Annotated in this window: 57 protein-coding genes and 1 tRNA gene (2 of these 58 cut by a window edge); 44 read left to right on the top strand and 14 right to left on the bottom strand. The window is 68.0% G+C overall.

Annotation, left to right across the window (positions count from 1 at the left end; translation table 11 throughout):
- The 3 genes from CA237_RS00875 to recJ form a co-directional block, all read right to left on the bottom strand.
- Positions 1–689, bottom strand: partial view of a cation transporter gene (locus tag CA237_RS00875; RefSeq protein ID WP_066686946.1) — the 5' portion only. The gene continues 238 nt to the left of window position 1, outside the view; 689 of the gene's 927 nt are visible here — the first part of the coding sequence; the start codon lies at positions 687–689; its stop codon lies off the left edge, out of view.
- Between the two features lie 308 nt (positions 690–997).
- Positions 998–1,072 (bottom strand) — tRNA-Glu (locus tag CA237_RS00870).
- A 64-nt stretch (positions 1,073–1,136) separates the two neighbouring features.
- Positions 1,137–2,900: a single-stranded-DNA-specific exonuclease RecJ gene (recJ, locus tag CA237_RS00865; RefSeq protein ID WP_066686948.1), complete on the bottom strand. Its 1,764-nt coding sequence runs from the start codon at positions 2,898–2,900 to the stop codon at positions 1,137–1,139.
- Positions 2,901–2,989: 89 nt separating this feature from the next.
- Here recJ and CA237_RS00860 point away from each other — a divergent pair, with 89 nt between their 5' ends.
- From CA237_RS00860 to tatC, 36 genes are all read left to right on the top strand, one after another.
- Complete coding sequence (locus tag CA237_RS00860; RefSeq protein WP_066686951.1) at positions 2,990–4,198, top strand: aminotransferase class I/II-fold pyridoxal phosphate-dependent enzyme; 1,209 nt, start codon at positions 2,990–2,992, stop codon at positions 4,196–4,198.
- Positions 4,195–4,593, top strand: a complete 399-nt coding sequence (apaG, locus tag CA237_RS00855) for a Co2+/Mg2+ efflux protein ApaG (protein WP_066686954.1) — start codon at positions 4,195–4,197, stop codon at positions 4,591–4,593. The genes CA237_RS00860 and apaG overlap by 4 nt, the downstream gene beginning before the upstream one ends.
- Complete coding sequence (locus tag CA237_RS00850; protein WP_066686957.1) at positions 4,590–5,381, top strand: LysR family transcriptional regulator; 792 nt, start codon at positions 4,590–4,592, stop codon at positions 5,379–5,381. The genes apaG and CA237_RS00850 overlap by 4 nt, the downstream gene beginning before the upstream one ends.
- A gap of 84 nt (positions 5,382–5,465) precedes the next feature.
- On the top strand, positions 5,466–6,458 hold the full coding sequence (locus tag CA237_RS00845; protein WP_066686960.1) for a cysteine synthase A: 993 nt from the start codon (positions 5,466–5,468) through the stop codon (positions 6,456–6,458).
- A 42-nt stretch (positions 6,459–6,500) separates the two neighbouring features.
- Positions 6,501–6,752, top strand: coding sequence for a hypothetical protein (locus CA237_RS00840; RefSeq protein WP_066686963.1), 252 nt, complete (start codon positions 6,501–6,503; stop codon positions 6,750–6,752).
- 397 nt (positions 6,753–7,149) lie between these two features.
- Positions 7,150–7,617: a division/cell wall cluster transcriptional repressor MraZ gene (locus tag CA237_RS19515; protein ID WP_066686966.1), complete on the top strand. Its 468-nt coding sequence runs from the start codon at positions 7,150–7,152 to the stop codon at positions 7,615–7,617.
- Positions 7,614–8,567, top strand: a complete 954-nt coding sequence (gene rsmH, locus CA237_RS00830) for a 16S rRNA (cytosine(1402)-N(4))-methyltransferase RsmH (protein ID WP_066686969.1) — start codon at positions 7,614–7,616, stop codon at positions 8,565–8,567. The genes CA237_RS19515 and rsmH overlap by 4 nt, the downstream gene beginning before the upstream one ends.
- On the top strand, positions 8,564–9,136 hold the full coding sequence (locus CA237_RS00825) for a hypothetical protein (protein WP_084401180.1): 573 nt from the start codon (positions 8,564–8,566) through the stop codon (positions 9,134–9,136). The genes rsmH and CA237_RS00825 overlap by 4 nt, the downstream gene beginning before the upstream one ends.
- Positions 9,133–10,848: a penicillin-binding protein 2 gene (locus CA237_RS00820; RefSeq protein ID WP_066686975.1), complete on the top strand. Its 1,716-nt coding sequence runs from the start codon at positions 9,133–9,135 to the stop codon at positions 10,846–10,848. The genes CA237_RS00825 and CA237_RS00820 overlap by 4 nt, the downstream gene beginning before the upstream one ends.
- Entirely contained in the window at positions 10,845–12,260 is a 1,416-nt protein-coding gene (locus CA237_RS00815; protein WP_066686979.1) for a UDP-N-acetylmuramoyl-L-alanyl-D-glutamate--2,6-diaminopimelate ligase, read from the top strand. Before CA237_RS00820 ends, CA237_RS00815 begins: the two co-directional genes overlap by 4 nt.
- Positions 12,250–13,632, top strand: a complete 1,383-nt coding sequence (gene murF / locus CA237_RS00810; protein WP_232307844.1) for a UDP-N-acetylmuramoyl-tripeptide--D-alanyl-D-alanine ligase — start codon at positions 12,250–12,252, stop codon at positions 13,630–13,632. Before CA237_RS00815 ends, murF begins: the two co-directional genes overlap by 11 nt.
- Positions 13,632–14,702, top strand: coding sequence for a phospho-N-acetylmuramoyl-pentapeptide-transferase (gene mraY / locus CA237_RS00805; RefSeq protein ID WP_066688029.1), 1,071 nt, complete (start codon positions 13,632–13,634; stop codon positions 14,700–14,702). The genes murF and mraY overlap by 1 nt, the downstream gene beginning before the upstream one ends.
- Entirely contained in the window at positions 14,699–16,060 is a 1,362-nt protein-coding gene (gene murD, locus CA237_RS00800) for a UDP-N-acetylmuramoyl-L-alanine--D-glutamate ligase (RefSeq protein WP_241215398.1), read from the top strand. Before mraY ends, murD begins: the two co-directional genes overlap by 4 nt.
- Before the next feature lie 5 nt (positions 16,061–16,065).
- Positions 16,066–17,289: a putative peptidoglycan glycosyltransferase FtsW gene (locus CA237_RS00795; RefSeq protein WP_198158476.1), complete on the top strand. Its 1,224-nt coding sequence runs from the start codon at positions 16,066–16,068 to the stop codon at positions 17,287–17,289.
- Positions 17,286–18,431, top strand: a complete 1,146-nt coding sequence (gene murG / locus CA237_RS00790; RefSeq protein ID WP_066686988.1) for an undecaprenyldiphospho-muramoylpentapeptide beta-N-acetylglucosaminyltransferase — start codon at positions 17,286–17,288, stop codon at positions 18,429–18,431. Before CA237_RS00795 ends, murG begins: the two co-directional genes overlap by 4 nt.
- Positions 18,428–19,834, top strand: coding sequence for a UDP-N-acetylmuramate--L-alanine ligase (murC, locus tag CA237_RS00785; RefSeq protein WP_126012326.1), 1,407 nt, complete (start codon positions 18,428–18,430; stop codon positions 19,832–19,834). The genes murG and murC overlap by 4 nt, the downstream gene beginning before the upstream one ends.
- Positions 19,831–20,025 carry a hypothetical protein gene (locus CA237_RS00780; RefSeq protein ID WP_066686993.1) on the top strand — a complete coding sequence of 65 codons (195 nt, stop codon included), beginning with the start codon at positions 19,831–19,833 and terminating at the stop codon, positions 20,023–20,025. Before murC ends, CA237_RS00780 begins: the two co-directional genes overlap by 4 nt.
- Entirely contained in the window at positions 20,022–20,903 is an 882-nt protein-coding gene (gene murB, locus CA237_RS00775; protein ID WP_126012323.1) for a UDP-N-acetylmuramate dehydrogenase, read from the top strand. The genes CA237_RS00780 and murB overlap by 4 nt, the downstream gene beginning before the upstream one ends.
- Positions 20,904–21,075: 172 nt before the next feature.
- A complete protein-coding gene (locus tag CA237_RS00770) occupies positions 21,076–21,999 on the top strand; it encodes a D-alanine--D-alanine ligase (RefSeq protein WP_084401242.1) in 924 nt (307 codons plus the stop codon).
- Positions 21,996–22,928, top strand: coding sequence for a cell division protein FtsQ/DivIB (locus CA237_RS00765; protein WP_126012320.1), 933 nt, complete (start codon positions 21,996–21,998; stop codon positions 22,926–22,928). Before CA237_RS00770 ends, CA237_RS00765 begins: the two co-directional genes overlap by 4 nt.
- 14 nt (positions 22,929–22,942) lie before the next feature.
- Complete coding sequence (gene ftsA / locus CA237_RS00760; RefSeq protein WP_066686999.1) at positions 22,943–24,202, top strand: cell division protein FtsA; 1,260 nt, start codon at positions 22,943–22,945, stop codon at positions 24,200–24,202.
- A gap of 110 nt (positions 24,203–24,312) precedes the next feature.
- A complete protein-coding gene (gene ftsZ / locus CA237_RS00755) occupies positions 24,313–25,821 on the top strand; it encodes a cell division protein FtsZ (RefSeq protein ID WP_066687005.1) in 1,509 nt (502 codons plus the stop codon).
- Between the two features lie 35 nt (positions 25,822–25,856).
- Positions 25,857–26,234 (top strand): hypothetical protein, encoded by a 378-nt coding sequence (locus CA237_RS00750; RefSeq protein ID WP_066687007.1) that lies wholly within the window; start codon positions 25,857–25,859, stop codon positions 26,232–26,234.
- A gap of 313 nt (positions 26,235–26,547) precedes the next feature.
- Positions 26,548–28,482: an SPOR domain-containing protein gene (locus tag CA237_RS19950; RefSeq protein WP_066687010.1), complete on the top strand. Its 1,935-nt coding sequence runs from the start codon at positions 26,548–26,550 to the stop codon at positions 28,480–28,482.
- Complete coding sequence (locus CA237_RS00745) at positions 28,479–29,639, top strand: deoxyguanosinetriphosphate triphosphohydrolase (protein ID WP_066687013.1); 1,161 nt, start codon at positions 28,479–28,481, stop codon at positions 29,637–29,639. Before CA237_RS19950 ends, CA237_RS00745 begins: the two co-directional genes overlap by 4 nt.
- A gap of 72 nt (positions 29,640–29,711) precedes the next feature.
- Positions 29,712–31,130, top strand: coding sequence for a DUF1800 domain-containing protein (locus CA237_RS00740; protein WP_126012316.1), 1,419 nt, complete (start codon positions 29,712–29,714; stop codon positions 31,128–31,130).
- 3 nt (positions 31,131–31,133) lie between these two features.
- Positions 31,134–32,279 carry a DUF1501 domain-containing protein gene (locus tag CA237_RS00735; protein ID WP_066687018.1) on the top strand — a complete coding sequence of 382 codons (1,146 nt, stop codon included), beginning with the start codon at positions 31,134–31,136 and terminating at the stop codon, positions 32,277–32,279.
- Between the two features lie 62 nt (positions 32,280–32,341).
- Positions 32,342–34,069 carry an arginine--tRNA ligase gene (gene argS / locus CA237_RS00730; RefSeq protein WP_066687020.1) on the top strand — a complete coding sequence of 576 codons (1,728 nt, stop codon included), beginning with the start codon at positions 32,342–32,344 and terminating at the stop codon, positions 34,067–34,069.
- Positions 34,069–34,800 carry an SPOR domain-containing protein gene (locus tag CA237_RS00725; protein ID WP_232307819.1) on the top strand — a complete coding sequence of 244 codons (732 nt, stop codon included), beginning with the start codon at positions 34,069–34,071 and terminating at the stop codon, positions 34,798–34,800. The genes argS and CA237_RS00725 overlap by 1 nt, the downstream gene beginning before the upstream one ends.
- Before the next feature lie 46 nt (positions 34,801–34,846).
- Entirely contained in the window at positions 34,847–35,851 is a 1,005-nt protein-coding gene (nagZ, locus tag CA237_RS00720; RefSeq protein ID WP_066687023.1) for a beta-N-acetylhexosaminidase, read from the top strand.
- 65 nt (positions 35,852–35,916) lie between these two features.
- The gene (locus CA237_RS00715) at positions 35,917–36,348 is read left to right on the top strand and encodes a hypothetical protein (RefSeq protein WP_066687026.1); all 432 of its coding nucleotides are present in this window, start codon (positions 35,917–35,919) and stop codon (positions 36,346–36,348) included.
- Between the two features lie 32 nt (positions 36,349–36,380).
- Positions 36,381–37,112: a ScpA family protein gene (locus CA237_RS00710; RefSeq protein WP_066687029.1), complete on the top strand. Its 732-nt coding sequence runs from the start codon at positions 36,381–36,383 to the stop codon at positions 37,110–37,112.
- On the top strand, positions 37,109–37,675 hold the full coding sequence (scpB, locus tag CA237_RS00705; protein ID WP_066687032.1) for an SMC-Scp complex subunit ScpB: 567 nt from the start codon (positions 37,109–37,111) through the stop codon (positions 37,673–37,675). Before CA237_RS00710 ends, scpB begins: the two co-directional genes overlap by 4 nt.
- Before the next feature lie 38 nt (positions 37,676–37,713).
- Positions 37,714–37,992, top strand: a complete 279-nt coding sequence (locus CA237_RS00700) for a twin-arginine translocase TatA/TatE family subunit (RefSeq protein WP_066687035.1) — start codon at positions 37,714–37,716, stop codon at positions 37,990–37,992.
- Positions 37,993–38,039: 47 nt separating this feature from the next.
- The gene (gene tatB, locus CA237_RS00695) at positions 38,040–38,450 is read left to right on the top strand and encodes a Sec-independent protein translocase protein TatB (protein WP_066687039.1); all 411 of its coding nucleotides are present in this window, start codon (positions 38,040–38,042) and stop codon (positions 38,448–38,450) included.
- Positions 38,447–39,235: a twin-arginine translocase subunit TatC gene (tatC, locus tag CA237_RS00690; protein WP_066687042.1), complete on the top strand. Its 789-nt coding sequence runs from the start codon at positions 38,447–38,449 to the stop codon at positions 39,233–39,235. The genes tatB and tatC overlap by 4 nt, the downstream gene beginning before the upstream one ends.
- Positions 39,236–39,333: 98 nt before the next feature.
- On the opposite strand, the gene CA237_RS00685 is transcribed toward tatC, so the two are convergent.
- The 4 genes from CA237_RS00685 to lipB all read right to left on the bottom strand — a co-directional run bounded on the left by CA237_RS00685 (position 39,334) and on the right by lipB (position 41,699).
- Positions 39,334–39,468 carry an entericidin A/B family lipoprotein gene (locus tag CA237_RS00685; RefSeq protein ID WP_066687046.1) on the bottom strand — a complete coding sequence of 45 codons (135 nt, stop codon included), beginning with the start codon at positions 39,466–39,468 and terminating at the stop codon, positions 39,334–39,336.
- A gap of 305 nt (positions 39,469–39,773) precedes the next feature.
- Positions 39,774–40,445, bottom strand: coding sequence for a hypothetical protein (locus CA237_RS00680; RefSeq protein WP_126012314.1), 672 nt, complete (start codon positions 40,443–40,445; stop codon positions 39,774–39,776).
- Between the two features lie 205 nt (positions 40,446–40,650).
- Complete coding sequence (locus CA237_RS00675) at positions 40,651–40,923, bottom strand: hypothetical protein (protein WP_066687061.1); 273 nt, start codon at positions 40,921–40,923, stop codon at positions 40,651–40,653.
- Positions 40,924–41,012: 89 nt separating this feature from the next.
- Positions 41,013–41,699 (bottom strand): lipoyl(octanoyl) transferase LipB, encoded by a 687-nt coding sequence (lipB, locus tag CA237_RS00670; RefSeq protein WP_066687065.1) that lies wholly within the window; start codon positions 41,697–41,699, stop codon positions 41,013–41,015.
- 60 nt (positions 41,700–41,759) lie between these two features.
- Here lipB and CA237_RS00665 point away from each other — a divergent pair, with 60 nt between their 5' ends.
- Both CA237_RS00665 and CA237_RS00660 read left to right on the top strand, forming a co-directional pair.
- Positions 41,760–42,596 (top strand): hypothetical protein, encoded by an 837-nt coding sequence (locus CA237_RS00665; RefSeq protein ID WP_066687068.1) that lies wholly within the window; start codon positions 41,760–41,762, stop codon positions 42,594–42,596.
- Entirely contained in the window at positions 42,593–43,327 is a 735-nt protein-coding gene (locus tag CA237_RS00660; RefSeq protein ID WP_126012312.1) for a hypothetical protein, read from the top strand. The genes CA237_RS00665 and CA237_RS00660 overlap by 4 nt, the downstream gene beginning before the upstream one ends.
- On the opposite strand, the gene CA237_RS00655 is transcribed toward CA237_RS00660, so the two are convergent.
- Together CA237_RS00655 and hemF are read right to left on the bottom strand one after the other, a co-directional pair.
- Positions 43,300–43,893: a GNAT family N-acetyltransferase gene (locus CA237_RS00655; protein ID WP_066687074.1), complete on the bottom strand. Its 594-nt coding sequence runs from the start codon at positions 43,891–43,893 to the stop codon at positions 43,300–43,302. The genes CA237_RS00660 and CA237_RS00655 overlap by 28 nt on opposite strands.
- A 4-nt stretch (positions 43,894–43,897) precedes the next feature.
- A complete protein-coding gene (gene hemF, locus CA237_RS00650; protein ID WP_066687077.1) occupies positions 43,898–44,740 on the bottom strand; it encodes an oxygen-dependent coproporphyrinogen oxidase in 843 nt (280 codons plus the stop codon).
- Positions 44,741–44,923: 183 nt separating this feature from the next.
- Between hemF and kduI the strand changes: the two genes are divergently transcribed.
- The 6 genes from kduI to CA237_RS00620 all read left to right on the top strand — a co-directional run bounded on the left by kduI (position 44,924) and on the right by CA237_RS00620 (position 52,261).
- Positions 44,924–45,763, top strand: coding sequence for a 5-dehydro-4-deoxy-D-glucuronate isomerase (gene kduI / locus CA237_RS00645; RefSeq protein ID WP_066687080.1), 840 nt, complete (start codon positions 44,924–44,926; stop codon positions 45,761–45,763).
- Between the two features lie 104 nt (positions 45,764–45,867).
- On the top strand, positions 45,868–46,620 hold the full coding sequence (gene kduD / locus CA237_RS00640; RefSeq protein ID WP_066687083.1) for a 2-dehydro-3-deoxy-D-gluconate 5-dehydrogenase KduD: 753 nt from the start codon (positions 45,868–45,870) through the stop codon (positions 46,618–46,620).
- Positions 46,617–47,618, top strand: coding sequence for a sugar kinase (locus CA237_RS00635; RefSeq protein WP_126012310.1), 1,002 nt, complete (start codon positions 46,617–46,619; stop codon positions 47,616–47,618). The genes kduD and CA237_RS00635 overlap by 4 nt, the downstream gene beginning before the upstream one ends.
- Before the next feature lie 66 nt (positions 47,619–47,684).
- Positions 47,685–50,261, top strand: a complete 2,577-nt coding sequence (locus CA237_RS00630; RefSeq protein ID WP_241215397.1) for a PAS domain-containing protein — start codon at positions 47,685–47,687, stop codon at positions 50,259–50,261.
- Positions 50,258–51,454, top strand: coding sequence for an MFS transporter (locus tag CA237_RS00625; protein ID WP_126012308.1), 1,197 nt, complete (start codon positions 50,258–50,260; stop codon positions 51,452–51,454). Before CA237_RS00630 ends, CA237_RS00625 begins: the two co-directional genes overlap by 4 nt.
- A 45-nt stretch (positions 51,455–51,499) precedes the next feature.
- Positions 51,500–52,261, top strand: coding sequence for a metallophosphoesterase (locus CA237_RS00620; RefSeq protein WP_066687093.1), 762 nt, complete (start codon positions 51,500–51,502; stop codon positions 52,259–52,261).
- A 51-nt stretch (positions 52,262–52,312) separates the two neighbouring features.
- On the opposite strand, the gene CA237_RS00615 is transcribed toward CA237_RS00620, so the two are convergent.
- The 5 genes from CA237_RS00615 to CA237_RS00595 all read right to left on the bottom strand — a co-directional run.
- Positions 52,313–53,062 (bottom strand): class I SAM-dependent methyltransferase, encoded by a 750-nt coding sequence (locus tag CA237_RS00615; RefSeq protein WP_126012306.1) that lies wholly within the window; start codon positions 53,060–53,062, stop codon positions 52,313–52,315.
- 155 nt (positions 53,063–53,217) lie between these two features.
- Positions 53,218–53,772 (bottom strand): 30S ribosomal protein S9, encoded by a 555-nt coding sequence (gene rpsI / locus CA237_RS00610; protein WP_126012304.1) that lies wholly within the window; start codon positions 53,770–53,772, stop codon positions 53,218–53,220.
- Positions 53,772–54,251 carry a 50S ribosomal protein L13 gene (rplM, locus tag CA237_RS00605; RefSeq protein ID WP_084401188.1) on the bottom strand — a complete coding sequence of 160 codons (480 nt, stop codon included), beginning with the start codon at positions 54,249–54,251 and terminating at the stop codon, positions 53,772–53,774. The genes rpsI and rplM overlap by 1 nt, the downstream gene beginning before the upstream one ends.
- Before the next feature lie 128 nt (positions 54,252–54,379).
- Positions 54,380–55,174: a hypothetical protein gene (locus tag CA237_RS00600; protein ID WP_066687097.1), complete on the bottom strand. Its 795-nt coding sequence runs from the start codon at positions 55,172–55,174 to the stop codon at positions 54,380–54,382.
- A protein-coding gene (locus tag CA237_RS00595; RefSeq protein ID WP_066687098.1) for a COX15/CtaA family protein crosses the window boundary here: on the bottom strand, positions 55,174–56,037 show its 3' portion. Its footprint extends 165 nt past the window's final position; the window shows 864 of its 1,029 coding nt (coding positions 166–1,029); its start codon lies off the right edge, out of view — the gene reads right to left on this strand; its stop codon occupies positions 55,174–55,176. Before CA237_RS00595 ends, CA237_RS00600 begins: the two co-directional genes overlap by 1 nt.

The following is a 56,037-nucleotide window of genomic DNA, read 5'->3' as shown; positions in this document are numbered from 1 at the left end:
TCAACCTGAGTCCACAGGTCGCGGGGCGTCACCAGCAGGATTTCGGACAGCGCCTTGCGCACGGTCGCGAACGGCCCGGGGATGATGACGACGCAGACGAGGATCAACGCGATCGGATCGACATAGGGCGCGATCCAGCCATATGGCCCGCCCTGTACGGCAAAGCCGATGATGAATGACAGGAACAGCGCACCGCTCAGCGCCGATGTCATCGCCCATGCCCGCGCATCGAGCGCGACGAAGGCCGATCCGATCGAACGGTTGGCGCGCCGGACGAGTACGGCCATGCCCATATCGACCAGCAGGCTGGCGCCGGTAAAGGCCATTACCGGCCCGAAGGCGAGCGCATGGCCGCCGGAAAGGATCGCGCCGACGGCGTTGATGATCGCATAGACGCTCGCACCGATCAGCAGGGTGCCGTTGACCCCCAGCACGAGCGGTTCGAGGTGCCAGAACCCCATGGTGAAGCGCCGGCTGTAGATGCCGCCCGCCGCGTCGGCGGTATTGGAGGCGGCGATCAACCGGGCGACGAGCAATGCCATCCCGGTCATCGCCGCGTCGATCAAGCCATAGACCCCGTCGAACACGATAGCCGACGACCCGACCACGATGCCAATACCGGCGCCGGCCATCGCCAACACGATGGTAACGACGACGGACAGGCGCAGTATACCTTGTTCGGTCTTCATGCCGCACCTGTGCCTCATTTCGAGGGCCGCTGTCATCGCCATTCCCGCAAAACCCGGGACTAGCGGTTTCGCTAGTGGAACGCCCGGCGACGAGGCGGAGCAGCAATGGCGTCCGAAGCAGGATCGGCGCCTTTGCGGATCGTTGGAGGCGGTGTCGTCACGCGATGGCCGGAGGTAGCCGGTCGGACGCATTCAAATCCGGGCAAATGTCCTAAAGCAACCCGCTCATGCACCGGGGGTAGCGTTCGCAGCGACGCGCAAATCATAAGGGAAAAGGTTGCCGCACCTTCCGCGAAATATCGCTGGAATGGTGACCCCTACGGGAATCGAACCCGTGTTTCAGCCGTGAAAGGGCCGCGTCCTAACCGCTAGACGAAGGGGCCGTGAAGGCGTGAGCGGGCTGTTAGGGGAGGGATTTGGATTGGTCAACAGACTTTTGCATTTTTCTCAATCCGCCCAGGCCATGTCGTCGATGTGCAGTTCGGCGGCGGGGCGGCTGCCCCAGTCGTCGAGCTTTGCCCGGCCCGCCAGCCACAGCTTGCGGTGCGGTGGGGCGCCCAATAGTGCCATGCCGAGCTCGGTTTCGGCCTGGCGGAACGCCACGCCCTTGAACCGGCGGCCGTCGTCGCCGGTCAGGATCGCGCGGACATGGCCGTTGCCGACGACATCGGCCTTCACGATCCGCACGGGTCCTGCCGCCACGCGCGGCGCGGGCCAGCCCATGCCGTAGGGGCCACCGGCCTCCAACGCTTCGATCAGCAGCGGGCTGACCCCGCCGGGGGCAAGCACCGCGTCGACCAGCAGCGCGCGGTCCTCGCGGGCGCGCTCGACCGGTTCGGCCATGCGGGTGTGGAGGAAGTCGGCGAGCGCGGGGATCGCATACTCGGCAACGGTCACGCCCGCCGCCGCGGCATGGCCGCCGCCCGCGCTGACCAGCCCCAGCTCCTTGGCGGCCAGGATCGTCGCCCCCATGTCGACGCCGGGGATCGACCGGCCCGATCCCTTGCCGACGCCATGGTCGTCGATCGCGATCACCAGGACGGGACGGCCGAGTTTTTCCTTCAGCCGCCCGGCCACGATGCCGATGACGCCGGGATGCCAGCCGCGCCCGCTGACCACCACGCAGCCGCGCGAGTCCTGCGCGCGCGCCGACAGGTCGGCCTGCGCCTGCACATCGCCTTCGATCACGCGGCGTTCCTCGTTCAGCCGATCCAGTTCGACCGCCAGCGCACGCGCTTCCTCCGGGTCCTGCGTCGTCAGCAGCCGGACGCCCAGGTCCGATTTGCCGACGCGCCCGCCGGCATTGATCCGCGGCCCGAGCGCGAAGCCGAGATCGGTGCAGGTCGGCGCGCGGGTCAGGCGCGATGCCTCGATCAGTGCGGCGAGGCCGATATTCTGCCGCCGGGCCATGACCTTCAGCCCCTGCGCCACGAACGCCCGGTTCAGTCCGCGCAGTTGCGCCACATCGGCCACGGTGCCAAGCGCGACCAGATCGAGCAAGTCGAGCAGCTTCGGTTCGGCGCGCCCTGCGAAGAAGCCGCGCGCGCGCAACGTCCGCACGAGTGCCGCCGCCAGCAGGAACGCGACACCGACCGCCGCCAGATGGCCATGCGCCGCACCTTCGCCCTCGTCCAGACGGTTGGGGTTCACCACCGCCAGCGCAGGCGGAAGCTGCGTCGTGCACTGGTGATGGTCGACCACCAGCACATCGACCCCGGCATCGCGGGTAGCGGCGAGCGCATCGAACGCCTGTGCGCCGCAATCGACGGTGACGATCAGCGTCGCTCCTTCCCCGGCCAGCCGCAGCATCGCCGGGGCGTTGGGGCCATATCCCTCCAGCTGCCGGTCGGGAATATAGGGGCGGGCGGCAAGGCCCAGGTCGCGTAGCAGCCGGACCAGCAATGCTGAAGACGTCGCGCCGTCGACATCGTAATCGCCGAAGATCGCGACCGATTCCTTCGCCATCACCGCATCGGCCAGTCGTTCGGCGGCACGATCCATGTCGCGGAAGATCGACGGGTCGGGCATGAATTCGCGGATGCTGGGCGCCTTGTGCGCCGCCAGCCCTTCGCGCGGACAGCCGCGAGCCAGCAGGATACGGGTGACGAGATCGTCGGCGACGAACCCGTCGTCGCACACATCGCCCTCCAACCCGCGCCAGCGCCACGGCTGTCCCAGGATCGAGCGATGCACATTGAGTACGGAACGCATCGCCGCGCTGTACCCGTTGGGCAGGGAGCGGTCCAGCGGGGCGCATCTCCTCTGGAAATTCTTGCCCCAAGCGCGCAAAGACCCTGCCCATGAAGCGCAAGACCGGACAAGACCGCAGCATCACCGCCAACTGGCGCCCCGCAACGCAGGCCGTGCGCGGCGGCACCGCGCGCAGCGAATATGGCGAGACGTCGGAGGCGTTGTTCCTCACTTCGGGCTATGCCTATGACTGCGCGGGCGATGCCGCCGCGCGGTTCGCGGGCGAGCAGGTCGGCATGACCTATTCACGGTTGCAGAACCCGACGGTCGAGATGCTCGAAGAACGCATCGCGCTGCTCGAAGGGGCGGAGGCATGCCGGACGATGGCGACCGGCATGGCGGCAATGACGGCGGCATTGCTCAGCCAGTTGTCGGCGGGCGACCATCTGGTCGGCGGGCGCGCCGCGTTCGGCTCGTGCCGCTGGCTGACCGATACGCTGCTGCCCAAATTCGGGATCGAAACCGACGTGGTCGACGCGCGCGATACGCAGGCGTTCATCGATGCCAGCCGGCCGAATACGAAGGTCTGGTTCTTCGAGACGCCGGCCAATCCGACGATGGACGTCGCCGACCTGACCGCGATCTGCGCGGCGGCGCGCGAGCGGGGCATCGTCACCGTCGTCGACAACGCCTTTGCCAGCCCCGCGCTGCAACGGCCGATGGATTTCGGCGCCGACGTCGTCGCCTATAGCGCCACCAAGCTGATGGAAGGGCAGGGCCGCGTCCTCGCCGGCGCGGTGTGCGGGACGAAGGCGTTCATCGACGACGTGCTGCTGCCCTTCACGCGCAATACCGGGCCGACGCTCAGCGCGTTCAATGCGTGGGTGGTGCTGAAGGGTCTGGAAACGCTCGACCTGCGTGTGATGCGCCAGTCGGAAAACGCGCTGAAGGTCGCGAGCTTCCTCGAACAGCGCGTGCCCAAGATCAACGCGCCGGGCCTGCCCAGCCATCCGCAGCATGAACTGTGCATGCGGCAGATGAAGATGGCCGGGCCGATCTTCTCGTTCGAACTCGATGGCGGGCGTGCCCAGGCGCACGGGCTGCTCGACGCGCTGCAACTGATCGACATCTCGAACAATATCGGCGATTCGCGCTCGCTGATGACGCATCCGGCCTCCACCACCCATTCGGGCGTGGCCGAGGAAAAGCGGATCGAGATGGGCATTTCCGAAGGCATGATCCGCATCAATGTCGGCCTCGAAGACGCCGAGGACCTGATCGCCGATCTGGACCAGGCATTGCGGGCGGTCGCCCTATGAAAGCGCTGTTCCCGCACGAGGCGACGACCGGCGGTATCGTGGTGCGGGTATCGGCGACCTATCTGCCCGAACAGTCGCAGCCTGCGCAGGGCCGCTGGTTCTGGGCCTATCATATCCGCATCGAAAACGGGTCGGAGCGTACCGTCCAGCTGCTGACCCGCCACTGGATCATCACCGACGGACGCGGTGAACGGCATAGCGTGGAGGGCGAAGGCGTGATCGGCGAACTGCCCGTGATCGAACCCGGCGGCAGCTTCGACTATGTATCGGGCTGTCCCTTGTCGACCTCCAGCGGGGCGATGCAGGGCAGCTATCACATGCTGGCCGATGATGGAGAGACGTTCGACGTGACGATCCCGCGCTTTGCCCTGCTGGCCCCGGCGGTCGGCGCATGAAGCGGACGCATCTTCCGCTCAACGGCCTGCGCGTGCTCGATGCCGCCGCGCGCCATCTGTCGTTCACCCGTGCCGCCGACGAACTGGCGGTGACCCCGGCGGCGGTCGGGCAGCAGGTCCGCGCGCTGGAGGATACGCTGGGCGTCGTGCTGTTCCGGCGCACCACGCGCGGTCTGGAACTGACGCCGGAGGGCGAGGCCGGGCTGGCGGCGCTGCGCGGCGGGTTCCTGCAGTTCGAGGAAGCGGTCCGCGCGATGCAGGCCGGGCAGTCGTCCAAGTCGCTGACCATCGCCGCGCCGCGCGACCTGACGCAGAAATGGCTGTTGCCGCGCCTGTCGCGCATCGCCGCCGCCGACCCCGAACTGCGCTTTGCGCTGGTCGCGGCCGACGACGCGCTCGACTTCACCGAAGCCAATCTCGACCTCGCCATCCGCTGGGGCGAAGGACCCGGCGCGCATGAGGGCGAGGCGCTGGAATCGGACGGAATGGTAACCGTCGAGCGCGCAGGCGGCGGTGCCGATACGCGGATCGGCTGGCCCGGCTGCAACCCCGAGGATGCTTCGGCGCTGGTACGGGTCGCCGATGCCGGGCTGGCGATCGACGCGGCGGCAGCGGGGCTGGGCCGGGCGACCGTTCCCGAACTGCTCGCACGCGATGATGTGGCGGCCGGACGGGTCGTGGTGGTCGGGGAGCCGAAGTCGGGGCGGCTCGGCTATTGGCTGGTGGCGCCGTTGCCGCAGTGGCGACAGGCGAAGGTAAAGGCGCTGGTCGACGCGCTGGCGGGGTAGGGCATAGCCCGCATTGCCTGCCCTCAACCCATTCTACCACGCCGCGCGCTTGCCCCGGCGGGCGTCCCGCGCCATCTGGAAGCCATGCACACCGCCACTGATACGCTCGCCCTGATCGGCCATACCCCGCTCGTCCGGTTGAAGGGGCCGAGCGAGGCGGCGGGGGCGGAGATTTTCGCCAAATGCGAATTCGCCAATCCCGGCGCCAGCGTGAAGGACCGTGCCGCGCTGTCGATCGTCGAGGATGCGGAGGCGCGCGGCCTGATCCAGCCCGGCGGCACCATCGTCGAAGGGACGGCGGGCAATACCGGTATCGGGCTGGCGCTGGTCGCCAATGCCAAGGGCTATCGCTCGATCATCGTCATGCCCGAGACGCAGAGCCGCGAGAAGATGGACACGCTCCGCGCGCTGGGCGCCGAGCTGGTGCTGGTGCCCGCCGCACCCTATTCCAACCCCGGCCATTTCGTGCACACCAGCCGCCGGATCGCCGAGGAGACGCCGAACGCGATCTGGGCGAACCAGTTCGACAACATCGCCAACCGCCGCGCGCACATCACCGGCACGGCGGCCGAAATCTGGGAGCAGATGGGCGGGCGGATCGACGGCTTTACCTGTGCGGCGGGAACCGGCGGCACGCTGGCCGGCGTCGGGCTGGGGCTGAAGGAGAAGGACGAATCGGTCACCATCGCGCTGACCGATCCGCATGGCGCGGCGCTGTACGACTATTATGCCCATGGCGAGTTGCGGTCCGAAGGAACGTCGGTCGCCGAAGGGATCGGCCAGGGGCGGATCACCGCCAACCTCGACGGCGCGCCGATCGATACCCAGTTTCGCGTGTCGGACGAGGAGGGCATGGTCTGGGTTCGCCGGCTGCTGGCGGAGGAGGGGCTGTGCCTTGGCCTGTCGTCGGGCATCAACGTCGCGGGCGCGGTGCTGCTGGCGCGGCAACTGGGGCCGGGCAGCCGGGTGGCGACGATCCTGTGCGACACCGGGTTCCGCTATCTCTCCACGCTGTACAATCCCGAATGGCTGGCGGCGAAGGGGTTGGCGGTCGACAGCGGGGCGACTTCGGCGTAACACCGCGCCCAGATGACGCCGCGATCGGATCAATCCCAGTTATTGCAACGCCTGCGCGTCGGCGCGACCGGATTGGTGCTGGTCGTGCTGCTGATCGTGCTCGCCAGCGCCTTGTTCCGCTCGGCGATCGACGAACCGCCGATCGGCGAGGATGTGACGGCGGTCGATGAACAGGCCAATGTCGCTGTCGCGAACCTGACGCCCACCGGCAATCCGGACGAGCCGCTGGCCGAACTCGGCATCTCGCCCGGCGCCGCGCCAAGCAACAGCACGGGCTTGCCCGAGGTTCGCTGAACCCCCTTCGTACCTGATCGTACAGGTCACCCCGGCGAAAGCTGGGATCTTCCGGTGATTGCGCACAGCACGAGCCGCACGAGACCCCAGCCGTCGCTGGGGTGACGTAGCGCTCTGCCGTTTTCCCATCCTCGCCCAGTGTCGCCCAACCACCGGTGGGGCGTCATCCAATCGGCACGTCCGCAAAAGATGGGCGAACAAACAACGTACATCCCAAAACTGCCCGTCCAGTGGTGCTTTTTCCCATTCTCACCCAACTTCGCCCATTGTTACCCAGGTTGCATTTTGGTACGTCTCGGACGTCACAGGGGGCAGGTCCTGGGATCGTCGATTCAAACCGCGCGGCGCGTATTTGCCGGGCGCGACGCACGTCCTGCGTGACCGAAATGGGGCTGTGTTGGAGAGGGAACTCTACCTGAGCTACGGGCTACAGGCGGTCGACGCGAAGGGTCGCGTCGCAGTGCCTGCCAAGCTGCGCTCGGTGCTGGAGAAGAACGCCGACGCCCGCGAACTCCTGCTCAAGCGGCACGGCAAGCATGTCTGCCTCAGCGCGTTCGATGCCGCCTGGCCGAAGATCCTCTACTCCCGCAAACCCCAGGGCAGCGACGAGGATGTCGACACCGATTACAACGTCGCGGGCAAGGCGTTCGGCAATCTTGAGACCGCGCCGTTCGACAGCGCCGGGCGCTTCGTCCTGCCGACCTTTTACCGCCGCCGCGCGAAGATCGACAAATGGGCGTTCTTCCACGGGCGCGGCGACACGTTCAACATCTGGGACCCGCACACGTTGATCGCCGACACGGAGATCGACGCCGACACGCGCGAGCTGTGCGAGTTCCTGATGGAAGAAAAGGGGCTGGTGTGAGCGACGCGCCGCATATCCCCGTCCTGATGACCGAAGCGGTCGCGGCGCTCGCGATCCAGCCGGGCGAGACGCATGTCGACGCGACCTTCGGTGCGGGCGGCTATACCCGCGCGATGCTGGCCGCCGGTGCGCGGGTCATCGCGTTCGACCGCGATCCGACCGCGCATGACGCCGCCGCGCCGCTGCTCGCCGAAGCAGGCGACCGGCTGACGCTGATCCGTGCGCCGTTTTCGGCGATGGCCAGCGAACTGGCGGCGCGCGGCATTGACGCGGTCGACGGCGTCGTCATGGATATCGGCGTGTCGTCGATGCAGCTCGACCAGGCCGATCGCGGCTTCTCGTTTCAACAGGACGGTCCGCTCGACATGCGGATGAGCCGGGAAGGCATCACTGCGGCCGAATGGCTGAACACCGCCGCCGAGGCAGAGATTTCGGACGTGCTCGACCGCTATGGCGAGGAACCGCGCCATCGCCGCGTCGCGAACTTCATCGTCGGGGCGCGGCCGCTGGCGCGGACCGGTGAGCTCGCCGCGGTCGTCCGCCGGGCGCTGGGCCATCGTCCGCATGAGAAGAAGGACCCGGCGACCCGCGCGTTCCAGGCGATCCGCATCCACCTGAACGACGAACTGGGCGAGCTGACCGCCGGGCTCGACGCGGCGGAGCGGGTGTTGCGGCCGGGCGGGCGGCTGTCGGTGGTCAGCTTCCACAGCCTCGAGGATCGCATCGTAAAGCGGTTCCTGCGGGAGCGCGGCGGCGCGATGCCGGCCGGGTCGCGCCACCGTCCGGTGGTGGCGCAGGGTCCGGCTCCGAGTTTCACCGACATCGCGAAGGCGGTGCGGCCGAGTGACGAAGAAGTATCGGTCAACCCCCGCGCGCGGTCGGCGACTCTGCGGGTCGGGGTTCGCACGGCGTCCGCGCCGTGGAGTTCGAACGGGAGTGCGATGGGATGAGTGCGTTCGGGTTCGGGACTTTGGGTAAATTGGTCGCGGTCGGCGTGATGGCGCCGGCCTTCTACCTCGTCATTTCGCAAGGGGCGGCGGAACGCAGCCGGGTCGAGGCGGTCGAACGCTCGATCGTGCAGGCGCGCAAGGACATCCGCGCGCTGGAAACCGAATTCGACACCCGCGCGAACATGGCGCAGCTCGAACGCTGGAACGGCGACGTCCTGGCGCTCGCCGCGCCGCGCGCCGAACAGTTCGTCGGCGGCGAGCATCAGCTGGCGTCGCTGCCGGGCCGGACCGAGGGCGGCAATGTCGCGCTGGCCTATGTCGTGCCGAGCGCACCGATGGAAATCGCCGCCGTGCCCGAACCGACCCTTGCCGAAGCGACCGCGCCTGCCGCGACCCCGGTCAAGGCGGACAAGGCCAAGGCGGCGGCCAAGCCGGTCGGCGCGGTCCGCACGGCGGCGGTGATCCCCGCCAAGGCGCGGGCGGTGGCGATGCTCGACCGCACGCTGCTCAGCGACGCGACGATGGCCGACCTCGCCCGTTCCGCCCGCAAGGAGGCGGCCCGTCCGTGATCGTCGTCGTGGCGCCCCCTCTTCATCAGCAACGGGCCGACGGTGCGCGGCACACCCTGGTCAACATCGCCCATTACCGGCTGATGGTGCTGATGCTGCTGTTCGCGGCGGGCGTCACGGTCATCCTCGCGCGGCTGATGCTGCTGGCGGTCGCCGCCGAACCGCGTTCGGCCATCGCGGCGGAGGCGGCCTTGGTGCCGTTGCGCGGCGATCTGGTCGACCGCAACGGCGCGCCGCTCGCCCGCACCATCGACGCCTGGTCGATCGCGGTGCGCCCGGACAAGGTGATCGGCGACAAGAAGCAGCTGGCGGGGCAACTCGCCGCGCTGATGCCGGAACAGGATGCCGGCTATTATTATGCGCAGCTGAACCTCGATCGCAATTTCGTCTATCTGCGCCGTCGCGCTTTGCCCGAACTGGTGCAGGCGGTGAACGCGCTGGGCGAGCCGGGCATCGCGCTCGGCCGCGAACCCGAACGCCTCTATCCACAAAGCGCCATGGCGGCGCATGCGCTCGGCTATCTCGACATGGACGGTCGCGGCGTGCGCGGCATGGAGAAGTTCCTGAACGCGCGGCTGGTCGACCCGGCCGAGCGCGGGCGGCCGGTCGCGCTCAGCCTCGACCTGCGGGTGCAGGCTGCGCTGGAAAGCGAACTCGCCAATGCGATGGCGGTGTTCCAGGCGCGCGGCGCCGGCGGCATCGTGCTCGACAGCGACACGGGGGAGGTGATCGCGATGACCTCGCTCCCGACCTTCAATCCCAATGCCGTGACCGCCAATACCGGGCAGATGAACACGGTGACGCAGGGCGTGTACGAACTGGGATCGGCGTTCAAGCCGCTGACCATGGCTGCCGCGCTCGACAGCGGCGTCGCGCCGTCGCTGTCGAAGCGCTATGACGCGACGCAGCCGCTTGCGGTCGGGGGTTTTCGCATCCGCGACGACCATGCGCAGAAGCGCTGGCTCAACATCCCGGAGACGCTGGTCCATTCGTCGAACATCGCGACGGCACGCATCGCCGACGAAATGGGGCAGGCGCGCATGGAAAAGCTGTTCCGTGCGCTCCATTTCGATACCGCACCTGACATCGAACTCGAAAAGTCGCGCACCATCTGGCCGCATTACTGGGGCCGGACCACGACGATGACGACCGCCTATGGCCATGGCATCGCCGTCACGCCGCTGCACCTCGCCAGCGCCTATGCCGCGCTGGTCAATGGCGGCATCTGGCGTCCGGCGACCATGCTGAAGCTGAAGCCGGGCGAGGCGCCGGCCGGCAGCCGGGTGTTTACCGAGGCGACCAGCGCGAAGATGCGCGCGCTGCTGCGGCTGATCGTCACCGACGGCACCGGGCGCAAGGCGGAGGCACCGGGTTTCCGTGTCGGTGGCAAGACCGGCACCGCCGAAACGGTGGGCGCGGGCGGCGGCTATTCTAAGAAGGTCAACGTTTCGACCTTCGCCGCCGTCTTCCCGATGGATCGCCCGCGCTATGTCGTGATCGCGATGCTCGACAGCCCGAAGGGAACGAAGGAAACCTTCGGCTTCACCACCGCCGCCTGGACCGCTGCGCCGGTCGTCAGCCGAGTGATTTCGCGCACCGGCCCGTTGCTGGGGGTGATTCCCGACGCCAATGCCGATATTGACCTCGCCGGATTGCGCTCGCTGCTGTGGCGGGCGCCGGGTGATGCGAAGAAGCTGGCGAACGTCGAATGAAATTAGGAACCATCACGGGCGGCGATGAACCGCAGACGGTGACCGGCTTCGCGATCGATCATCGCAAGGTCGCACCGGGCACGATCTTCGGCGCGTTCGACGGGGCGCGGGTCAATGGCGAGGACTTCATCCCCGCCGCCATCGCCGCTGGCGCGATCGCTGTCGTCGCCCGGCCAGAAGCGGTGGTCGAGGGCGCGGTCCACATCGCGGCACGCGACCCGCGCGAGGCGTTTGCCCGCGCCGCCGCGCAGTTCTTCGCGCCGTTCCCGCCGACCTGCGTCGCGGTGACCGGCACCAACGGCAAGACCAGCACCGTCGAAATGGTGCGCCAGCTGTGGCGGATGCAGGGGCACCACGCCGCGTCGATCGGGACGCTGGGGGTGACCACCGCCGACGAACGCGTCGTCACCGGCCTGACCACCCCCGACATCGTCACCTTCCTGTCGAACGTCGCAGGGCTGGCGCGCGAAGGCGTGACCCATGTCGCGTTCGAGGCGTCGAGCCACGGCCTGTCGCAATACCGCACCGAAGGGCTGCCGGTCCGTGCGGCGGCGTTCACCAATCTCAGCCGCGATCACCTCGACTATCATGGCGACATGGCGAGCTATCTGACCGCCAAGCTGCGTTTGTTTTCCGAAGTGCTGGCCGATGACGGCGTAGCGGTCGTGTGGATCGACGATCCCCATGCCGACCGCGTGATGGACCTTGCCCGCGTCCGCGGCAACCGCCTGATCACCGTCGGCGAACATGGCGAGACGCTGCGGCTGGTCGGCCGCGAACCGAGCCTGCTCGGACAAGCGCTGACGATCGAGGCGGAGGGCGCGACCCACAAGGTGCAGTTGCCGCTGATCGGCGCCTATCAGGCGGCAAACGCGCTGACCGCCGCCGGCCTCGTACTGGCGACCGGCGGCACGCTGGCGGCGACGCTGGCGGGCCTCGCCCGGTTGCAGCCGGTGCGCGGGCGGCTGGAGCGTGCGGTGATCCTGCCCAATGGCGCGCCGGTCTATGTCGATTACGCACATACCCCCGACGCGCTCGAAGCGGCCATCGCCGCGTTGCGTCCCCATGCCGAGGGGCGGCTGATCGTCGTGTTCGGCGCGGGCGGCGACCGCGACAACGGCAAGCGGGCGCCGATGGGCGAGGTCGTGGCGGCGCAGGCCGACGTCGCGATCGTCACCGACGACAATCCCCGGACCGAGGATGCGGCGCAGATTCGTGCGCAGGTGCTGGCAGGCGCTCCCAGCGCGACCGAGATCGGCGACCGTCGTGCCGCCATTCGTGCGGCATGCGACATGGCGCAGCCGGGTGATATCGTGCTGATCGCGGGCAAGGGCCATGAACAGGGCCAGATCGTCGGCGACATGATCCTGCCGTTCGACGACGTACAGGTGGCGCGTGACTGTGCGGGCTGACGTGCCGCTCTGGACCGCCGCCGCCATCGCCGCCGCGACCGGGGGCACCGCTTCCGCCGATTTCACCGTGAACGGTGTTGCTTTCGACAGCCGAGAGGTCGGGCCGGGCGACCTGTTCGTCGCGCTTTCCGGCGAGGCGACCGACGGCCACCGCTTCGTGGGGCAGGCGTTCGCGCAAGGGGCTGCAGGCGCGATCGTGTCGCGGCCGGTCGACGGGCCGCACGTGCTGGTCAACGACACCACCGTCGCGCTGAACCAGCTCGCTACCGCGTCGCGCGCCCGTACGTCGTCGCGGATCATCGGCGTGACGGGATCGGTCGGCAAGACCGGGACCAAGGAAGCGCTGTTCGCCGCGCTCGACCGCATTACCCACGGCAACGCCCATCGTTCGGTCAAGAGCTACAACAACCATACCGGCGTGCCGCTGAGCCTCGCGCGGATGCCGGCCGCTACCCAAGCGGCGGTGTTCGAAATGGGCATGAACCATGCCGGCGAGCTGTCGCAGCTGACCCGCCTCGTTCGCCCCGAAGTCGCCATCGTCACCACCATCGCCCCCGCGCACACCGAATTCTTCACCGGTGAAGACGCCATCGCTCGCGCCAAGGGTGAAATCTTCGAAGGGCTGGTCGAGGGCGGCATTGCCATCGTGCCGTTCGACAGCCCGCATCGCGACACGCTGATCGCCGCAGCCCGGCCCCATGCCGGCAGGATCGTCACCTTCGGCCTGCGCGAAGGGGCCGATGTCCGCGCGATCGAGCATGTCCGCATGTCGGGCGGCGATAGCTTCGTCACCGCGCGGCTGGGATCGCGTGAGGTCAGCTACACCCTCGCCCCGCCCGGCGAACATTGGGTCGCCAATTCGCTGGCGGTGATGGCGGCGGTCGATGCGATCGGCGGTGACCTTGGCGTCGCTGGCCTTGCACTGGCCGACCTAGAGGGGCTTGCCGGACGCGGTGCCCGCCGCAAGCTGAAGCTGGCGGGCGGCGACGCGTTGCTGATCGACGAAAGCTACAACGCCAACCCGGCATCGATGCGTGCGACGCTGAAGGTACTCGCCGCCGAGCGCGCCGACCGGCGCATCGCGGTGTTGGGCGAAATGCGCGAGCTGGGCGAGTCGTCCGACGCCTATCACGCCGCGCTGGCGGTCCCCATCGACGAAGCGGGCGTTTCGCGCGCCGTGTTGGTGGGGGAGGGCATGCTTCCCCTCGCCAAGGCGCTTGAGGGCCGCATCGAAACCGTCCATGTGCCCGACGCCGCCGCCGCCGCACGGGTCCTGTCCGACCTGATCGCGCCGGGCGATGCGGTGCTCGTAAAGGGATCGAACGGGGTGGGGCTGGCGCGGGTCGTCGCCGACCTGTGGGGCCAGGACTGATGTTGTACGAAATCGCCGAATATCTCGGCTTTCCCGGGGTGCTGAACCTGTTCCGCTATCTGTCGTTCCGCACCGGCGCGGCGACGGCGACGGCGCTGCTGATCGGCCTCGTCATCGGGCCGCGCTTCATCGGCTGGCTGCGCGTGCGACAGGGCAAGGGGCAGCCGATCCGTCTCGACGGGCCGCAAAGCCACCTCGCCAAGCGCGGCACGCCGACCATGGGCGGGCTGATGATCCTGACCGCGCTCGCGACGTCGGTGCTGTTGTGGATGGACCTCGCCAACCCCTTCGTCTGGGCGTGCCTGTTCGTGACGTTGGGCTTTGCGGCGATCGGGTTCCTCGACGATTATGACAAGGTGCGAAAGGCCAGCACGGCGGGCGTTTCGGGCCGCACGCGCCTGCTGCTCGAATTTCTGATCGCCGGCATCGCCAGCTGGATCATCATCCGCCAGACCGGCACGATGCTCTACGTGCCGTTCTTTTCGAACGTCGCGATCGATCTCGGGCCGTTCTACATCGTCTTCGCCGCCTTCACGATCGTCGCGTTCGGCAACGCCGTGAACCTGACCGACGGGCTGGACGGCCTCGCGACGATGCCGGTCATCATCGCCTCGGTCGCGCTGATGCTGATCGTGTACATGGTCGGCAACGCCAAGTTCGCCGCCTATCTCGGCATCCCGCACGTGTTGGGAGCGGGCGACCTGTCGCTGTTCTGCGGCGCGATCGTGGGCGCGGGGCTGGCGTTCCTGTGGTACAATGCCCCTCCGGCGGCGGTATTCATGGGCGATACCGGCAGCTTGGCGCTGGGCGGTGCGCTGGGGGCGATCGCGGTGTCGTCGCACCATGAAATCGTGCTGGCGATCATCGGCGGCCTGTTCGTGGTCGAGGCGCTGAGCGTCATCATCCAGGTGTTCTGGTACAAGCGCACCGGCAAGCGCATCTTCCGCATGGCGCCGATCCACCATCATTTCGAACAGCTCGGCTGGGCTGAGGCCACGGTCGTGATCCGCTTCTGGATCATCGCCTTCGTGCTGGCGCTCGCCGGCCTCTCGACGCTGAAGCTGCGGTGATCACCGCTGCCGCCTGGGCGGGGAAGAAGTTCGCGGTGCTGGGGCTGGCTCGCTCTGGCGCCGCGACGGTGCGCGCGTTGCTGGCGGGTGGCGCGGAAGTCATTGCGTGGGATGGAGATGGGGCGAAGCGCGACGCCCTTTCTCCCTCTCCCCGCTCGCGGGGAGAGGGGACTTCTCCTTCTTCTCCGACGACAGCACTCGCGACACCCCCTCTCCCAACCCTCTCCCCCATGGGGGAGAGGGCTTTGGTCATCGCCGATCCGTTGTCGATCGACCTCACCGGCTTCGATGGCGTCGTCGTGTCTCCCGGCGTACCGCTCAACCGCCACCCGATCGCCGCCCACGCCGGCGACACCCCCATCATCGGCGACATCGAACTCTTCGCCCAGGCCCGCGCCGACCTGCCGCCGCACAAGGTCGTCGGCATCACCGGCACCAACGGCAAGTCGACCACCACCGCGCTGATCCACCACATCCTCGAACAGGCCGGCATCCCCACACGCATGGGCGGCAATATCGGCCTGCCGATCCTCGCGCAGGACCCGCTGCCCGCCGGCGGCGTCTATGTCCTCGAACTGTCGAGCTACCAGATCGACCTGACCCGCAGCCTCGACTGCGACGTCGCGGTGCTGCTCAACATCACCCCCGACCATCTCGACCGCTATGCCGGTTTCGGAGCCTATGCCGCGTCCAAGGCCCGTCTGTTCGCGATGCAGTCGTCCGGTCGTGTTGCGGTGATCGGCACAGGCGATGCGGCGTCTGCCGCGATTGCGGACACCGTTCCGCACGCCGTCCGCATCGCCGTCCCGGCCGAAGCGCCGGCTTTCGGTCCCGCGCTCGCCGGCCCGCACAACGCCCAGAACGCGCTGACCGCCATCGCCGTCTGCGAGGCATTGGGCCTCGACACCGACACCATCCGCGCCGGCCTCCAAAGCTACCGGGCCTTGCCACACCGCATGGCGCACGTCGCCGACGTGAACGGCGTCGCTTATGTCGACGACAGCAAGGCGACGAACCCCGATTCCACCGCGCCCGCGCTCAACGCGTTCGCACGCATCCACTGGATCGTCGGCGGGCTTGCCAAGTCGGACGACCTCGATGCCTGCCGCCCCGGTTTCGGCAATGTCGTCCACGCCTATACCATCGGCACCGCCGCGCAGCGCTTTGCCGAACTTCTGCAACCCGACATGGCCGTAACCATCGCCAACACATTGGACGAGGCGGTGAAATTGGCCGCGACAGCCGCGCGACCCGGCGATACCGTATTGCTGTCGCCGGCGTGCGCGTCGTTCGACCAGTTCAGCGATTTCGAAGCGCGGGGCCGCGCCTTCGCGGCGGCAGTGGGGGCATTGCAATGACGGATATGGGTCGCGGGCGCGATGTCCGGGCGCTGCGCCAGCGGGTGGAGACGCTGCAGGGCCGTAGCGCGCGCTCGCCGATCGGCGCGTGGTTCCGCGAAGTCGACCGGGTGCTGCTGCTGATCGCGATGGTACTGATCGCCATCGGCCTCGTCGCGGTCGCCGCCGCGTCGCCCGCATCCGCCGTGCGCTATTCGGGTGGTGACGTCACCGTCCCGCCGATGATGTATTTCTGGCGACAGGCCGGGTGGATCGCACTCTCCTTCCCGGTGATGATCGTCGTGTCGATGCTGCCGGTCACGCTGGCGCGGCGGCTGTGCCTGCTCGGCGCGGGCGTCCTGGTTCTTGCGCTGATGGTCACCCCGTTCGTCGGCGTGGAGGCAAACGGCGCGCGGCGCTGGATCAACCTCGGGGTCGGGCAGTTCCAGCCGTCCGAGTTCCTGAAACCCATGTTCATCGTGACGACCGCATGGCTGTTGTCGCTACGCGCGAAGGACCCGCAGCTGCCGATGCTGTGGGTCACCGGCGCGCTGACCGCGGTCATTGCCGGCTGCCTGATGCTCCAGCCCGATTTCGGGCAGACGGTGATCTTCTGCGGCGTGTGGGCGGCGTTGCTCATCATCTCCGGCATTCCGGTCCGCACCATGGCGATGCTCGGCGCCGCCGGCATTGGCATGGTCGCGGCCGCCTACACCTTCTACGGCACCGCCCGCGTCCGCATCGACGGCTTCCTGTTCCCCGATCCCGAAAGCGCGGCGACCGACAGCTATCAGGTCGACATGGCGCATGCCGTGCTGACCGCGGGTGGGGTAATCGGCACCGGCCCGGGCGGCGGGCGCGTGAAGTTCAAGCTACCCGAGGCACATACCGACTATATCTTTGCGGTGGTCGGCGAAGAGTTCGGCCTGATCGCCTGCGCGATCATCGCGATCATCTTCCTCGCGATTGTCGTGCGCGTCTTCGTCCGCCTGCTCGACGAAGAGGATGCGTTCAAGCTGCTCGCCGCCGCCGGCCTTGCGGTCCAGTTCGGGGCGCAGGCGCTCATCAACATGGCGGTCAATGTCGGCATCGCCCCGTCCAAGGGGATGACGCTGCCGTTCATCTCGTACGGCGGGTCGTCGATGATCGCCTTGTCGATCGGCATGGGACTGCTGCTCGCTTTCACACGCCGGAACCCGTATCTGAGCCGCTCACCTTACGGCCCACAGCGCTGGAGCGGAGCGAAATGAGCAAGCATTATGTCCTGGCCGCCGGGGGCACCGGGGGACATATGGTCCCGGCCGCGGCGCTGGCGACCGAACTGACCCGGCGCGGCCACCGCGTCGCGCTGGTCAGCGACGAACGCGGCGTGCGCTTTCCCGACCTGTTCGATGGCATCCAGACCCATGTCCTGCCGGCCGGACGCCTGTCGGGCGGTCCGATCGGCTGGGCGAAGGCCGCGCGGCAGATGCTGGCCGGCCGGTCGATGGCGATCGAGCTGTACAAGACTTTCCGCCCCTCCGCCGTGATCGGCTTCGGCGGCTATCCAGCGCTCCCTGCACTGCTGGCGGCCTTCGCGCAGAAGGTGCCGACGATCATCCATGAACAAAATGCCGTGCTGGGCCGGGTCAACCGGCTGGTCGCGGGCAGCGTGCATGGCATCGCCACCAGCTACGAACGGGTCGACCGTCTTAAGGACAGCCACGTCCCCAAGACCCATCTGGTCGGCAATCCGGTGCGAGAGAGCGTCCTCGCCCTGCGCGAACGTCCCTATCCGGCGCTGGATGAGGACGGCATCTTCCGCGTGCTGGTCACCGGCGGCAGCCAGGGGGCGAGCATTTTGAGCCAGGTCGTCCCCGACGGCCTCGCGCTGCTGCCCGTTGCGTTCCGCCGCCGGATGCAGGTGACGCATCAGGCGCGGATCGAGGATATCGACGCCGTGCGCGCCAAATACGCCGAACACGGCATCCCCGCCGAAATCGCGACCTATCTCCCCGATCTGCCCGACCGGCTGGCATGGAGCCATGTCGTGATCGCCCGGGCGGGGGCGTCGACCATCGCAGAACTGACAGCCGCCGGCCGTCCCGCGATCCTCGTGCCGCTGCCCGGTGCGACCGACGATCACCAGACCGCCAATTGCCGCGAAATCGTGGGCGCCGGCGGCGCGCGGTCGATCCAGCAGACGCAATTCACTGCGACCGAACTCGCCAAGCAGATTCAGAAGCTCGGCCTCGACCCCGCAGCGCTCGCCAATGCGGCGGCGCGCGCGCGCAGCTGCGGCCGGCCGTTCGCCGTCCGCGACCTCGCCGACCTGGTCGAGAGCGTCGACGCACCCAAGGCGAAAGTGGGCAAGATCACCCCCGCCAAACGACAGAAGGAAGCATTTGCGTGAAGGGCGTCGCGACCGACATCGGCACGATCCATTTCGTCGGCATCGGCGGCATCGGCATGTCGGGCATTGCCGAGGTGATGCATAATCTCGGCTATAAGGTGCAGGGATCGGACGTGGCCGAGGGCTATGTCGTCGACGGCCTGCGCGCGCGCGGCATCGACGTGCATATCGGCCACAAGGCGGAGAATGTGGAGGGCGTGGCGGTCGTTGTCACCTCGACCGCGATCAAGCCCGGCAATCCCGAACGTGACCATGCGCTGGCCAAGCGCATCCCGGTGGTCCGCCGCGCCGAAATGCTGGCCGAACTGATGCGGCTGAAATCGACCGTCGCGGTCGCGGGGACGCATGGTAAGACCACCACGACCTCGCTGATCGCCGCGCTGCTCGATGCCGGCGGCGTCGACCCCACCGTCATCAACGGCGGCATCATCAACAGCTACGGCTCGAACGCCCGGCTGGGCGCGTCCGACTGGATGGTGGTCGAGGCGGACGAGAGCGACGGCAGCTTCCTGCGCCTCGACGGCACGATCGCGGTCGTCACCAACATCGACCCCGAACATCTCGACCATTATGGCAGCTTCGACCGGGCGAAGGACGCCTATGTCGAATTCATCGAGAACGTACCCTTCTACGGCGCGGCGGTGCTGTGCCTCGACCATCCCGAAGTGCAGGCGCTGATCCCACGCATCCGCGACCGCCGCATCGTCACCTATGGCTTTGCTGCGCAGGCCGACGTGCGCGGGGTCGAGGTGACGGCGGGCCGCGACGGCAACCGCTTCGACTGCGTGGTCCGCGACCGTGACGGCCAGACCCGGACGATCGAGGGCATCCAGCTGCCGATGGCCGGTCGCCACAATGTCCAGAACGCGCTGGCAGCGATCACGGTCGCGGTCGAGCTGGGCCTCGACGACGCGACCATCGCGCAGGGCTTTGCCAAGTTCGGGGGCGTGAAGCGCCGCTTCACCCGCGTCGGCGAAGTCGCCGGCATGACCGTCATCGACGATTACGGCCACCATCCGGTCGAAATCCGCGCCGTCCTGTCCGCCGCACGCGAAGCGACCGGCGGCCGGGTGATCGCCGTGGTCCAGCCGCATCGCTACTCGCGGCTCGGCGCGCTGATGGACGAGTTCGCACAGGCGTTCAACGATGCCGACGCGGTCCATGTCCTTCCCGTCTATGCCGCCGGCGAAGCGCCGGTCGAGGGCGTCAGTGCCGAGGCGCTGGTCGACGGCATCCGCCTGCGCGGCCACCGCTCGGCACAGGTCGCTGCGGACAAGGATGCTCTTGCCGCCGCGCTGGCCGCTGAGGGCCAAAACGGCGACCTGATCGTCTGCCTCGGCGCCGGTGACATTACCAAGATCGCTGCCGGCCTGCCCGCTGCGATTCAGGAGCGGCTCGCATGAGCGACTGGTTCTCGACCGCGATCGAGATGCAGCGCGAAATCCTGCGCGCGCAACAGGCGCAGCTCGACGCCGCCAAGAAGCTGCTCGACACTGCCGAGACGCGCGACATGGCGGAGGTCGGCAAGCAGATCGCCGATGCACAGGCCGAAGCCTGGACCGCATGGGCGCGCTTCTGGGGCAGCGGAAAATGACCCTTCCGCCGGTCCGTGGCAAGCTGACCGCGAACGCCCCGCTCGCGCCCCTCGTCTGGTTCAAGGCGGGCGGCGCGGCTGAGTGGCTGTTCGAACCGGCCGACACGGACGATCTCTGCAATTTCCTCCGGGCGCTCGACCCGTCGGTGCCGGTGATGGGGCTGGGCCTCGGTTCCAACCTGATCGTCCGCGATGGCGGCGTGCCCGGTGTCGTCGTCCGCCTCGGCAAACCGTTCGCCAAGGTTGCGGCGGACGGGCTGACGCTGACCTGCGGTGGCGGGGCGAGCGGCATTCTCGTCTCCTCGACCGCGCGCGATGCCGGGATCGCCGGGGTCGAGTTCCTGCGTTCGATCCCCGGAACGGTCGGTGGTTTCGTGCGGATGAACGGCGGCGCCTATGGCCGCGAGGTAGCCGACGTGCTGGTCGAGGCGCAGGTCGTTACCCGCGACGGCACGCTGACGACGTTTTCGAACGCCGACGTCAACTACCGCTACCGCCATAGCGACCTGCCCGAAGGCGCGATCGTCGTGTCCGCGACCTTTCGCGGCGAGACGGGCGATCCGGCCTCGATCCAGGCCGAAATGGACCGCATCGCGGCGGCCCGCGAAGCCTCGCAACCGCTCCGCAGCAAGACCGGCGGTTCCACCTTCAAGAACCCGGACGGGCGCAAGGCGTGGGCGCTCGTCGACGCCGCTGGCTGTCGGGGCTTGCGCAAGGGCGACGCGCAGGTATCGGAAAAACACTGCAATTTCCTGCTCAACACCGGCAACGCCACCAGCGCCGATATCGAGGCATTGGGCGAGGAAGTCCGCGGGAAGGTGCTGGCGCAATCGGGCGTAACGCTGGAATGGGAAATCCAGCGGGTAGGGCGGGCGTGATGGCCCCGCACTCAACCTCCCCGTTCGGTTCGAGCAGCTTCGAGCGCAGTCGAGAAGCGTCCGTCGAGAACGCCCGTGCCACAACCACCGCCTTCTCGACTTCGGGTCTCGACAGGCTCGACCCTGCGCTCGAAGCAAACGGAACTTGCAACATAACGAAGGAACCGACCGCGTGACCGACCCCCTCAACATCGTCGTCCTCATGGGCGGCTGGTCGTCGGAACGCGAAGTCTCGCTCATGTCCGGCGCCGGCGTCGCGACTGCGCTGGAGTCGCTCGGCCATAAGGTCACCCGCATCGACATGGACCGGAACATCGCTGCCCGCCTGACCGAAGCGAAGCCCGACCTCGTCTTCAACGCGCTCCATGGCTCACCCGGCGAGGACGGCACGGTGCAGGGCATGATGGACCTGATGGGGCTGCGCTACACTCATAGCGGCCTAGCGACCTCGGTCATCGCAATCGACAAGGTGCTGACCAAGCACGCGCTCGTGCCCGCGGGCGTCCCGATGCCCGGCGGGCGCATCGTCAGGACCGAGGAACTGTTCGAACGCGACCCGCTCCCACGCCCCTATGTCCTGAAGCCGGTGAGCGAAGGCTCCTCGGTCGGCGTCGCCATCGTCACCGACGACAGCAATTACGGCAATCCGATCGCGCAAGCCTCGAAGGGTCCGTGGCAGGAATTCGACGAACTCCTTGCCGAACCCTTCATCCGTGGCCGCGAACTGACCACCGCCGTGCTCGGCGACCGCGCGCTGGGCGTGACCGAACTGAAGCCCAAGAGCGGTTTCTACGATTACGACAGCAAGTACACCGACGGCCTGACCGAACATGTCTGCCCCGCCGACATTCCCGACGACATCGCGCAGGCGTGCATGGCCTATGCCGTCACTGCCCACCGCGTGCTGGGCTGCAAGGGCGCCTCGCGCACCGATTTCCGCTGGGACGACGAACGCGGCATCGACGGCCTCTTCGTGCTCGAAACCAATACCCAGCCGGGCATGACCCCGCTAAGCCTCGTCCCCGAACAGGCGCGCCATGTCGGCATGAGCTACGAAGCCCTTGTAGGCTGGATCGTGGAAGAGGCGATGCGATGACCCAGACCGGCAAGCGCGTCGTCCAGACCCGCACCGTCAAGCCCAAGCGCCGCGTGCAGGCCAAGCGCCCGGTGCGCGCCTCGGTCCTCGATCAGGCGGTCGCCGCGCTTCCCGGCGGGGCGGCGACGGCGCGTCGCATCGTCGGCTGGAGCCTCACCGCCGGCGCCGGCGCGATTGCCCTCGCGCTTGCCAACTGGTTCGGCCTGTTCGGCGCGATCGGCGTTGCCGCGGCAGAAGCGGTCGGTGCGGCGGGCTTTCGCGTCGAACAGATCGAGGTGACCGGCCTCAAGCGGATGGACGCGACCTCGGTTTATGCTGTCGCGCTCGACCAGCGCTCGCGGGCAATGCCGCTGGTCGATCTCGACGCCACGCGGCAGAAATTGCTCGATAATGGCTGGATCGCCGATGCCCGCGTCTCGCGCCGGCTGCCCGATACGCTGGTCGTCGATGTGGTCGAACGCGACCCCGCCGCCGTGTGGCAGAACAAGGGCCAACTGATGCTGATCGATGAGGGCGGCGTGCTCCTCGACGGCGTACAGCCCAACAAGATGCCGCGCCTGCCGCTGGTCATCGGCGACGGCGCCAATGCGCAGGAACCGGCCTATCGCAAGCTGATGGCCGCAGCACCCGCCCTCAAGCCCGTCGTGAAGGCGGCGGTGTGGGTCGGCAATCGCCGCTGGGACATTCTTTTCCAGACCGGCGAGCGGCTGGTCCTGCCCGAAGGCGACAAGGAATCGGCCCGCGCGCTGGTGAAGTTCGCGCAACTCGACGGGACGCTCGGCCTGCTGGGCAAGGGCTATGACCGGTTCGACCTGCGCGACCCGACCAAGCTGGTCGTGCGGATGAAGCATGCGACACCGGATAACGGTGACGACGGCACTGAACAGGGCAATGCCGCGTCGATCGCGAAACCGGTCGAAGGCGACTGACAGGGGGCAGGACCATGGCGAAGGTAGCACCGGAAGGGATCATCACCGCGCTCGACATCGGCACGTCGAAGGTGTCCGCGCTGATCGCGAAGCCGGGTGAGGGCGGCGAACTGACCGTGCTCGGCACCGGCCAGCGCGAAAGCCGTGGCGTCAAGCGCGGCTATATCGCCGATATGAAGGCGACCGAGACGGCGGTCCGCGAAGCGGTCGAACAGGCCGAACGTATCGCCGGCTTCAATATCGAGGATGTGTGGGTCAGCTTCTCGGCCGGCGGCCTCGTGTCCGATATCGTCAAATTGGAAGTGGACCTCGGTGGCCACCGCGTCGAACAGTCGGATATCGACGCGCTGTTGAAGGCCGGTCGCAACGCGATCGATCCGGGCCAGCGCATGGTGCTGCATGCCCAGCCGATGCGCTATACGCTCGATGGCCTTGGCGGGGTGAAGGAGCCGAAGGGGCTGCACGCCGACCGGCTGGGCGTCGAGATCCATGTCGTCGCCACCGAAGGATCGCCGGTCCGCAACCTCGACCTGTGCGTCCGCTCGGCGCATCTCGAAACCAAGTCGATCGTCGCGGCGCCGGTCGCAACCGGGCTGGCCTGCCTGTCCGAAGAGGAGCGTGAACTGGGCGTCGCGCTGGTCGAAATCGGCGCGGGCATCACCAACGTCTCGGTGTTCGCCAACGGCGTCCTGACCGGCCTCGCCTCGATCGCGATGGGCGCCAGCGACATCACCGACGACGTCGCCTCCGCCTTCGGCACCAACCGGGCGCAGGCCGAACGGCTGAAATGCTTCTACGGTTCGGCCAACATGTCCCCGCGCGACAATCACGACATGATCGACGTCGCACCCGTGCGCGCCGACGAGGATGCGGAGGGCACGCGCATCACCCGCGCACAGCTCATCACCACGATCCGCCAGCGGCTGGAACGGCTGGTCGCCGAAATCTCGAAGGAACTGCGCCGCCTGAACTTCGACGATCCGGTCGGGCGACAGGTCGTACTGACCGGCGGCGGGGCGGAGCTGAAGGGCATCGCCGATTATGCGCAACAGGCGCTGGGTCGCCCGGTCCGGGTCGGCCGTGCGCGGGGCCTCGCCGCGCTGCCCGATGCGCATTCGGGCCCCGGATTCGCGACGCTCGCCGGCCTCGCCATGTTCGCCGCGTCGAACCCGGTCGACCTGCGCGCGTTGCAGCCGACCCAGCAAATGGTGTCGCGCCCCAGTACGGGGGCGCTGTTCCAGCGTCTGTTGACCGCATTCCGCGCCAACTATTGACGATTTATTACCATCAGGCCGGGTGGAGGGGCTAGGATCGTCCTTCGGCTTGATGCACAACCGCCTATCGAATTACGCGCCCGGTGCCGGCCGGGACAGGGAGACCGAGTATGAGCATCGAATTTCTGGCACCCGACGTCGACGAACTGACCCCGCGCATCACCGTGATCGGCGTCGGCGGGGCCGGCGGCAACGCGATCGCGAACATGATCCGTGCCGAGGTGCAGGGGGTCGAGTTCCTCGTCGCCAACACCGACGCGCAGGCGCTGAAGCAGTCGGAAGCGCCGCAGCGTATTCAGCTGGGTGCGAAGATCACGCAAGGGCTGGGCGCCGGCAGCCGTCCCGAAATCGGACGTGCGGCGGCCGAGGAAACGATCGAGCAGGTGCAGAAGTCGCTTGAGGGCGCGCACATGTGCTTCATCGCCGCCGGCATGGGCGGCGGCACCGGCACCGGCGCCGCTCCCGTGATCGCCAAGGCCGCGCGCGAGATGGGCATCCTGACCGTCGGCGTCGTGACCCGTCCCTTCGCATTCGAGGGCAAGCGCCGCGCGAAGTCGGCCGAGGCCGGCATCGAGGAACTTCAGAAGTACGTCGACACGCTGATCGTCATCCCGAACCAGAACCTGTTCTTGATCGCGAACGCCAACACGACCTTCAAGCAAGCCTTTGAAATGGCGGACGAAGTGTTGCAGCAGGGCGTGCGCGGCATCACCGACCTGATGGTCATGCCCGGCCTGATCAACCTCGACTTCGCCGACGTGCGGTCGGTGATGCAGGAAATGGGCAAGGCGATGATGGGCACCGGCGAGGCCGAAGGTGACAACCGCGCGATCGAGGCGGCGCAGCAGGCGATCGCCAACCCGCTGCTCGACGGCGTGTCGCTGAACGGTGCCAAGGGCGTGATCGTGTCGATCACCGGCGGCGACGACATGCGCCTGCTCGAAGTCGACGAAGCCGCGAACCACATCCGCGAACTGGTCGACGACGACGCCAACATCATCTGGGGTTCGGCGTTCAACACCGAACTGGAAGGCAAGATCCGCGTCTCGGTCGTCGCGACCGGCATCGAGGACGAAGCCCCGTCACAGGCCCAGCCGGCTCCGGCCCAGGCCGAACCGACCCGCGCCTTCTCGTTCAACGCGCCGCGCCGGCCGGCCGCGCCGACCGCTCACGCCGCCGCCCCGGTCGCGCCGAGCGGTGCCGCCGCCGAACATCTGGAAGAAGCGCCGGCGCCTGCGCCGATGGATCGTTTCCCGCAGGGCATCAGCCAGCCGTCGGTGTCGGAACGCGTCGTGCCGCACTCGGCCTATGACACGCCCGCCACGGCGGCGCAGGACGAGGACGAACTGGTGCTGGGCGCCGAACAGGCCGCAGCCCCGATGCCCGCGCCGACCCCGGCGAGCGACTTCGGTACCTCGTCGAACGACGGCCGCCGCCGCTGGCTGACCCCGGACGCTCCGGCCGAAGCCCCACGCGAGGAAGCGGCCCCGGCGCGCAAGCCCGGCGGCACGCTGTTCGAACGCATGGCCAATGCCGGCCGCGCACCCGCCCGCGGCACCGACGATGCCAAGGAACCGCTGGACATCCCGCGCTTCCTGCACCGCCAGAACAACCAGTAACACTTTCGGCGATGCCGCCACGTGCAACGTTCCACGTGGCGGCTCGCTTCGCGCTGGCCGTTCAGATAGTCGGCTTCTCGGCTGGAGCCTTCAACCACGCTCGCGATTTCCTGACCCGCGGTTGGCGTCCGTATCGCTGGGCGCCGATGCCGGCGTTCGAAATTTACTGGTCGGCGCTGCTGTTCCTCGACCTTGCCGTGGTCGTGCTATTGTCCACCGGACGCATACGCCCGGGCCTGCTCCTCGCCGTCGCGATCATGGTCAGCGACGTGGCCATCAATATCGCCGCGACCCGGATGGCGGGTGCTGCCGGCTTCGGTTCAGCGCTGCTCTGGCAGTCGGTATTCCTTGGGTTCGTCGTCGGATCGGTCGGGCTTCTCTGGATCGCAGCGCGACCTGTCGTCGATCACTGACGGCGTCACCGGTCGTTCGCTGAGCGAACCATTTCCTACAGTGCCTGACCGTGCCATAGTGCGGCTCGACGCTTCTTGACTTCGCTGCCGCCTGTATTGGCCTGACCCTGCCGCGCATTCGGTCGCTCGAGCGAATGTAACAAATGATGCCGTAACGCCCCGGCATGGACGACGCGCAAAACGCGCACGAGTGTGAACTTAGTGAACTTTGGACCCGGCCGGCTCGCTTCATCGTCACCACCACTCACTTCGTCGCCGCGACGACACCTGAACATTCCCCGTTCAGCCGCTACATGGTTAAGCGGACCGGCCCATGACCCAGTTCAACCCGCTCCGCGTCGCGCTTCTGCTCGCCACCGCCGCGCCTCTGCCCGTGCTGGCGCAGCCCGGTGCGATCGTCCAGCCGCTGACCCCCAATGCCGACCGGCTGTCGGAACAGATGCGCATCCTCGGTCGCAGCCCGAACGACGTCTCGGCGCTGATCGAGGCGGGGCGGCTATCGGGCAAACTGGGCGATACCGACGCGGCGATGCAGTTCCTTGCGCGTGCCGAAAAGGTCGCGCCCAACGACCCCCGCATCCGCGCCGCGCGCGGCATTTCGCTGGTGGCGATGGAGCGTCCGGGCGAGGCGCTGGCGATGTTCGCCTCCGCCGAGCGGGCCGGAGTGTCGATGACGCCCTACCTCGCCGAGCGCGGTCTGGCCTATGACCTGCTCGGTCGCGGTTCGCTCGCGCAGGCCGACTATCGACAGGCGTTGCGGGCCGGCGAGGACGATGAACTCACCCGCCGCCTTGCCCTGTCGCTCGGCATCGACGGCAACCTCGCCGAATCGACCGCGGTGCTGAACCCGCTGCTGCAAAAGGGCGACCGTGCCGCCTGGCGGGTGCGGGCCTTCGTCCTCGCCATGTCGGGCGATGCGGCCGGCGCGGACAAGATCACCGCCAGCATGCTGCCGGGCTTCTCGGCCAGCCTCTCGCCCTTCTTCCGCCGCCTGCCACAGCTGGCCGGCGCGGACCGGGCGTTCGCCGTCCATTACGGTCGTCTCGCGCCCAGCCCGGAACGGCTGGCCGACGCCCGGCTAGCCCCGCCGCTGCCCGCGCCGGTCCGAACCGCGCCGGTCGCGCTCGCGTCCGCTACCCCCGCAGCGCCGGTCGCCACGACGGCGCGCACCGTCACGCGCGCGCCTACCATGGCCGAACGCCGGGCCGAGCGGCAGCGGCAGGCACAGGCGGCGCAACAGGCCCAGGCCGATGCCGCCCGCCGCGCCGCCGACGTCCAGGCGCAACAGCTCGCCCAGGCCCGTGCCGACGAAGCCGCCCGCCGCGCTGCGCTGGCCCAGCGGCAGCAGGTCGCCGCGCAACAGGCCGAACAGGCGCGCATCGCCGAAGCGACCCGGGTCGAGGCACAGCGCGTCGCCGCACGTCAGGCTGAGGAACGCCGCCTCGCTGCCGAAGCGCTCGCTGCCCGCGACCGCGCCGAACAGGCTGCCCGTCCGCCGGTCCAGGTCGCATCCGCCCCGGTTCCGGTGACCATCGTCGATCGCCCGGCGGAACCCGCCCCGACACCGCCCGCCGCCGCTCCGGTGGAAGTCGCCAGCGTTGCCCCGCCGGCCGCAGCCCCCGCCGTCTCCAGCGCCGCCGCTACGGTCGCGGCTCGCACGCCGTCGAACGACGACGTGCTCGCCCGCATCATCCGCAACCTCGATATCCCGGCGTCCGAACTGGGCGTCGGCCCGCCGCCGGCGCCGGTCGCGGCTCCGGCCAGCAGCGCCGCCCTAGCCGCCGACGCGGAGACCGCGCGCCGTGCCGCCGAGGCGCGTGAAGCCACCGCCCGCGCCGCCGAAGCCGCCGAGGCGAAGAAGCTCGCCGCCGCGCGTGCCGCCACCGCCAAGAAGGCAGCCGAAGCCAAGCGGATCGCCGATGAGAAGAAGGCCGCCGCCGCCGAAGCCGCGCGCGAGGCGCAGGCCAAGCGCGCCGATCCCGAACGCCACTGGGTACAGGTCGCCGGTGGCGCCAATGTCGCCGGCCTGCCCGCCGCATGGGGCATCATGGCCGGCAAGGCGCCGGCGCTGAAGGGTCGGCAGGCATGGACCACGCCGCTGCGCGCCACCAACCGCCTTCTGACCGGGCCGTTCAAGAGCGATGCGGAGGCGCAGGACTTCGTCAACACGCTGCGCAAATCGGGGGTGCAGGCCTTCACCTTCACCAGCGAGGCGGGGCAGAAGGTCGCGCGGGTCCCGGTCAAGTGAGGGCATCCTATGCCGCCGACCCGCAGGCGCATGGCGGGCGGCTCCACCCCGAACCGGGCGATGCGACTCGCGGCCCGCGCGACGCGTTCCAGCGCGACCGCGACCGGATTATCCATTCGATCAGCTTCCGGCGTCTCCGCCACAAGACGCAGGTGTTCATGGCGCCCGATGGCGACCATTTCCGCGTCCGGCTGACCCACAGCCTTGAGGTCGCGCAGATCGGCCGTGCCGTCGCCCGCACGCTCGGCCTGAACGAGGATCTGACCGAGGCCTTGTGCCTCGCCCACGATATCGGCCACCCACCGTTCGGCCATGCCGGGGAGGACGCGCTGGAGGCGGCGATGGCGACCCATGGCGGTTTCGACCATAATGGTCAGACGTTGCGCACGCTGACCTGGCTCGACAGCCCCTATCCGCGCTGGCGGGGGCTGAACCTGACCTGGGACACGCTGGAGGGGCTGGCGAAGCATAACGGCCCGATCCCGACCCCCGGCTGGGCGTTGGCCGAAGCCGACGCGGCACACGGCCTGCGCCTGAACGAATGGCCGTCGCTGGAGGCGCAGATCGCGGCGATCGCCGACGATATCGCCTATGACAATCACGACATCGACGATGGTCTCCGCGCCGGGCTGCTGACGCTCGACCAGTTGTTGGAGGTGCCGTTCGTCGCTGCCGGATGGGATGCCGTCCGCGCCCGCTTTCCGGACGTGCCAGCGGCGCGGCTGGTCGGTGAACTCACCCGCTCGCAGATCGGATCGATGGTCAACGACCTTATCGCCGAGACGAAGCGTCGCGTGGGCGTCGCGGGCGTCGAAACCGTCGCCGACGTCCGCGCGGCGGGCCAGTGCCTCGCCCATTTCTCGCCCGAGATGGCGGAAGCCGAGCGGACGCTGAAGCGCTTCATGTACGCCAATCTCTACCACCACCCGCGTCAGCTGGCGGCGGCGGCGATGGCGGAAACGGTCGTTGCCGGCCTGTTCGCGGCCTATCATGCCGATCCGTCGGCGATGCACGATGGCTGGCGCGAGACGCTGCCGGAGGCGGAGCCGGAGCGCAGTCGCCACATCGCCGACTATATCGCCGGCATGACCGACCGGTTCGCGGTGCGCAGCTATCGGCAGGTCGTCGGCCCGATCGACCTGCCCGACGGATTCTGACGCCGCTGGCATAACTCTGCGACAAGTCGGGCGCTGACTGGTGCCTCGAGATGGGCAGCGGAGTCGTGGGCGATGGCGCTTGCGGAGATTGCATGGAACCGGTTCGGGCTGGGCGCGCGCGGCGATGCGGTGCCGCCGGCCGATCCGAGACGCTGGCTGGTCGACCAGTTCGATCGCTGGAACCCGCGCCCGCCCGCGCTGGGCGGCATCGCGACGAGCGGCGTGGCGGGGCAGGCGGTCGCGCAGGCCCGCAGCGAACTGCGCATGGTCCGGCAGGAACGCCGGGCGGCCATGACCGACGCCGCCGCCATGCCGATGGCGGCCGACCCGCCCGACAATTGCGCGGCGCAGATCCGGCGCGGCGTCCGCCAATTCTACCTCGATGGCGTTGCCGCCCGGACCGCGGCTGCGGTGGCCAGCGACACGCCCTTCGTCGAACGCCTCACCCATTTCTGGTCGAACCATTTCGCGGTATCGGCGGACAAGCTGGAGGTGACCGGCCTTGCCGCCGCCTTCGAATTCGACGCGATCCGCCCGCATGTCCTGGGGCGTTTCCACGACCTGCTGCTGGCGGTCGAGCATCATCCGGCGATGCTGCTATACCTTGATCAGGCGCAGTCGGTCGGTCCCGACAGCCCGTTCGGCCAGCGGCGGATGGGCGGCCGCGCCGGGCTGAACGAAAATCTGGCGCGCGAGATACTGGAGCTGCACACGCTGGGCGTCCGGACCGGCTATGCGCAGGCCGACGTCACCGAACTGGCGCGTGCGCTCACCGGCTGGACCGTGGCCGGGCTGGGACGGGGCGGGCCGCGGATCGTGCCGCGCCAGCCGGGCGAGGCGGTGTTCGCCCCGGCGCTGCACCAGCCGGGCGGGCGTCAGATTCTCGGCAAGCGCTATGCCGAAGGCGGGGCAGGGCAGTCGGCCGCGGTGCTCGCCGATTTGGCGGTCCATCCCGCGACCGCGAAGCACATCGCGACGAAACTGGTCCGCCACTTCATTGCCGACGATCCGCCGCCTGCCGCCGTCGCGCGGGTCGAACAGGCATTCCTGTCGTCGCGTGGTGACCTGCCGACCGTCTACCGCGCGCTGGTCGCCGCCCCTGAAGGTTGGACGACGGCCCCGGCCAAGTTCCGTACCCCATGGGAATGGACCGTCGCCACCCTCCGCGCCATCGATGCGCCCGCTACGGAAGGACGGGGGCTGGTCAATCTCTTCGCGCAACTCGGCCAGCCGATCTGGCGGCCGGGGCAGCCGATCGGGTTCGACGACATCGCCGCCAGCTGGGCCGGACCGGACGCGCTGATGCGCCGGGTCGAGGCGGCGGAACGTCTCGTCGGCCGCTTGCGCGAACCGCCCGATCCGCGCGCACTGGCGACGCGGCTGTTTCCCGACAGTCTCGCATCCGCAACTGCCGCCGCCATCGCTCGCGCCGAAAGCCCGGCACAGGGCCTCGCGCTGTTGTTCGTCGCGCCCCAGTTCCTGCGGAGATAAGCCATGACCGACCGGCGAACCTTCCTGATCGGCGGCGTGGGCGTCCTGTCCACCGCCTTCGCCCCGCGCCTCGCCTATGCCCGCGCCGCCACCGACCGGCGCTTCGTGTTCATCATCCAGCGCGGCGCTGCGGATGGCCTCGCGATGCTGATGCCGACCGGCGATCCCGGCTTCGCACCGTTGCGCGGCGCCTGGGCGGAGGACGCGACGGCGGCGCGCAAGCTGGACGCGATGTTCGCGCTGCATCCGGCGCTGTCGGGCATGGCCGGACTGTACGATGGCGGGGAGGCGCTGTTCGCCCATGCCGTCGCCTCACCCTATCGCGACCGGTCGCATTTCGACGGGCAGAACGTGCTGGAGACCGGCGGCGCGGAGGCCTATGCGGTGCGCGACGGGTGGCTCAATCGGCTGCTGACGCTGCTGCCCCGCGACACCGCACGCGCGATCGCCGTCGCCGCCACGGTGCCGTTGGCGCTGCGGGGCACGCAGGAAGTCGCATCTTACGCCCCGTCGGCACTCCCGGACGCGTCGGGCGACCTGCTGGGGCGGGTGACGCAACTCTATGCCGAAGATCCGCAGCTCCACGGCCTATGGGCGCAAGCCATGCAGACCCGGCAACTGGCGCAGGAGGCGGGCGGCGAGGCCGGTCGCAATGCCGCCGCGACCGGAGCGCTGGCGGCCCGACTGCTCGCCCCGGCGGATGGCGCGCGGATCGCGATGATCGAGACCGGCGGCTGGGATACCCATGCCGGGCAGCGCGGCCGGCTGAACACGCAACTGAAGGCGCTGGATGCGATGGTGGGCGCACTCAAGACCGGTCTAGGCTCCGCCTGGAACCAGACGCTGGTGCTGGTCGCGACCGAATTCGGCCGTACCGCGCGGATCAACGGCACCGGCGGCACCGATCACGGCACTGCCACCGCGACGATGCTGCTGGGCGGCACGGTGATCGGCAAGCGTGTCGTCGCCGATTGGCCGGGTCTGACCAAGCTGTACGAGGATCGCGACCTGACCCCGACCACCGATCTCGACGCGCTGATCGCCGGCGCGGTCGCCGGGCATTTCGGTATCGATCCGGCGCGGACCATGGCCACCCTGTTTCCCGGCAGCACGGGCCGGCGTCCGGTTGCGGGACTGATCCGGGCGTGATCCTTTGCAGGGGCGGCGGTATCGGCTAAGCGGCGCGTTTGGATCAATCGACCGGAACCGCCATGACGCTGTACCCCCGTTTCTTCGCCCATCTCGACCGCGCGCTCGACACGCTCGTCGCCCGTGGCGACCTGCCGGCGGGGTTGGAGCGACGCGCGATCACGGTCGAACCGCCGCGTGACACGACCCATGGCGACCTGTCGACCAACGCCGCGATGGTGCTGGCCAAGCCGGCCAGGACCAATCCGCGCGCGCTGGCCGAGCTGCTGGTCGCCGAGCTTGCCGGCCTTCCCGAAGTCGCTAGCGCCTCGGTCGCCGGCCCCGGCTTTATTAACCTGACGCTCACCGACGACACGTGGCGCGGTGAACTGACCGCGATCGCCGACGCCGGCGACGCCTATGGCCGGTCGCAGGTCGGCGCGGGGCAGGTGGTGAACATCGAATATGTCTCGGCCAACCCGACCGGCCCGATGCACATGGGCCATTGCCGCGGCGCGGTGGTGGGCGATGCGCTCGCAAGCCTGCTGGAATGGAACGGCGCGCGCGTCATCCGCGAATATTATGTCAACGATGCCGGCGGGCAGGTCGCCGTCCTCGCCCGCTCGGCGCACCTGCGCTACCGCGAGGCGCTGGGGGAGACGATCACCATCCCGGAAGGGCTGTACCCCGGGGACTATCTGGTCCCGGTCGGGCAGATGCTCGCGGCCGAATTTGGCGACCGTTACGTCGATGCGCCCGAAGAGGAATGGTTGGCGCTGTTCCGCACCAAGACGGTGGCAGCGATGCTGGAAATGATCCGCGCCGACCTGCAACTGCTCGGCATCCACCACGACGTCTTTTCGTCGGAAGCGGACCTGCAGGCGGCCGGCAAGCCCGAAGCGGCGGAGGCATGGCTGCGCGAACGTGACCTGATCTATGACGGCGTGCTCGAGGCGCCGAAGGGCGAATTGCCCGACGACTGGGAACCGGTCGAACTGCCGCTGTTCCGCTCGACGAAGTTCGGCGACGACCAGGACCGCCCGATCAGGAAGTCGGACGGCAGCTGGACCTATTTCGGCGCCGACCTCGCCTATCATTTCCAGAAGGCGCAGGGCGCCGATCAGCTGATCGACATCTGGGGCGCGGACCATGCCGGCACGGTCAAGCGGATCGTCGCGGCGGTGCAGGCACTGACGGAAGGCAAGACCCGCTTCGACGTGAAGCTGGTGCAGATGGTACGCCTGCTGCGCGGCGGCGAACCGGTCAAGATGTCGAAGCGCGCCGGCAATTTCGTGACACTGGCCGATGTCGTCAACGAAGTCGGCAAGGACGTCGTCCGCTTCACCATGCTGACGCGCAAGGCCGATGCGCAGATGGACTTCGACTTCGCCAAGGTGGTCGAGGCGTCGAAGGACAACCCGGTCTTCTACGTGCAATACGCCCATGCCCGCGTCCATTCGCTCGTCCGCCGCGCGGCGGAGGCGGGCATTGCCGAGGACGCGAACGCCGACCTGTCCCGTCTCGATACGGTCGAGCTGGCGCTGGTGAAGCGCGCGGCGCAGTTCCCGCGTGTCGTCGAAAGCGCGGCGGCGGCGCGCGAACCGCACCGGATCGCCTTCTATCTCTATGATCTGGCGGCGGAGTTCCATGCGGCATGGAATCTGGGCAATGACGATCCGTCCCGTCGGTACCTTCAGGTCGACGACCCTGCGCTGACGCAGGCGCGGCTTTTCCTCGCCCGCGCGATCGGGCAGATTATCCGCAACGGCCTGGCCATCATGGGTGTCGAGGCGGTCGAGGAGATGAAGTGATGGCGGACATGATCGCATCCGGCGATCCCGACCACGAACGCCTGCCCTGGCTGGAAAGCGCGGAGCCGGAGCCGGAACCCGCGCGTCCGATCTGGCGCACGGTGCTGATCGTGCTGATCGGCCTGCTGATGGTCGGCACGATCGCCTTTGCCTTGCTGCGCCATCGAGGCGCGCCGACCGCCAGCGGCACCGGCGACCTGATCGCCGCGCCGGAGGGTCCGTACAAGACCCGCCCGCAGGAAGCCGACGGCATGCGCGTGACCGGCGACAGCGACACCGCGATCGCGACCAGCGAGGGGGCGACTGGGGGCAACGCGTCGGTCAACCTGAACGCCGTTCCCGAAGCACCGATCCAGGGCAAGGCCGCCGCGCCTGCCGCCGGTCCGACCAGCAGCGGCACCGGGCGGGTGGCGACGGCCGTGCCGACCACCACTACGCGGTTGGAAGCGCGTGCGCCAGCGGCGGCCGCGCCGGTCGAAACCGCGCCGGGTGCCGGCGGTTCGGTCGTGCAGCTCGGCTCCTTCCCGAGCGAGGGCGTGGCGAACACCGCGTGGAACCAGCTGTCGCGCCGCTTCGCCTATCTGGCTCCCCTGGGCAAGTCGGTGCAGACGGCGGAGGTGAAGGGCAAGACCGTCTATCGCCTGCGCGTGAATGCGGGCAGCGCGAACCAGGCGTCGGACCTCTGTGGCAAGCTCAAGCTGGCTGGAGAGAATTGCTTCATAGCCCGATGACATACCCCGGTTGTCGCGGTCGGGGACCTGCGGTAGCCGTCACCCTATGAAGCCCGTAATCTTTGGCCTGTCCGGCCCGACGCTGACCGCCGACGAAGCCGCGCTGTTCCGCGCGGCCGATCCGCTCGGCTATATCCTGTTCGGTCGCAACTGCGTCGATCGGGATCAGATGCGCGCCCTGACCGATTCATTGCGCGATCTGTCGGGGCGGGCGGACCTGCCGATCCTGATCGATCAGGAAGGGGGTCGCGTTGCGCGGATGCAGCCGCCGGTGTGGCCCGCCTTTCCCGCCCCCTCGGCCTTCGCCGCGCTGTACGATCGTGCGCCGTCCTCCGCCATCGCGGCGGCGAAGGCCAATGGGCAGGCACTGGGCGTCATGCTGGCGGAGGTCGGGGTGACGGTCGATGCGACGCCGCTGCTCGACGTGGCGCAGTCCGATATGACCGGCGCGATCGGCGACCGCAGCTTCGGTGCGGACCCGATGCAGGTCGCAGCACTTGGCCGCGCGACGCTCGACGGACTGGCCGCGGCCGGAGTGGTCGGCATCGTCAAGCACATGCCGGGCCATGGCCGCGCGACGGTCGACAGCCACCTCGAGCTGCCGCGCGTCTCCGCACCCGCCGATGCGCTCGAACAGGATATCTCGCCGTTTGCGACGCTGTCTTCCGCGCCGATGGCGATGACCGCGCATGTCGTGTTCGAGGCATGGGACGCGGCGCTGCCCGCCACCCTGTCGCCAACGGTCATCCGCGATATCATCCGCGGGCGGATCGGCTTCGACGGGCTGTTGATGACCGACGACATCGACATGAAGGCGTTGAGCGGTGCGCCCGCCGACAAGGCGGCGGACGCCATCGCCGCGGGTTGCGATGTCGTGCTCGACTGCTGGGCGCGCATGGAGGAGATGGCAGCGATCGCGGATCGGCTGGACGATATCGCACCGGTGTCCCGCGCGCGCCTCGACCGTGCGATGGCGGGGATCGGCACTGCCAGCCCGGTTCCGCTCGCCGAACTGGTCGACACGCGCGACCGCCTGCTGGCGCTTGCCTAAGGCGCTTATCGGTTCTTAACCAGGCGGTATTATCCTGCCCGCGCCTGCCGCCTGGGAACCGGAAGATGCTGCCGACCGAGCCTCTGCCCCTGCATCATAGCTGGCCGATCTTCGAACGGGGACTGCGCCTGTCCGAAGGGCTGCTCGACATCGGCTACAGCCCCGGTCTGGCCGGCGACGGCCCATTCTCCTGCGATCTGACGACGAACCGACTGACCTGGTCCGAAGCGACCTTCCTCCTGTTCGGGCTGCCGATCGGCGTACCCCCGAAGCGCGAATGTGTCCTGCCGATGTATCGGCCCGAATCGCGCGCGGCCGTCGAACGGCTGCGCAGCCATGCCATTCGCCACCACCGCGGCTTCACCATCGATGCGGCGGTCGACGCGCCCGGTCAGCCGTTCCGCTGGCTCCGTATCGTTGCCGCCCCCGACATCGAGAACGGCCGAGCCGTCCGGCTGCGCGGCGTGCATCAGGACGTCACGCACGAATATCGGTGACGGATCGCGCGGCGAGCCGGTAGGATCGCGCCATGGACGCCGATGCGCCGGTACTGACGATCGAACTGGACGGGTGGGAAGGGCCGCTCGACCTGCTGCTGGCGCTCGCCCGGACGCAGAAGGTCGATCTGCGCCGGATATCGATCCTTGCGCTGGTCGAGCAATATCTGCGCTGGATCGATCGGGTCACTGCCCTGCGGCTCGAACTGGCGGCCGACTGGCTCGTGATGGCGGCGTGGCTTGCCTATCTGAAATCCGCGTTGCTGCTGCCGCGCGAACCGGAAATGGATCCCGACCCGGAGGAATTGGCGCTGCGCCTGCAACTGCGGCTCGAACGACTCGATGCGATGCGGGAGGCCGGCGCGCGATTGATGGCGCGCGACCGCATCGGCCGCGACGTGTTCCTGCGTGGCGATCCCGAAGGGCTGAACGTCGTGCGCAAGGCGCGGTGGGACGCCGGCCTGTACGATCTGATCGAAGCCTATGGCCGGATCAGCGCCCGGACCCGCCCGGTGCTGCATGTCGTCGCGACGCGACCGGTGATGACGCTGGAGGTTGCGATCGAACGGGTCGAGGCGATGCTCGGCACGCGGATCGACTGGACCTCGATCGCCGCCTTCCTGCCGATCGATGCCGAGGAGCGCTATCGGCGTTCGGCGCTCGCATCGACCTTTTTGGCGACGCTCGAACTTGCGCGGCAGGGGCGGGTGGCGATCCGGCAGGATGCGCCGTTCGGGCCGATCGATATCCGGCGCATCGCATGACCGATCCGTTCGTCCGTGCGGTAGAGGCGGTGCTGTTCGCCAGCGAAGCACCGATGACGGTCGCGATGATCGCCGCCTATGTCGGGGACGGGGATGTCCGTGCCGCGCTCACCACGATCGAGGCGGATCATGCCGGGCGCGGCTTCGGCCTGGTCCGGCGGGGAGAGCATTGGCATTTCGAAACTGCGCCCGACCTAGCCCATTTCCTGCGCCGCGACCGCGACGAGTCGCGCCGCCTGTCGCGCGCCGCGATCGAGACACTGGCGATCATCGCCTATCATGAGCCGGCGACCCGTGCGGACATCGAATCGATCCGCGGCGTGCAGATTTCCAAGGGCACGATCGATGTGTTGCTGGCGGCGGGTTGGGTCCGACCGGCGGGCAGGCGCGAGGTGCCGGGCCGTCCGCTGGCGTACGCAACGACGCAGGCGTTTCTCGACCATTTCGGGCTGAACAGTCGCCGCGACCTGCCGGGGATCGACGATTTGCGCGCGGCGAGTCTGCTCGAACCAATCGACGATGCCTTTGCAAGCGTGCTGGAAAGCGGCGGCGATAGCGACTAAGTGGACGGCAACGATCCGTTTCGCTTGGAGTGTAGACGATGGGTGGTCTTAGCATTTGGCACTGGCTTATCGTCGGCGTCGCGATCCTGCTGCTGTTCGGCAAGGGTCGGTTTTCCGACATGATGGGCGACGTGGCCAAGGGGCTGAAGAGCTTCAAGAAGGGCATGGCCGAGGATGACGATGTGCCGCCGCCCGCGCGTCCGCGCGAACGGCTGGAACAGCGTCCGCTCGATACTGGCTATGATCGTGATCCGGCGCCGCGAGACCCGCTGCACCGCGACCCCGTTCGCGACGACCGCCCACACGGCGACCGCTGACTTCCATTCCCCGGCGGGCCGTGGCGCCCGCCCGACCTTGAGCGCCGATGTTCGATATCGCTCCCACCGAATTGATGGTCGTCGCGCTGGTCGCGCTGGTCGTCATCGGTCCCAAGGATTTGCCGAAGGCCATGCGTATCGTCGGCCTGTGGGTCGGCAAGGCGCGTGGCGTCGCGCGCCAGTTCCGCTCAGGTTTCGACACGATGGTGCGCGAAGCCGAACTGGCGGAAATGGAAAAGAAATGGGCGGAGGAAAACGCCCGGATCATGCGCGAGCATCCCGCCGATCCGCCGGCGGCCGTGCACCCGATCGACGCGCCTTCGCCGCCGCCGCCGGTCCATGATCCCGCTCCGGCATCGCCCGAGGACGATCCGGCTCCGGTGATGGTCGAACGGCCCGAACTGCGTGAAGCACCCGGCGACCATCCGCCCGCCGCTGATGGCAAGGCCCCGTCATGAACGATATCGACGACAGCCAGGCACCCTTGCTCGATCACCTGATCGAATTGCGCCGTCGCCTGCTTTATTCGGTGGTCGCGGTAGCCGCGTGCTTTGCGCTCTGCTTCTATTTTTCGCACCAGATCCTGACGTTCCTGCTCAAGCCCTTGCTGGCGGCGGGGCAGAAGCGCGTGATCTTCACCCAGATTTTCGAGGCGTTCTTCGTCCAGATCAAGGTGGCGTTCTTCGCCGCGATGATGCTGTCCTTTCCGGTGATCGCGAACCAGCTCTGGCAGTTCGTGGCACCGGGCCTGTACCGCAACGAAAAGAAGGCGCTGTTCCCGTTCCTGCTGGCGACGCCGGTGCTGTTCATCGCCGGTGCTGCGCTGGCCTATTACGTCACCATCCCGGTCGCGCTGCATTTCCTGCTCGGATATCAGGGCAATCTGGGCGGCGTCGAGCAGGAGGCGATGCCCTCGATCGAGAATTACCTCTCGTTCGTGATGCAGTTTCTGTTCGCGTTCGGCCTTGCCTTCCTGTTGCCGGTGCTGTTGATGCTGCTGGAGTTGGCCGGCATCGTTACGCGCAAGCAGCTGGTCGGGGCGCGGCGGTACGCGATCGTCGCCGCCTTCGCGATCGCTGCGGTCGCGACGCCGCCGGACATCGGGTCACAGTTCCTGCTCGCTGTACCGCTGATCCTGCTCTACGAACTGGCGCTGATCGCGATCTGGTTCACCGAGAAGCGTCGGGCGAAGCGCGATCCCGCTACGGACGAAGTCAGCGAGGTCGACGACCAGACCATCTGACGCCGGCGTGGCTCTCTGGCGTCCGACACGAAAAAGGGCGGCTCGGACATGGTCCGGGCCGCCCTTGTCGTTCCGGCGTCTCTAGCGCCGGATGCGACTTACTTGCTGTCCTTGGCGGCGCCCGCGACGGCGTTGCCGGCCGACGACACGTCCCTACCGACACCTTCGACGGTGTTGCAGGCGCTGACGGCCAGGGCGCCGGCCACTACGGCAAGGCTCAGAATCTTACGCATATCGATCTCCCGGTTTCGCGAGACTCGCTCGCTCCGGCGAAAGAATGTTTGGCGAAAATATTCGTTCCGGCATGGAAATGGGATGGCCAGCAAAAAGCGACCCGCCGGTTTTGAGGCCGACGGGTCGCTTAGGTGAAACCAGTATATGGACCCGGTGGCACTACCGGGGGGGGGGAGGGTTTGCGCCTACCGGGTCCTTTTAGCGGATAGCGAGAGCGGGGGGGCATAAGATCGCTATCCGAGGGTGATAACGGCAGGCCTTATCCTTGGTTCCGGTATTCCGCGTTTTTTTTTGGAAAGCGGCGTCAGCTGGGGAACGCGCCGCACTTCTTGGTCTGCCAGATGCCCTTGCGCCAGCATTTCGGGTTTTCGAACTGGTACAGGCGCACCGGGCGCATATACGGAATCTGCCGCGTGAACTGCTGTTCGCCGTAGGGAACCAGCGAATTGCGCAGCTTGCGCATCCGCAGCTGGGCGAATTCGCCCAGATAGCCGCGCGGCACGAACAGCGCTTCCTGCCCGATCTCGTTCGCGGCCTGGCAGAAGCCGAGCTGCGCCGACACGGTCGAGAAGCTGGAATACACCCGCGTACCGAACTGGTCGAGCGCGGTCTGGCCGGCCTTCAGCGAACCGGTGGTCCGATCGAAATACTTGTCCAGCGCGGCATAGCTGTCCTTCAGCTCGTCGGCATGGTCGAACAGCATCGCGTTGTAGTTGTTCAGCGTCTGCATCGTCGGTTCGAACTGGCATTGCAGCGCCGCGACGTTCAGCGCCGAGCGCATGTTCCACAGCACCGCCGCGCGCAGCTCGGCCGGGGTCGCGCCGGGCAGCGCCTGCGTCGTGACGCCCGGTTCCTCCCCGGTGACGCGCGGGCCCTCCAGATCATAGGGCTTGAAAAAAAATTGGGCCGACGCGGGGGATGCCGCGACGGTCAGGGCGGCGGCAGCGGCCAGGACCAGGGTACGCACTACGCTCATCTCTTCCTTTCACGGCGCGGGCTTGGCGCCAGGGCAAGCAGCGATGGTTAAGGCGTTTTTCGTGGCGACCCAAGCCCCAACTTGCATCGGATCGCCACGTTTCGCCGCACAGGGGCGTAACGATCCGGCCGGCCGGGGACGGATAACGAAAAGGGCCGCCCGGTCGCCCGGACGGCCCCTCGCCAGAATAGCCGAAATCGGCTGATTACATGGCGTTGGTCATGCCGGCTTCGTTCGACATCATGGTGTCGTTCGACATCATCATGCTGTCGTTCGACATCATCATGGTGTCGTTGCCCATGGCGCCGTCAACGGCGGTCATGTTGTCCGACATCGTGCCGTCCATCATGTCGGTCGAGTTCAGGTCGGTGATGGTCGCGTTGTCGGCGGTGGTTTCGGTGTTGCCGCCGCAAGCCGACAGCGCTAGCGCCGCGCCGGCGATGATCGAACCGGTCAGGATCTTCGAGAATGCACGCATGGTAAGCTCCCTAAGCTATGGATAGGCGGCGTTTCTTTTGCCGTTAATACCCAATCCGTGCTGGACATTAGTCGAAGGGGTGCTTGCCCTCAAGCCTCTTTCGCAGGGGGGTACAGCCCGTCCAGAAAAGCCGGCAACCCGGCGGCGAGCGCTGCATCGAACATTCCCGGGTCGACCGTCTTTCCAAGCGCCGCTGCGCTGGTCACGGGAAATTCGGCGATCCCACACGGGACGATGCCCCCGAAATGTGACAAATCTGGGGCCAGATTGACCGAAAATCCGTGCAGCGTCGCCCAGCGGCGCACCCGTACGCCGATCGCGCCGATCTTCGCTTCGGTGCCGCCATCGGACGTCCAGATGCCGATGCGATCGGGCACGGCATAGGCATGGATGTCGAAGGTCGCCAGCGCACCGATCACCCACGACTCCACCGCATGGACGAAGCGGCGCACGTCGCGTCCGCGCCGCGTCAGGTCGAGCATCAGGTAACCGATCCGCTGGCCAGGACCGTGATAGGTGTAGCGCCCGCCGCGCCCCGCGGCATGAACGGGAAAGCGCGGGTCGAGCAACTCGGCGGGGTCGGCGCTGGTGCCGGCGGTGTAGAGCGGCGGATGTTCAAGCAGCCAGATCATTTCGGCCGCCATGCCATCGGCGATCGCGGTCGCGCGGGTCTCCATGGTCGCCAGCGCCACGGGGTAGTCGATCTGTCCGGTTTCGGGGCGCCATTCGATCTGCTGCGCGGTCGCGACGGGCGGGACGTGGGGGTCAGGGGCCATTTTCATTCAGGATCAGGATGGGTAGAGCTTCCATCGGATAAAAGGGGAGCAAGTGCAACGATGGCAAAGATCGGGACGATCTGGGACCGCGCCGTGGATTTCGTGCGCGACCATGCCGGCGAACTGATGCCGGTGCTGCTGGTCACGCAATTCGCGGTGCCGGCGCTCAGCGGCAGCCTGAACGGCGTCCGCGCCGATGCGACTGGCGGCATGGCGGCGCTACTGGGAGTTTTGTCGCTGGTGACCGCCGTCGTGTCGCTATGGGGCGCGCTCTATCTGGTCGCGTTCTCGGCGCAGCCCAACGGACAGGAACAGCATCGCGTCGCGCTGTCGCTGGCCCGCACGCGCTTCCTGCCGATGATCGGGGTCAGCATCGTGCTGATGGCGATCCTGGCGGTGCTGGCGATCCCCGGAGTCGTCCTGGCCGTTGCGAGCGGATTCGACTTCACATCGGTGATGAACGGCGTGCCGCCCCAGCCCTCGGAAATCGGCAAGCTCGGCTTCGCGCTGCTGTATTTCTTTGTGCTCGCGTTGTTCCTGCTGTGGGTGTCGGCCCGGTTGCTGCCGATCAACGCCGTGGTCGCGCATGAGCGGCGGGGCGTCGGCGCGATCGGCCGCGCCTTCGCCGTGACGCGCGGCATGACGTTCAAGCTGATCGGCGTGCTGATCCTCTACGGCATCGTCGCCGGCGTCGCGGTGTCGGCGGCGCAGTTCGTGGTCGGCGGCCTGATCGGGCTGTTCACCGCCAACGACGGTGGCCTGTCGCCGGCCATCATCGCCGGGGCGTTTGCCGTGGCAGCGGTCAGCGCGGCGCTGGCGCTGTACCAGAGCGCGTTCGTCGGCAAGCTGTACCGCGAAGTCGTCGGCCAGCAGGACGACGCGGCCGTCTTCGCATGAGGTTGAACGTCGCGGCCGCCTGTCACGACGCGGTACAGATCTGGAAGCGGGACCGCGACGTGATCGCCGCGGTCGGGGGCGTGTTCTTCTTCCTGCCTAATCTGGCGTTGGCGCTGTTCATGCGCGAGTCGAGCGTTACGGTACCGGTCGAGCCGAAGGACGATCAGGCACTGATGGCGTCGATGCAGTCCTTCCTGGTCGACAATGCCCCGTTACTGGCGTTTCAGATGGTTGCGGAACTGGTCGGCGTCGCCGTGCTGCTCGCGCTGCTGCTCGATCCGGCGCGGCCCACCGTCGGCGACGCGCTGCGGATCGTCGCGCGGCGGTTGCCGGTACTGATCGCCGCGACGATGCTACTCAACATCGCGTTGGTGTGCGGCGTGGCGCTGTTCATCGTGCCCGGGCTCTATGTCATCGGTCGCGCGGCGATGGTGATGCCGGTGCTGCTGGCCGAGCCGGAGCGGCGGTTCGGCGATGCGGTCGGGCGGGCGCTCGATCTGACGCGCGGTCGGGTCCTGCAACTGCTGTCGCTCTGGGCGCTGATCCACCTTGGCGCCTATTTCATCCAGTCGGCGCTGCAGAGCATCGCCCGCGCGGCGTCGGCGGGCGGGACCAATCCGTTTACCGCCGGCATCATCGCGATCGCGATCTCGGCAATGTCGATGGCGGCGGCTATCGCCTATACGCTGGTCCGCGCGACGATCTACCGCCGGCTAGCCAGCAAGGGGTAATGCGCGCCGCAATCGTCGGGCAACGCCCCGGCGATTCGCGGGTCGGCGAAGGTTTCGATGGTGCGCTGGTACGGCACGAAGCCCGACCGGCGATAGAAGCCAAGCGCGCCGGGATGGTCGAGCGTGCAGGTATGCACCCATACCCGCCGCACGTCCTTCGCCCACGCCATCGCCAGCGCATGCGCCATCAGCCAGCGGCCATGGCCCTTGCCGGCCAGTTCGGGGATCAGGCCGACATAGGACAGCTCGCATTCGCCCGCCGTGCGAAAGTCGAGTTCGAGCATCCCGATCTCGATCCCCGCGCGGTCGACCACGGCCCAGATGCGGACGGCATCGTCGTGGATGATCGCGGTCAGCCGGTCGTCGTCCATCACCAGCCGCGAAAACCACAGCCACGGCCCGCCGACCCGCCGGAACAGCGCGCGATACCGATCGACGCCCGGCCTTTCCCAGCGCACCAGCCGCAGCGGAGAGGGCGGCAGCGGGGCGGGGCGCGGCCGCTCCAGCATCTCCAGCGAGGTGACGATGGTCGCGACCTCGCCCGGCTTGACCGGTATCAACCCCATGGCGTCAGCTCCAGGTCGCGAGCGGCGGCAGGCTCATCAGGATCGCATCGATATTGCCGCCAGTCTTCAGGCCGAACAGCGTGCCGCGATCATAGACCAGGTTGAACTCGGCATAGCGGCCGCGCCATTCGAGCTGTCGCGCCCGGTCGGCATCGTCATAGGGCATCGCCCTGCGCCGCCGCACCAGCTGCGGATAGATCGACAGGAACGCCTCTCCAACATCCCGGGTGAAGGCGAAATCACCGTCCCAATCATTGCCCAGATGGTCGTAGAAAATGCCACCGACGCCGCGATGGACGCCGCGATGCGGGATGTAGAAATAGTCGTCGGCCCATTGTTTGAATTTGGGGTAATGCGCCGGATCGTGCGCGTCGCACGCCGCCTGCATCGCGGCATGGAAATCCGCGGTGTCCTCCGCATAGGGGATGGGCGGGTTGAGATCGGCTCCGCCGCCGAACCAGCGCTTCGTCGTCACGAGGAAGCGGGTGTTCATGTGCACCGCGGGGACATGCGGATTGGTCATGTGCGCGACGAGGCTGATGCCGGTCGCGAAGAAGCGCGGGTCGTCCGCCGCGCCGTGGATCGACTTGGCGAATTCGCCCTCGAAGGTGCCGCCGACGGTCGAGACGTTCACACCGACCTTTTCGAAGACCTTTCCCTTCATCACGCCCCGCACGCCGCCGCCGCCCGGCGCACCCGACGGATCGACCCGGTCCCATGGGGTATAGGCGAAGGCGGCGTCCGATCCCGCCTCGCGTTCGATCGCTTCGAACGCGGAGCAGATGCGGTCGCGCAGCGATTCGAACCAGGTACGGGCGGATTGTTGCTGGAGATCGAGCGGTTGCATGGCACGCGACTTAGGCCGGAACGCACGCGCTCGCAAAGCCTCTCGTTATGAGGACAGGAAACCGGTGTCAAAAACGGGGTCGACGTCAGCAGGGTTCGCCGGTAGAAGAGGCGCCAATCAGAGCGAGGAATGCCGGTTCGGCCGCCAAAGGCCGCTGATACCGGTTACCATCAGGAGAGAGTGATGTTCGACCGTACCTATTATGCCACCCACCCGGACATGATGGAATGCGTGTCGAACGAGGAGCTGCGCGACCGCTACCTGATCGACGGGCTGTTCCGCGAGGGCGAGTGCGTGCTGAACTACACCCATGCCGACCGGTTCGTGATCGGCGGTGTGGCGGTCGGCGATGCGCCGGTGAAGCTGCCAGCGCAGACCGAGCCGAAATCGGCGGAGGGCCATCCGTTCCTCGAACGCCGTGAGATGGCGGTGGTCAATGTCGGTTCGGCCGAGGGCAGCGTGACCGTCGACGGTGAGGTGTTCATCCTTGGCAACAAGGACTGCGTCTACGTCACCATGGGTGCGGTCGACGTCGAGTTTGCAGGCAAGGGTGCGCGCTTCTACATCGCGTCGTGCCCCGCGCATAAGGGCTTCACCACCCGCAAGCTGGGCATCGCCGATGCCAACGCGCTCGATCGCGGCAGCCTCGAGGAATCGAACGAGCGGACGATCTACCAGCTGGTCATTCCCGGCGTGTGCGATTCGGCGCAGCTGGTGATGGGCCTGACCGTGCTGAAGCCCGGCAGCGTGTGGAACACCATGCCGCCGCACATCCACGAACGCCGCAGCGAGATTTATTTCTACTTCGAACTGCCCACCGACAATGACAAGGTGTTCCATTACATGGGCGAGGGCGAAGCAATGCGCCACATCGTCATGGGGAACGAAGAGGCCGTCATCAGCCCGCCCTGGTCGGTGCATATGGGGTCGGGCACCCGCGCCTATGCCTTCATCTGGGCGATGGCTGGGGAGAACCAGGACTATACCGACATGAAGGTGCTCGACATCTGCCAGTTGGCGTGAGTTGACCCCTGGGGATCCCCGCCTGCGCGGGTATACGCGATGCGAATGAACGGGCGCCGCGCGATAGCCTGCATCCCGCCCGAGCGGGAAACCAAGGAGTTGCCATGAATCCCTTCGATCTTTCGGGCCGGGTCGCGGCCGTCACCGGGGCCAATACCGGTATCGGTCAGGCGATCGCCGTCGCCCTGGCCACCGCCGGTGCCGATGTCGCCCTGATTGGCCGCACGCCCGCCACCGACACAGCCGAACAGGTCCGCGCGCTCGGCCGCCGGGCGGAAATCGTCTCCGCCGACCTGTCGACCATCGCGCCGGTCGATCGGGTCGTGGCGGAGACGCTGGAAAGGCTCGGGCGGCTCGACATCCTGGTCAACAATGCCGGGATCATCCGCCGCGCCGATGCGGTCGACTTTACCGAGGAGGACTGGGACGCCGTGGTCGACACCAACCTCAAATCGGTGTTCTTCCTGTGTCAGGCCGCCGGGCGCCACATGATCGCGCAAGGGCAGGGGCGCATCATCAATATCGCGTCGATGCTGACCTTTCAGGGCGGGGTGCGCGTACCGAGCTATACCGCGTCCAAATCGGGTATCGGTGGCCTCACCAAACTGCTGGCGAACGAATGGGCGAAGCACGGCGTCACGGTGAACGCTATCGCGCCGGGCTATATCGCGACCAACAACACCGCTGCGTTGCAGGCGGACCCTGCGCGCAATGCCGCGATCCTTGACCGTATTCCGGCGGGACGCTGGGGGAACCCAGGCGATCTGGGCGGGGCGGCGGTGTTCCTGGCGTCCGATGCCGCGGCCTATGTGCAGGGGCATATCCTTGCGGTCGATGGCGGGTGGCTGGCGCGATGATCCTGTGTTTCGGCGAATTGCTGCTGCGGCTGACCGCGCCGGGCCGCGAATTGTTGATGCAGACCGGGCGGTTCGACGTCCATGTCGGCGGGGCGGAGGCCAATGTCGCGGTCGGGCTCGCCAGTTTGGGCCATGCGAGCGCGATGGTCAGCGCGGTGCCCGACAATCCGTTGGGGCGCGGTGCCATTGCCGCCGTCCGCGCGCAGGGCGTCGATTGTTCGCGCGTCGTAACCCGCGAGGGGCGGATGGGGCTGTATTTCCTCAGCCCCGGCGCGGGCCTCAGGGCGTCCGACATCGTCTATGACCGTGCCGGATCGAGCTTTGCCACGACCCCGGCGGCGGCCTGGGACTGGGACGCACTGCTGGCGGGCTGCACGCGGCTGCACTTGTCGGGCATCACGCCGGCGCTGGGTCACGAAACCGCGCAGGCCGCCATCGCCGCCGCCGAAGCGGCCCGGGCGCGCGGGCTGACCGTCTCGTTCGACGGCAATTACCGCGCCCGGCTGTGGGAGGCGTGGGACAGCGACCCGCGCGCTGTGCTGACCCGGTTGGTGTCGATGGCGGACCTGCTGTTCGGAAACCATCGCGACGTCTCGCTGCTGCTGGGTAAGCAATTTTCGGGCGATGGTGAGGACCGGCGGCGCGAAGCGGCCGAGGCGGCGTTCGCGGCCTTTCCGAACCTCCGCCACATCGCCTCGACCGCGCGGCATGTCGACGATGCCGACCGGCACCGGCTGTCGGCGCGGATCGATATGCCGACGGGCGCGGTACAGATCGGGGAGGTCGCGATCTCCGGCATCGTCGACCGGATCGGCGGCGGCGACGCCTTTGCCAGCGGCGTGCTGCACGCCCTGATGTCGGGCCGGGACGAAGCGACCGCCGCCGAATGGGGGCTGGCGGTCGCCGCGCTCAAACATTCGCTGCCGGGCGATTTCAACCTGTTCCGTCAGGCAGATATCGATGATTTCCTGTCCGGCGGACTGGACGTTCGACGCTGATCCGAGCATAGCGGGCCGGGGGAACGGCCGGTGGGGCGCCACGTTCTGCCATGGATGCGAGGCGACGTGGAACAGGGGCGTGACACGAGCGGGCAGGCGGCGAGCGACGACCGCCGTATCGCGCTGGAAATCGCCGGCGCGGATGGCGGGACCGATCCGTTCGTCGCGGCGGTGCGGGCGACCCGCATGCCGATGCTCATCACCGATCCGCGGCTGCCCGACAATCCGGTGGTTTTCGTCAACGACGCCTTCTGCCGCCTGACGGGTTATGCTCGCGCGGAGATTATCGGGCGGAATTGTCGTTTCCTGCAGGGTGACGACAGCGACCCCGCGACGGTCGCGCAGATCCGCGCGGCGGTGGCGGCGGTGCGGTCGATCGAGATCGACATCCGCAACTATCGCAAGGACGGCACGCCGTTCTGGAACCGCCTGTTGCTGGCTCCGGTGCACGATGCCGATGGCCGCCTCGCCTATTTCTTTGCCAGCCAGCTCGACGTTACGCTCGAACGCGAACGGATGGAGGGGCTCGAATCGAGCAACGCCGCGCTGCTGGCCGAACTCGCCGGCCGCTTTCGCGAGCAGGAGGAGCGCGAGCGCGAGATGCTGTTCGCGCTGGAGGCCGGGCGCTTCGGCACCTGGTCGTTCGACCGCGCGACGCGCCAGCTGACGATGTCGGCAATCTGCCGGACCAATTTCGGCTTCGACGCCGATTATCCGCCCTCGACGGCGGAGGTGTCGGCGATCCTACATCCCGATGATCGGGCGGCGGCGGTAGCGGCGATCGAGGCGAGCTTTGCCGGCGAACCGCTGGAGATCGAGGTCCGCATCCGTCCCGGCGATGGCGAGGTGCGCTGGATCGCCAGCCGGGGGCAGCCGACGCTGGATGCCGATGGCGAGGTCGTGCGGCTGACCGGCGTGTCGATCGACGTCACCGTTTACAAGCGGCTGGAGCGGATGCGCGCGGCGATGGCCGAACTGAATGACGCGCTGCGCCTGCTCGACGATCCGGTCGACATGGGCGTCACCGCGGCGCGGATCATCGGCGAGGCGCTGGGCGTCGACCGGGTCGGCTATGGGCTGGTCGATCGGGCGGCGGAGACGATCACGATCGAGCGCGACTGGAACGCGCCGGGCGTGCGCAGCTTGGCGGGGGTGCTGAACTTCCGCGATTATGGCAGTTACATCGACGATCTGAAGCGCGGCGAGACGGCGATCGTCGAGGATGCCCGGCTGGACCCGCGCACGGCCGACACGGCGGCGCAGCTGGAGTCGATCAACGCCCGCGCCTTCATCAACATGCCCCTGACCGAACTGGGCGGGCTGGTCGCGCTGATCTACACCAACCATGGCGAACCGCGGACGTGGCGCGATGACGAGATCGCCTTCGTCCGCGAGGTCGCCGAACGCACCCGCGCGGCCACGGAACGCCGCCGCGCCGAGCGCGAGCTGGCGGCGCTGGCCGAATCGCTGGAGGAACAGGTCGTCGACCGGACCAAGGCACTGGTCACCGCGCAGGACGCGCTGCGCCAGAGCCAGAAGATGGAGGCGATCGGCCAGTTGACCGGCGGCGTGGCGCACGATTTCAACAACCTGCTGACCATCGTCCGTTCGTCCGTCGACCTGCTGCGCCAGCCCACGCTCACCGACGAACGGCGGGAGCGCTATCTGGCGGCGATCAGCGATACGGTGGACCGCGCAGCGAAGCTGACCGGGCAGTTGCTGGCCTTTGCCCGCCGCTCGGCGCTGCAACCGGCGGTCTTCGACGTCAACGAAGCGGTCGCCAATCTGGGCGATATCGTCCGGACCCTTGCCGGCTCACGGATCGAGGTGACGATCCGGCCGTGTGATGCGGACGTGTTCGTCGATGCCGATCCGAACCAGTTCGACACCGCCATCGTCAATTTCGCCGCCAATGCCCGCGACGCGATGCAGGGGGAGGGGTGCCTGACCCTGTCCGTCGACCGGGTGGATGGTATTCCGGCCGGGCCGGGCGCGCCGGCGCTGCCCGGCCAGTTCGTCGTGATCACGGTCGGCGATACCGGCAGCGGCATCGACGACGAAACGCTGACCCGCATCTTCGAACCCTTCTTCACGACGAAGGAACTGGGGAAGGGGACGGGACTGGGGCTGAGCCAGGTGTTCGGCTTTGCCAAGCAGTCGGGCGGCGAGGTTCGTGCCCGCAGCGTGCCCGGACATACCGAATTCGCGCTCTATCTCCCGCAGGTCCTCTCGCCCGAGCGAAGCGATGCGCCGGCGCGCGAGGTGCCGGTGTCGCTGGCAGGCAACGGCCTGCGCGTGCTGGTGGTCGAGGATAATGTCGCGGTCGGCACCACCACGACCCAGGCACTGGAAGCGCAGGGGTTCGTGCCGGAGCATGTCGTCGACGGACAGGCGGCGCTGGCGGTGCTCGGCGAGCGGCCGGACGGGTTCGATATCGTGTTTTCCGACGTGATGATGCCGGGCATCGACGGCGTCGAACTGGCTGCGCGGCTGCGCGAACGCCATCCCGGCCTGCCGGTGCTGCTGACCAGCGGCTATAGCGACGTCATCGTCCGGCACGGCACGATGGGGTTCGACCTGCTGCACAAGCCCTATACGATCGGCCAGTTGATCGCCGCGCTGCGCCGGGTCGCGGGGCGTTGACCCCCTCCGCCGCCGCGCCCGCGCGCGGCTTCGTCCCGCTCTACACGCTGGCCTATTGCGGGCTGTTCGTCGCGTTCATGCCGTTCGTGTCGATCCTGTTGCAGGTGAAGGTCGTCGCGATCGATCCAGCGAACCGCGTCGCGCTGCTGGGCTGGGCGGTACTGGGCGGGGCGGTCGTCGCCAGTGTCGCGAACATTGCCGCCGGCTGGTTGAGCGACTGGCATTGGCGTCGAACCCGTAGCCGCCGCCTGCCGATCGCTGCCGGTTTGTTGCTGCTGGCGCTGGCGTTCGCGGCGATCCACCGGGCCGTCGACCGGACAACGTTGCTGGTCGCCATCGGCTTCTGGCAGGTTGCGCTGAACCTCATGTTCGCGCCGATGGTCGCGGTGATGGCCGACGAAGTGCCCGATGCGCAGAAGGGGCGGGTATCGGGCCTGCTCGGCATATCGCACCCGATCGGCGTATTGTCCGCCGCCGCCGTCACCGTGCCGCTATTCCCGACCGAAGGCACCCGCTTCGCCGCCAATGTCGCGCTGGCCGCGCTGCTGATCGTGCCGTTCCTGCTATTCGCGCGCGAACGCGGGGCGGGGGGCGGCGGCGCGCCGATCGGGGCCGAGACGGCGGCGGTCGTGCGCGGTGACCTGATCCGGGCGTGGATCGCGCGGCTGGCGATGCAGGTCGCGGGCAACGGCCTGACCGCCTATGCCTTTTTCCACTTCGCCGACCGGTGGCGCGGCAGCGGCGACGCGGCGGGGCCGGTAGCGCAGGCGATGGCGATCGTCACCGCCGTGGTCGTGGTCGCGACGATCGTCGCCGGGCGCTGGTCGGATCGGATCGGTGGCCGCAAGCCGTTCCTGGGCGGCGCGACGCTGCTGGTGATCGCGGGACTGGTCGGCATGGCGGTGGCGCCCGGCTTTATCGGCGCGGTCGTCGGCTATGGCATTGCGCAGACCGGACTGTCGGTGTTCCTGGCACTGCATTCGGCACTGGCGATGCAGATGCTGCCGTCGCCCGAGACACGCGGGCGCGACCTGGCGGTGCTCAACCTCACCAATACCTTGCCCGCCTGCGTCCCGCCGCTGCTGGCCGCGCTGGTGCCTGCCGGGGCGGGGCTGGGCGCGGTATTCGTGGTGCTGACGTTGGTGGCCGGGCTGGGTGGTGGTACGGCGCTGGCGATCCGTTCGGAGCGCTGACCGCCTTCGTGCGTTGCCCGGTTAGTCGATAGCCGGGAGTGCCGCATGATCCGCCTGTTTCACGTCAGCGACGTTCATTTCGGGGCGGAGGACAAGGCGGCGATCGCGTGGTTCGGCGACGCGGTGCGGCGCGAACAGCCCGATGCGGTCATCATGACCGGCGACCTGACCATGCGCGCGCGCACCGCCGAGTTCGAAGCGGCGGCCGAGTGGCTGGAGAGCCTGGGCCGGCCGGTCACTGTGGAGGTCGGCAACCACGACCTGCCGCTCTACAATCTGTTCGCGCGGTTCGTGAAACCCTACAAGCGCTATCGCCGGCTGGAGCGGATGATCGAGCGTCCGCTGGAGATCGACGGCGTTGCGATCGTGCCGCTCAAGACGACCGCCCGGTTCCAGTTTCGCTGGGACTGGTCGAAGGGTTATGTCGGCGACAAGGCGCTGGCGCGGACGCTGGAACTGATGCGCAAGGTGCCGAAGGGCGACCTGATCTTCATCGCGGCGCATCATCCGCTGATCGATGTCGGTACCAAATCGAGCGGCGAAACGCAGGGCGGCATGGTCGCGCTGGATGCCGTGGTCGCGGCGGGCGCGCATGCCGTGCTGTCGGGCCATGTCCACGACCCGTTCGACATTCCCTATCGCACCGCCGCCGGACGATTGCGGATGATCGGCGCCGGCACCCTGTCGACCCGCACCCGCGCCGATCCGCCGTCGTTCAACGAAATCCGGATCGAAAACGGGCAGTTCGAAACGATCGCGCGCAAGATGGGCGTTTCCGACGAACCGGTGACCGCGCAGGCCGACTGATCCGCTTCGACGCCAGCCCGGACTTGATCCGGGGTGACGGCGGGCGTTGCCTTACGAAAGGCGCTGCCCGATCAACGTGCCCTTGGTCCCCTGATTGACCAGTTCGAACCGGAAGTTCGGCCAGCGGCGGCGCCAGCGCTGGGCGACGACCCGCTCGCCCGGACGTGCGCCGTCATCCAGCATCACGACCCCGCCGACCGGCAGCCGATCGAACAGCGTTTCCGCCGCGCCGCGCACATAAGGGTGGATCGTCCATGGGGGGCCGTCGATCAGCAGCAGGTCGACCTGATCGGGCAGCGCGTCGATGTCGTACCACACGCCCGGCCAGTCGCCCGGCGCCGCAACCAGCGGCGCGGCGCGCAGATCGGCATTGATGCCATGTTCGCTCAGCCATTCGCGCGTCGCATCGACGAAGCCGGCATGCTGGTCGAAGCTGATGAGCTGACCACCGCCATGCTTGGCCAGCGCCGCGCCGGTGACGAGGCTCGATGCGCCGGTGCCCAGCTCGACCACGGTGCGCGGACGGCTGGCGGCGATGCGCTCGACGATCAGCGAGAGATAGCCGGTATCGGCCTTCCAGCTGCCAAGGTTCGGAAGGGCATCGGGCGCGAGGCCCAGATCGGCCATCAACCGCGCCTTGTCGGCCTTCTTCCCGCCCGACAGGCTGCGAAGGAGCCAAGGCCACTGGATCGCACCGAACGCGATGGTGAACAATTTGTCCGACAGGCTGCGGCGCAGTTCGTCGGGCCAAAGGTCCGAATCGGCAAGCGGCAGCAGCGAAGTCTTGGCACGCGAGGTCATGGCGTCTCTTGGGTTGTTCCGCCAGCGCGCGGACGGGCTCTCGCTATACCGTTACGTCCCCAACGAAAAGGGCGGCCCGATACCGGACCGCCCCAAATCGACCGCGACTGGCCGCAAACGGGAACTTTTTGTGCTCCCGTTCGTGCCAAATGCGATTAGCGCTTCGAGAACTGGAAGCTGCGGCGGGCCTTCGCCTTGCCGTACTTCTTACGCTCGACCGCGCGGCTGTCGCGGGTCAGGAACCCGGCGGCCTTGACGGGCGCGCGCAGGATCGGCTCGTAGCGGGTCAGCGCCTGGCTGATGCCATGCTTGACCGCGCCGGCCTGACCCGACAGGCCGCCGCCCTTGACGGTGCAGATCACGTCATACTGACCATTGCGGTTGGCGACGCCGAACGGCTGGTTGATGACGAGACGCAGCGTCGGACGCGCGAAATAGACTTCCTGGTCACGACCGTTGATCGTGATCTTGCCCGAACCCGGCTTCAGCCAGACGCGCGCAACGGCGTCCTTGCGGCGGCCGGTGGCATAGGCGCGACCGTACTGGTCGATTTCCTGTGCACGCAGCGGGGTGGTCGGCGCGGCGGGAGCGGCAGGCGCTTCACCGGCGGTGTCGCCCTGCGGAGCCGAAGCCTGCGGCGCGGCAGCGGCCGGTGCCTGCTGACCGGTCAGGTTCGCGAGGTCGGAAAGGGACTGGCGGTTGTCGGACATTATGCGCCCACCTTGTTCTTGCGGTTCATGCCCGCGATGTCGAGAACCTCGGGGTTCTGCGCTTCATGCGGATGCTCGGCACCCTTGAAGATGCGCAGGTTGCGCATCTGCTGACGACCCAGCGGGCCACGCGGGATCATCCGCTCGACGGCCTTTTCCAGGACGCGCTCGGGGAAACGACCTTCGAGGACCTTTTCGGCGGTGACCGCCTTGATGCCGCCGGCATAGCCGGTGTGCTTGTAGTAGGTCTTCGTCTTCGCCTTGTTCGAGGTGAAGCGGATCTTGTCGGCATTGATGACGACGACATTGTCACCGCAATCGACGTGCGGGGTGAACGACGTCTTGTGCTTGCCGCGCAGCACGTTGGCGATGATCGTCGCCGCGCGACCGACCACCAGGCCGTCGGCATCGACGATATGCCACTTCTTTTCCACCTCGTGCGGCTTGGCCGACTTGGTGGTCTTCATGAGCGCCTTCATGGGCGTTGGACCTTTCGGATATATGACGCGCCCGCCCCGAACCGGAGTGGTGCGAACGCCGGGAAATTGCCGAACGGCAGGTGAAAAGTCAAGCAAAGTGCGGCTTTGCTGACGGGTATCTAAATACCCTATAACGGTCGCTGGGTGATCCGGGTGGTGGCGATCGACGTCGCGTTGTCGCTGTCGATGCGGACGGTCGTCTGTTGGGTGAGGATCATGCCGGTGGTCGCGTCGACCCGCCGGGTGATCGTGCTGATCCGCCGGCCGCTGGCCTTGCCGCCGCTAGCCACCACATCGCCCGACAGCCGCTGTTCCTCGACCAGCGCGTTGCCCTGCGCATGGATTCGTTCGGTGCCGGTCACCTCCGATCCGCCATCGAACGGCGGCGTCGCCCGTTGGCGGATGTCATGCTGGGCCACGACGCCGCGACGCACCACGTCCGGTGCCAGCAGGGTCGTCAGCATCGAACCCAGCATCGCCACCTGCTGCCGTTCCGGCATCGTGCGCAGCGGCGCGGTCAGCCGCTGCAGCATCGCCTTCTTCGCCGGATCGCCGCCGTCCTGCGCGGCAACCGCGTCGATCAGGGCGGTCCACACCGTCTCGCGGTCGACGACCCCCGTCACCTCCCCGCGATCGGACAGACGATAGACGATCGGCCGCCCCTTCAGCGTGGCGAAGGCACGCTCGAACATCGCGCCCGGCCCATCCGACAACCCACCCGCGACCGAATCGATGGTAAGTTGCGCGACGAGACCATCGGGCGTCCGGCGGAACCGGACCGTCCGGTCGGTGGCATAGCGGCGGATCGTGCCTGCCTCGTCACGCTCCTGTTCGATATGGTAGCGATACTCGGTGTCGAGCGCCGGGACGAAGCCGGTCGCGACCGCCGCTTCGACCGCCGGCGCCGGAGGGGGGAGCAGCATCAGCGGCGTCCGGTGGCGTGCGCACCCCAGGTCGTCGCGATCACCAGCAGGGCACCGACCAGCTGGTGCAGCGCCGCGACCTCGATCCGCACGCCGGTCATCACCGTGCTGATCCCCAGCAGGATCTGGATGCCGAAGGTGGTGTGGATCGCGCGGGCGACCTTGGGATGGCCGGCACGCTTGGCGGCGCGGGCGAGCAGGATCAGCGCAGCGACCGCGACCCATGCCCACCAGCGATGGATGAAGTGGACGACATACGGATCGTTGACGATCGCATCGAGCGCACCCCGCGACCGCCATTCGTCGAGCGGAAAGAAACGCCCGTTCATCAGCGGCCATTGATCGGTCACCAGCCCGGCGTTCAGCCCGGCGACCCACGCGCCGAACAACAGCTGCACGAACAGCACCAAAAGGGTGACGATGCCGATCGTCGTCAGCCGCGCCGGCCGTGCATACCGATCCGCGGCCAGCTCACGCAGGTCTAGCGCGGTCCACACTGTCCCAGCCAGGATCAGCAGCGCGTTCAGCAGATGCACCGACAGGCGGATATGCGACACGTCGGTCCGTACCGACAGGCCGGAGGCCACCATCCACCAGCCGATCGCCCCCTGCAATCCGCCCAGCGCCAGCAGTGCCAGCAGCCGCCCCTTGTAGCCGGTCGGCAGCGCGCCGCGAATCCAGAACCACGCCAGCGGGACGGCAAAGGCGACCCCGACCAGCCGCGCCAGCAGGCGATGGACATATTCCCAGAAGAAGATGCCCTTGAACTGGGCCAGCGTCATGCCCTGGTTCAGCAGCTGATATTCCGGGATTTTCCGGTAATTGGCGAACTCCGCTTCCCATTGTTCGGCATTCAGCGGCGG

The organism is Sphingomonas sp. ABOLH (assembly GCF_003951715.1).
In the GTDB taxonomy this organism is placed as follows: domain Bacteria; phylum Pseudomonadota; class Alphaproteobacteria; order Sphingomonadales; family Sphingomonadaceae; genus Sphingomonas; species Sphingomonas hankookensis_A.
The sequence above is the reverse complement of the archived record's forward strand: the minus strand, read 5'-3'. Positions and strand labels throughout refer to the sequence as shown.

Bases quoted from the DNA above. Each gene is read 5' to 3' on its own strand.
- mraY (WP_066688029.1), top strand. From the start codon at position 13,632: ATGTTGTACGAAATCGCCGAATATCTCGGCTTTCCCGGGGTGCTGAAC.
- CA237_RS00685 (WP_066687046.1), bottom strand. From the start codon at position 39,468: ATGCGTAAGATTCTGAGCCTTGCCGTAGTGGCCGGCGCCCTGGCCGTC.
- CA237_RS00845 (WP_066686960.1), top strand. From the start codon at position 5,466: ATGCACACCGCCACTGATACGCTCGCCCTGATCGGCCATACCCCGCTC.
- CA237_RS00600 (WP_066687097.1), bottom strand. From the start codon at position 55,174: ATGCTGCTCCCCCCTCCGGCGCCGGCGGTCGAAGCGGCGGTCGCGACC.
- CA237_RS00740 (WP_126012316.1), top strand. From the start codon at position 29,712: ATGGCGCTTGCGGAGATTGCATGGAACCGGTTCGGGCTGGGCGCGCGC.
- rplM (WP_084401188.1), bottom strand. From the start codon at position 54,251: ATGAAGGCGCTCATGAAGACCACCAAGTCGGCCAAGCCGCACGAGGTG.
- CA237_RS00680 (WP_126012314.1), bottom strand. From the start codon at position 40,445: ATGAGCGTAGTGCGTACCCTGGTCCTGGCCGCTGCCGCCGCCCTGACC.
- argS (WP_066687020.1), top strand. From the start codon at position 32,342: ATGACGCTGTACCCCCGTTTCTTCGCCCATCTCGACCGCGCGCTCGAC.
- CA237_RS00700 (WP_066687035.1), top strand. From the start codon at position 37,714: ATGGGTGGTCTTAGCATTTGGCACTGGCTTATCGTCGGCGTCGCGATC.
- CA237_RS00735 (WP_066687018.1), top strand. From the start codon at position 31,134: ATGACCGACCGGCGAACCTTCCTGATCGGCGGCGTGGGCGTCCTGTCC.
- ftsZ (WP_066687005.1), top strand. From the start codon at position 24,313: ATGAGCATCGAATTTCTGGCACCCGACGTCGACGAACTGACCCCGCGC.
- lipB (WP_066687065.1), bottom strand. From the start codon at position 41,699: ATGGCCCCTGACCCCCACGTCCCGCCCGTCGCGACCGCGCAGCAGATC.
- apaG (WP_066686954.1), top strand. From the start codon at position 4,195: ATGAAAGCGCTGTTCCCGCACGAGGCGACGACCGGCGGTATCGTGGTG.
- kduI (WP_066687080.1), top strand. From the start codon at position 44,924: ATGTTCGACCGTACCTATTATGCCACCCACCCGGACATGATGGAATGC.
- CA237_RS00620 (WP_066687093.1), top strand. From the start codon at position 51,500: ATGATCCGCCTGTTTCACGTCAGCGACGTTCATTTCGGGGCGGAGGAC.
- scpB (WP_066687032.1), top strand. From the start codon at position 37,109: ATGACCGATCCGTTCGTCCGTGCGGTAGAGGCGGTGCTGTTCGCCAGC.
- CA237_RS00765 (WP_126012320.1), top strand. From the start codon at position 21,996: ATGACCCAGACCGGCAAGCGCGTCGTCCAGACCCGCACCGTCAAGCCC.
- CA237_RS00815 (WP_066686979.1), top strand. From the start codon at position 10,845: ATGAAATTAGGAACCATCACGGGCGGCGATGAACCGCAGACGGTGACC.
- CA237_RS00795 (WP_198158476.1), top strand. From the start codon at position 16,066: ATGGGTCGCGGGCGCGATGTCCGGGCGCTGCGCCAGCGGGTGGAGACG.
- kduD (WP_066687083.1), top strand. From the start codon at position 45,868: ATGAATCCCTTCGATCTTTCGGGCCGGGTCGCGGCCGTCACCGGGGCC.
- CA237_RS00725 (WP_232307819.1), top strand. From the start codon at position 34,069: ATGGCGGACATGATCGCATCCGGCGATCCCGACCACGAACGCCTGCCC.
- tatB (WP_066687039.1), top strand. From the start codon at position 38,040: ATGTTCGATATCGCTCCCACCGAATTGATGGTCGTCGCGCTGGTCGCG.
- nagZ (WP_066687023.1), top strand. From the start codon at position 34,847: ATGAAGCCCGTAATCTTTGGCCTGTCCGGCCCGACGCTGACCGCCGAC.
- CA237_RS00860 (WP_066686951.1), top strand. From the start codon at position 2,990: ATGAAGCGCAAGACCGGACAAGACCGCAGCATCACCGCCAACTGGCGC.
- CA237_RS19950 (WP_066687010.1), top strand. From the start codon at position 26,548: ATGACCCAGTTCAACCCGCTCCGCGTCGCGCTTCTGCTCGCCACCGCC.
- CA237_RS00715 (WP_066687026.1), top strand. From the start codon at position 35,917: ATGCTGCCGACCGAGCCTCTGCCCCTGCATCATAGCTGGCCGATCTTC.
- murG (WP_066686988.1), top strand. From the start codon at position 17,286: ATGAGCAAGCATTATGTCCTGGCCGCCGGGGGCACCGGGGGACATATG.
- CA237_RS00660 (WP_126012312.1), top strand. From the start codon at position 42,593: ATGAGGTTGAACGTCGCGGCCGCCTGTCACGACGCGGTACAGATCTGG.
- hemF (WP_066687077.1), bottom strand. From the start codon at position 44,740: ATGCAACCGCTCGATCTCCAGCAACAATCCGCCCGTACCTGGTTCGAA.
- tatC (WP_066687042.1), top strand. From the start codon at position 38,447: ATGAACGATATCGACGACAGCCAGGCACCCTTGCTCGATCACCTGATC.
- recJ (WP_066686948.1), bottom strand. From the start codon at position 2,900: ATGCGTTCCGTACTCAATGTGCATCGCTCGATCCTGGGACAGCCGTGG.
- CA237_RS00655 (WP_066687074.1), bottom strand. From the start codon at position 43,893: ATGGGGTTGATACCGGTCAAGCCGGGCGAGGTCGCGACCATCGTCACC.
- rpsI (WP_126012304.1), bottom strand. From the start codon at position 53,772: ATGTCCGACAACCGCCAGTCCCTTTCCGACCTCGCGAACCTGACCGGT.
- CA237_RS00710 (WP_066687029.1), top strand. From the start codon at position 36,381: ATGGACGCCGATGCGCCGGTACTGACGATCGAACTGGACGGGTGGGAA.
- CA237_RS00780 (WP_066686993.1), top strand. From the start codon at position 19,831: ATGAGCGACTGGTTCTCGACCGCGATCGAGATGCAGCGCGAAATCCTG.
- CA237_RS00665 (WP_066687068.1), top strand. From the start codon at position 41,760: ATGGCAAAGATCGGGACGATCTGGGACCGCGCCGTGGATTTCGTGCGC.
- CA237_RS00825 (WP_084401180.1), top strand. From the start codon at position 8,564: ATGAGTGCGTTCGGGTTCGGGACTTTGGGTAAATTGGTCGCGGTCGGC.
- CA237_RS00850 (WP_066686957.1), top strand. From the start codon at position 4,590: ATGAAGCGGACGCATCTTCCGCTCAACGGCCTGCGCGTGCTCGATGCC.
- CA237_RS00635 (WP_126012310.1), top strand. From the start codon at position 46,617: ATGATCCTGTGTTTCGGCGAATTGCTGCTGCGGCTGACCGCGCCGGGC.
- ftsA (WP_066686999.1), top strand. From the start codon at position 22,943: ATGGCGAAGGTAGCACCGGAAGGGATCATCACCGCGCTCGACATCGGC.
- CA237_RS00675 (WP_066687061.1), bottom strand. From the start codon at position 40,923: ATGCGTGCATTCTCGAAGATCCTGACCGGTTCGATCATCGCCGGCGCG.
- CA237_RS00615 (WP_126012306.1), bottom strand. From the start codon at position 53,062: ATGACCTCGCGTGCCAAGACTTCGCTGCTGCCGCTTGCCGATTCGGAC.
- murB (WP_126012323.1), top strand. From the start codon at position 20,022: ATGACCCTTCCGCCGGTCCGTGGCAAGCTGACCGCGAACGCCCCGCTC.